Consider the following 57671-nt stretch of genomic DNA (forward strand, 5'->3'; position numbering starts at 1 on the left):
GCCGACCGGGTTCGCGCGCTGGCACCCGACGTCGACCTGCCGGCGGTGGAGGCGGTGCTCGACTCCTGTGCCGGATCCGGCACGGCCCCGACGCCGTCAGTACGTCAGGCAGACACACTCGTTCATCAACGCCCGCACGTTGCGCACGTACGACGGGTTGGGGATGGCCAGTGGCTTGCCCTCCTGCGCCACCGCACCGTGCCCGAAGTTGTAGGCGGCGATGACCGCGTTGAGCAGGCAGGAGTTCAGCTCGCTGGTGCACAGCGCCGGGTCGAGGCGGAAGTCGGACTCGAAGTACATGTCGCCGATGTACTTCGTCGCCCAGGCCAGATAGGTGGCGCCGAGGTAGGCGTTGTCCCGGTAGGCGTCGATCTTGTAGCTCTTCTCGAACCGCTGGTTCATCCAGCTCGCGGTGTCCGGCATCACCTGCATCAGCCCGACCCCACCGTCGCAGGCGTAGATGTTGGACTGCCAGCCGCTCTCCTGCCACGCGGTGGCCTTGAGCAGGGTGAGCGGGACCTTGATGTCCGGCGCCGAGACCGGCCAGTAGGTGCGGTTGGCCGCGTCGGTCAGCGCCGCCTTCACCTCGGACCGCGACGCCTGGGTGCCCTTGTAGGTCGGCTTGCAGGACGTCGGTGCCGGCTTCGGTGGCGCCGGCGGCACCTCGGTCTCGGTGGGCGGCTTCGCCACCGGACGCGGCTTCGGCGCCGTACGGGTCGGCTTCTTCGACGGCTTCGGGGTCGGGGTAGGGCTGCGACTCGGCGCGGCGCCCATCGACTCCACCGCGCTCACCGACGGGCTCGGCTCCGCGCTGACCTCGTCGGACGGGGCGTCGGTCGGCTCGTCGCTGACGGCGACCGGCGCGGCAAGGGACTCGGGGCTCTGCTCGTTGCCGGCACAGCCCACCAACGCGCTCAGCAACAGCCCGGCGAGCGCCGCGCCGACCAGCCGATGTGTCTGTCGAACCATCCCGTTGCCTCCCCCGGTGTGACCGTCGCCGCACCCTAACAAGGCTCGACCGGGCGGCGGTGCCCCTGCGACGGCGACCGGGGCTGGTCAACCGGCGGCGGTCGCTCCCCCACCGCCCGGTCCCGGGTCGCCCAGGCGACCACGAACACCACGGTCCAGAGCACCCCGAGCAGCACCGCCGCCGCGGCCCCGCTCGCCGTGTCCAGGCCGAGGTAGAGCCGCGCGCCGCCGATCCCCAGCACCCCGGCCGCAGCGGCCGTCCAGGCGGCCACGGCCACCGGCCACCGGGCGCTGCGCGACACCAGCCAGGCCAGGGTGCAGAAGCTCGCCGCGACCACGGCGCTCTGGGTCGACAGCGGAGCCACCTCCCCGCCGCCCGGGGCGCCCCCGTCCGGGCCGGTCAGCTCGGCCACCACGGCCAGCACCACCAGCGGCACGAACGCGCCGACAGTGCCGACCACGCTGAGCAGATCCGCCCGCCAGGGCCGGTTGCGCCACGCCAGTCCCGCCGCCACCAGCGCCACCAAGAGGATCAGCACCGACCCGCGCACCACCGACACCACGATCAGCGTGGCCTCGGCGGCGTCCGGGGTACGTCGGGCGGCGAACCACCCGGCGATGGCGCCATCCAGTGCGGCAAGCCCGGAGTTGCGGACCGCCACCGCGAGCAGACCGGCGATGGCGAGCCCGGCGGCGAAGAGCAGCAGCAGGCCGGCAGCCAGATTGAGCAGCAGTGTCCAGGCCGGGCCGATCCGCATCGCCACCAGGAAGAACAGCACCCCGTAGCGGGCGGTGAGCCACCGCACCGGGGGCAACCCGCCCGCCCGGGACAGCAGCGCACGCACCGGATCGGGGTTACGACCCAGCCACCGGCCGACGAGCACCACGCCCAGCAGACCGGCCAGCAGCAGGAACGCCACCCCGGTGGCCCGGCCGAGCAGCCGGGAGACCGTGTCGTACGACTCACCGGCGAGATGGCCGAGCAGCACCGAGCCACCCACCCAGGTCACCACCCCGGCCAGGTTCCACAGGACGAACCGCCGGTACGGCATGCCGGCCGCACCGGCCAGCCGAGGCACCAGGGTGCGGGCGAAAGCCACCCACCGGGCGGCGAACACCCCCCGCCCACCGAGGCGGGCGAGCATGGCGTCGGCGCGGGCCCACCGGCCGGGTCCGACCCGGTGCCCCAGTCCGGCGCGCAGTCGGGGGCCGTACCGCCGTCCGGCGCGAAAGGCCAGCCCATCGCCGAGGACCGCCGCGACGATCATCGCGAGCAACGCCGGCCCGAGCCGCAAGGTACCGTTGTAGGTGAGGAAGCCGACCAGCAGCAGGGTAGCCTCACCCGGCACGAGCAGGCCGAAGATCACCGCGGTCTCGCCCGCCACGATCAGCGCGGCGACCAGGTAGATCCACAGGGTGGGCAGACCCTGCACCCAGGTCAGCAGGTCGTGCACTCAGGCCCCCGGGACACGGGAGTCAGCATGCCAGCCGGGGGAACCACCGGCACAGCGGTTTCACCATAGATCAGGGGCACCTGGGGGTGACCCCGACGCAGCCTGCGCGAGCGCAGGCGGAAGGATAGAGGGTATGCAGCTTCGCACCGACCTCCGCAACGTCGCCATCATCGCTCACGTCGACCACGGCAAGACCACCCTGGTCGATGCCATGTTGCGGCAGGCCGGCGCGTACGGCGCACGCGGCGAGAACACCGAGCGGGTGATGGACTCCGGGGACCTGGAGCGGGAAAAGGGCATCACGATCCTGGCCAAGAACACCGGCGTGCGGTACCTGCCGGCGGACGGCTCCGATCCGGTCACCATCAACATCATCGACACCCCCGGCCACGCCGACTTCGGTGGCGAGGTGGAGCGCGGCCTGACCATGGTCGACGGTGTGGTGCTGCTCGTCGACGCCAGCGAGGGCCCGCTGCCGCAGACCCGTTTCGTGCTGCGCAAGGCCCTGCGGGCCCGGATGCCGATCATCCTCGTGATCAACAAGGTGGACCGTCCGGACGCCCGGATCAAGGAGGTCGTGGACGACACCTACGAGCTCTTCCTCGATCTGGACGCCGACGAGGAGCAGATCGACTTCCCGATCGTCTACGCGTGCGCCCGCGACGGCATCGCCTCGCTGACCCAGCCGGCCGACGGCTCGGTGCCCGACGACAGCGACTCCCTGGAGCCGCTGTTCCGCACCCTGCTGGACACCATCCCGGCTCCCGCGTACGAGGACGGCGCCCCGCTGCAGGCGCACGTCACCAACCTCGACGCGTCGCCCTTCCTCGGCCGACTGGCGCTGTGCCGGGTCCGCCAGGGCACCATCAGCAAGGGCCAGACGGTGGCCTGGTGCCGCACCGACGGCAGCACCCAGCGGGTCCGCATCTCCGAGATGCTGATGACCGAGGGCCTGGAGCGCAAGCCGGCCGAGACCGCCGGGCCGGGTGACATCATCGCCGTCGCCGGCATCCCGGAGATCATGATCGGTGAGACGCTGGCCGACGTCGAGAACCCGGTCGCGCTGCCGCTGATCACCGTCGACGAGCCGGCCATCTCGATGACCATCGGCACCAACACCTCGCCGCTGGTCGGCCGGGTCAAGGGCTCCAAGGTCACCGCCCGGATGGTCAAGGACCGCCTGGACAAGGAACTGATCGGCAACGTGTCGCTGCGGGTCCTGCCCACCGAGCGACCGGACGCCTGGGAGGTGCAGGGCCGCGGCGAGCTGGCGCTGGCCATCCTGGTCGAGCAGATGCGCCGGGAGAGCTACGAGCTGACCGTCGGCAAGCCGCAGGTGGTCACCAAGGAGATCGACGGCAAGACCTGCGAGCCGGTCGAGCGCCTGACCATCGACGCCCCGGAGGAATACCTCGGCGCGATCACCCAGCTCCTCGCCACCCGCAAGGGCCGGATGGAGCAGCTGGTCAACCACGGCACCGGCTGGATCCGGATGGAGTGGCTGGTTCCGGCGCGCGGCCTGATCGGCTTCCGCACCGAGTTCCTCACCGACACCCGGGGCACCGGCATCCTGCACCACGTCTTCGAGTCCTACGAGCCGTGGTTCGGCGAGCTGCGTACCCGCAACAACGGTTCGCTCGTCGCCGACCGGGCCGGCGCCGTCACCGCCTTCGCGATGATCAACCTGCAGGAGCGCGGCCAGCTGTTCGTCGAGCCCACCACCGAGGTGTACGAGGGCATGATCGTCGGGGAGAACTCCCGCTCCGACGACATGGACGTCAACATCACCAAGGAGAAGAAGCTCACCAACATGCGGGCGTCCACCTCCGACGAGACGGAGAAGCTGATCCCGCCGCGCAAGCTCTCCCTGGAGCAGGCCCTGGAGTTCTGCCGCGAGGACGAGTGCGTCGAGGTCACCCCGACCGCCGTGCGCATCCGCAAGGTGGTGCTCGACCAGCAGCAGCGGGGCCGCGCCGCCGCCCGCCGCAAGCACGCCAGCTGACCCATCCGCACCCGACACCGGGCGTGTCGGCCGCTTGCGGCCGGCGCGCCCGGTGCTTTTTCCCCCGACGGGTACGCGAGTCCGCCCACCCGTGATCCGCTACGGTCACCGGCATGACCTGGGATGATCTCGACGCCCACCTGGACCGGGTGCCCGGCACCGTCTCCGCGTACGTGGGGCGCCTCGACGCCCCGCCGACCTGGACCCGCCACGCGAACGCCGCCCACTACGCCGCGAGCACCATGAAGGTGGCGGTGCTCGCCGCACTGCACCGGGCCGCCGAAGCCGGCACCCTGGACCTGGACGCCCCGGTCCCGGTCGTCAACGACTTCGACTCCGCCCAGCCCGGCGCACCCCGGTTCGCCTGCGCCCAGCCCTACGACAATGACGACGCGGTCTGGGACCGCATCGGCGCCACCGCGTCGCTACGCTGGCTGGCCGACCGGATGATCGTGCGCTCCAGCAACCTCGCCACCAACCTCGTGCTCGGGCACGTCGGGCTGCCCGCGGTCGCCAAGGTCTGGGCGCTCGCCGGCGCCCGCACCAGCGTCACCGGACGCGGCATCGAGGACTTCGCCGCCCGCGACGCCGGCATCACCAACACGGTCACCGCCGCCGACCTGGCCGCCCTGCTCGGCGCGCTGGCCACCGGCGCCACCACCCCCGGCCCACTCGCCTCCCCGGCCGCGTGCGCCACCATGCTGGACGTCCTGCTCGCCCAGGAACACCGCGAGGACCTCGCCGCCGGCCTGCCCGAGGGCACCCGCATCGCGCACAAGAACGGTTGGGTACGCGGCGTCCGCCACGGCGCCGGCGTGGTCCTGCCCGACGACGCACCGCCGTACGTGATCACCGTCTGCACCACCACGGACCTGGCCGACGGCGACGACCAGGTGGAGGATGACGCCTGCCTGCTGCTCGCCCACATCTCGGCGCAGGTCTGGGCCGCCCGCCACCACCTCTGACCCGGCACCCACCGCGCCGGCACCGACACCCGCCGACTGCGGCTAGGCTGCTCGCACCCCCCACCCCGGAGCCGCCGATGCCCCGCAGTCGCACCGTGCTGATCGCCTTCCTCGTCGTGACGGCAGCGAACCTGCTGGCCAACGCCACCGGCGGCGGCACGGCCCTCCTGCTCACCAAGCCGCTGCTGATGCCGCTGCTGGCCGCGTACCTGTGGCGGGCCAGCGCCGAACGCGGAGCCCGACCGGACCGGCTGCTGCTCGCCGCGTTGGCCTTCGCCACCGGCGGCGACATCGCCCTCATGATCGACGGCACCGGCTGGTTCGTCGCCGGCATGGCCTGCTTCCTCGGCACGCACCTCTGCTACCTCGCGGCCTTCACCAGCCACGGTGCCACGACCGCGCTGCGCCGGCCGCCGCTGGTCGCCGTCCCCCTGGTGTACGCGCTGCTGACCGTCGTCGCCCTGGCCTGGATGTGGGCGGGCCTGACCGACGTCGGGCTGGCCGTACCGGTGGCCGGGTACGCGATCGCGCTGGCCGCCATGGCCACCACCGCCACCACCCAGGGTTGGCGGGTCGGTCTCGGCGCCGCGCTCTTCCTCGGCTCCGACCTGCTGATCGCCGCCGGGGTGGCCGAGGTGGCCCAACTACCCGGCGCGCCGGTGCTGATCATGGCGAGCTACGCCGCCGGCCAGGCACTGATCGTCACCGGTTGGGTCGCCCGCGCCAGCACACCGCCCGGCTCAGCTGTCACTCCAGCAGCTGAGCCCGCAGCGCGGTGAGGTCGGAGTCGGTGAGCCCCAGCCCGTCACGCAGGTACGCGTCGAACGAGCCGTGCACCCGACGCACCTCGGCGTAACCGGCGTCGAGGTACTCGGCGCGGACCTCCAGCACGGGCAGCACCGCGTCCACGTCCAGCTCGGGGTTCCGCCGCCGCATCGCCTCGACGATCACCGCCCGCAGGCTGTCGGTCAGCTCGTTGTTGCGCAGGTAGTCGGCACGGATCGCCGCCTCGTCCACCCCGAGCGCCGTCAACAGGACGACGGTGAGCCAACCGGTGCGGTCCTTGCCGGCCGAGCAGTGGTAGACCAGCGGCAGGTTCTCCGGTCGCGCCGCCAGGCGTACCGCCTCGGCGAAACCGACCCGCGCCGACTCACCCGTGACGAACCAGCGGTAGATCGCCGCCATCGCCCCGGCCGTGCCCTGCCGGGCCAGCTCCGCGTACGCGTTCAGGTCGTGGCCGAGCAGCACCGCCGAGACGTACGTGAAGACCGGGTGCTCCGCATCGTGCACCGGCAGCCGCACCACCCGTGGCTCACCGGCGAGCCGGTCCGCCGGGGCGACCGAGATCTCCGTGGTGTCGCGCAGATCCAGCACGCACGCCGGCCCCAGCTTCGCCAGCACCGGCAGGTCCTCGTCGGTGAGCCGACCCAGCGCCGGAGTGCGGATCAACTGGCCGACCCGAACCCGCCGCCCGTCCGCGCCGACGAGGCCGCCCAGGTCACGCGCGTTCGGCGCACCCACCAACTCCCAGCCCTGCCCGGTCATCCGGTCTCCCCTCCCGCCGTGAACCTGCATATAGAGTGCCCCACATGACGATCTCGGCGGTACGCACCCACCGGGTTTCCGCCCCCTTACACACCCCGTTCGTCACCGCCCTGCGCCGTACCACCACAGTGGACACGCTGGTCGTCGAACTCGTCGACAGCGACGGCCGGTCCGGCTTCGGCGAGGCGCCCCAGGTCTGGCAGGTCACCGGCGCGTCGGTTGCCGGCGCACAGGCGTGCGTCCGCGAGTTGCTCGGCCCACAGCTGATCGGCAGTGACCCGGACGACCTGGTGACCCGGTGCGCCGAGGTGCAGCGCGCGGTGGTCGGCAACGAGGCGGCGAAGGCCGCTGTCGACGTCGCCCTGCACGACCTCGCCGCGCGGCGGCTGGGCGTACCCCTGGTGCGGTTGCTCGGGGGCACCTCGCTGCGGGTCCCGACGGACGTGACGCTGGCGGCGGGCGACGCGGTGGACCTGGCGGCCGCGGCGCGGCAGCGGCAGGGTGACGGCTTCGGTGTGCTCAAGCTGAAGGTCGGCACCGACGCTGCCGGTGACCTGGACCGGGTGCGGGCGGTACGGGCGGCCGTCGGCCCCAGCATCCGGATCCGGTTGGACGCCAACCAGGGCTGGACGCCCCGGGAGGCGGTCCGGGTGATCCGCGGCATCGAGGACGCGGGGCTCGACGTGGAGCTGGTCGAGCAGCCGGTGGTCCGCTGGGACCTGGATGGGCTGGCCTGGGTCAGTGACCGGGTGTCCGTGCCGATCCTGGCCGACGAGGCGGTGTTCGGGGTCCGTGACCTGGTGGAGGTGATCCGCCGCCGCGCCGCCGACCTGGTCAACGTCAAGCTGGCCAAGTGCGGTGGGTTGCACCCGGCGCGCACCCTGCTCGAGCTGGCCACCGCGCACGGTCTCGGCACGGTGGTGGGCTCGATGATGGAGAGCCAGGTCGGCATCGGGGCGGCGGCGAGCCTGGTGGCCGCGTACGGCACCACAGCGGTCGCCGACCTGGACGCCGCCTGGTGGCTGGCCTGGTCACCGGTGCAGGGTGGCATTCGCTACGACGGCGCGAGCGTGGTGCTGCCGGACGCCCCTGGCCTGGGCATCTCCGGCCTGACTGAAGCAAAAGTGCAGCATCGCGGTTGATGGTGGTCGGTTTCTTTCATAGGGTTTCCCCGGGACAGCCGACGCGATCTGGGAGTTGACGTGCAGCTGCAACCGGGCCGCGAGGCCCTCGTCCGGGTCGCCGTGGCGACGCTGTGGACCTCCCCCGAGGCGGTCCGCCCGGTCGACCGCCCCGCGCTGACCGCTGGCGCCGACATCCTGACCTGGGTCTCCGGACTCGACACCGACCAGCAGGTGGGCGACTGCGTGCTGAGCCAACTCCTGCTCGGCGAGCGGGTCCTCGTCAGCGAGCTGCGCCCGGACGGCTGGGCGCGGGTCGTCGCCGTCGAACAACCAGCGGCCAAGCTGGACCCCCGCGGCTACCCGGGCTGGCTCCCCACCGACCAACTGACCACAGTCGACCCAGCCCACACCGGCACCGGTGACCCACTGGTGGTGGACGCCACCGTCACCGGGCTGCACACCGCCCCGAACGGGCCGGTGGCGCTGCCCGGCGTCGTCGTCGGCACCCGCCTCGTCCCGGCCGGCCCCGTGCGCGACGACTGGCGGCCGGTGCACGTCCCCGGCCGGTCCACGCCGCTCTGGCTGCCCGACGAGCACCTGGTCGCGGCGTCGGCCGCGCCGCCGAACGCCGAGCAGGCGCTCGCGGTGGCACAGCGACTGCTGGACGTGGTCTACATCTGGGGCGGCCTGTCCGCGCACGGCATCGACTGCTCAGGGCTGGTGCATCTGGCCTGGCGGCGGTTCGGGGTGCTGCTGCCCCGCGACGCCGACGACCAGGCCGCCGCCACCACCCCGGTGCCGTTGGGCGCGGAACGCCCCGGCGACCTCTACTTCTTCGCCCGACCCGGCCGCAAGATCCACCACATCGGCATCGTCACCGCGACGCCCGGCGACGGCGGCCAACGCCGGATGCTGCACGCCTGCTACCGGCGGCGGCGGGTCATCGAGGAACCCCTACCGGAAGACCGGACCGCGACGCTGGTGGGCGCGCACCGGGTCTAGAGCGTGTTTCGACCGGCCGGGCGCGGACCCGCGCCCGGCCGGTGACCGGTCAGCGTCGGGCGTCGGCCAACTCGCGACGCCGGTCCCGCGAGGACTTGATCAGGCTGGCGGCGGTGGCGACACCCAGGGTGCCGATGATGACCAGCAGTGACAACCAGATCGGGATGTGCGGCGCCCAGCCGACGTGCTCACCACCGTTGATGAACGGCAGGTTGTTGTCGGCCAACGCCTCCAGCACCAGCTTGACCCCGATGAAGCCGAGCACGACGGCCAGGCCGTAGCTCAGGTAGATCAGCCGGTCGAGCAGGCCACCGAGCAGGAAGTAGAGCTGACGAAGGCCCATCAGCGCGAAGACGTTGGCGGTGAAGACCAGGTACGGCTCCTGGGTGATGCCGAAGATCGCCGGGATCGAATCCAGTGCGAAGATCAGGTCGGTGGTGCCGATCGCGATCATCACGATCAGCATCGGGGTGAACAGCCGCCGGCCGTCCACGCGGGTGGTGAGCTTCGCGCTGTCGTAGTCCTTCGAGATCGGCAGCGCCTTACGGCTCCACCGGATCAGCACGTTCTCGGAGAACTCGTCCTCGTCCGGCTCACCCTGCCGGGCCAGGTTCACCGCCGTGTAGATCAGGAACGCGCCGAAGATGTAGAAGACCCAGGAGAACTGCGAGATCAGCGCGGCACCCGCGGCGATGAACCCGCCCCGCATCACCAGCGCCAGCACGATGCCGACGAGCAGCACCTTCTGCTGGTACTGCCGGGGCACCCCGAAGCGGGCCATGATGATCACGAAGACGAAGAGGTTGTCCACCGAGAGGCTGTACTCGGTGAGCCAACCGGTGTAGAACTGGCCGGCCGCGCTGGCACCGGAGGTCAGCCAGAGACCCGCTCCGAAGATCAGGGCGAGCCCCACATAGAAGGCGACCCAGAGGCTCGACTCCCGCACACTCGGCTCGTGCGGGCGCCGACCGATGATCAACAGGTCGACGAGCAGGACCGCAGTCAGTGCGACAAGCGTCCCCGCCCACACCAATCCGGACACGTCCAACGTTCATTCCTCCGGCAGACACGCGGCGTCGGGCACACCGTACGCCCCCACGGGGGCCGGTGTGCCGCTGTCGCTCACTCTGGTGACTGTCGGAGGTCTCTTCCGCCGCCGCCCGGGAAGGGCGGCGACCTACGGGGCCGGGTCGGCCGCCGTGGAACCCGGCGATCGACCGTGCTGACGACTCCGTTGCGGGGGAATACTCCCCTCCTCGGTGACCATTGTTGCCCACCACTGCCCGTGATCACACCCCGGGCAGCCGGTGGCTCCGAACACCCTGTTCGACGCCACACCGTCCATGGCTTCCTAGGAGGCTAGTGCAGGTCGGGTGCGGCGATCGGGTCGGCGAGGGACCAGCCCGCGGCGAGCAGGTCGTCGCAGGCCCGCACCGCCCGGGCCAACCGCTCGGCGGGCGACCCGGTCAGCTCCACCACCGGCACCCCGCACCCCGCCAGCTCGGCCCGGAACCGCTCGGTCATCCACTCCCGCAGGTGCTCGCCGTCGCGCAGCCCGTCATCGGTGAACGGCACCCCCCGGTGATCAGTCAGCAGATACAGCGCCGGCCGACGGGCCGCCGCCCGCACCTGCTCCGACGCGCTGCCCAGGTAACGCTCCTCCCACACCGCCGTCGCCCGCGCGTCGGTGTCGCAGACCAGCAGCGGCCCGCTCGTCCGGGCCGCCGCGTCCTCGGCCGCCTGCTGCGCGCGGACCACGGCGCGGAAGTCGTCCCGGTCCCACGTGACGTCGAAGACCGTCGCCGTCGGCGTCCGCTCCCGCAACCGGGCCAACTTGTGGGCGGTCAACTCCCTGCCGTACTCCGGCACCCAGGACGTGCCGTAGTGCCCCGCCAGCGCCGCCGCCATCGTCGTGGTGCCGGTCGACTCGGCCCCGACCACCACCACCCGCCGGACGAACCACGCCCGCACCGGCGCGCTCAGCCACCGCCAGTGACGCGCCGGATCCGCGCGCACGGCCGTCCCGGACACCGGTACGGTCCGCCGGTCCGGATCCACCGACACGGGTACGGCGTCGAACCGGCGCGCCAACTCGGCGCCGTACGCCTCGGAGGAGAAGACCGCGTCCACCGGCCCCGGCCCGACGGCCTCGCGGAACACCGCGCAGTGCGCGTCCCAGACGGCCGGATCGGCGTAGTCCACCGGGTGGTCGTCATACCGGCCGACGAACCGGACCCACGGCGTGTCGGCATGCGCCTCCCGCAGCCAGTCCAGGCGCAGCGGCAACGGGATGGACTCCCGACGCGAGGGTGCCACCACGACGGTGACCTCGGCGCAACGGGCGGCGGCCGCGGCGATCAGCGCGTGGTGCCCGGCGTGCGGTGGATAGAACTTGCCCACCACCATCCCGTGCCCGAACTCCGGGGCGGCCGGGTGCCCCGGCGAGCGTGGCGCTGGTGCCCGGCCGGACGTCTCGGCGCTCACGCGGCGACGGGGGCCGGACCGGGCGGGACCGCGCTCGGCCGGTCGACCCGACGCAGGTCGGCGCGCCAGGCCCGCAACCCGAGCACGCACAGGGCGAGGAAGACCAGGTAGAGGACGGCGGTCAGGTGCAGCCCCTTGTACGCGTACAACGGGATGTAGATCAGGTCGGCGGCGATCCAGAGCCACCAGCTCTCCACCCGCTTGCGGGTCTGCCCGTACGTGGCCAGCAGGGACAGCGCCGTGGTCAACGCGTCCGGCAGCGGCACCGTCGAGTCGGTGGCCCGGTCCACCAGCACCCAGAGCACGCCGGTGAGCAGCACCCCGGCGGCGGCCAGCGCCAACCACTCCCGTCGTCCCGTCCGGCTCACCGTGAGCCGGGTGCGCCGCTCGCCACCGACCAGCCAGTGCCACCAGCCGTAACAGCCGAGCGCGACGTAGACGACCTGGAGCCCCGCGTCGGCGTACAGGCCTGCGGTCCAGAACAACAGCATGAGCAGGAGCACGTTGGCGATGCCGATCGGCCAGTTGGCGATCTTCTGCCGGGCCACCAGCCACACGTTGAGCACACCGGTCGCGAACCCCAGCAGCTCCGCCCAGGTGGTGCCCGTACCGGCCACCCGAAAGGCGGTGCCGGTGAGCCAGTCAATGATCACCAGGCCACCCTAGGGGCGTCGCCGACGCCGGAACAGACCCCGCGACAGCACCGGCAACGACCATCGTGGGAGGCTGTCCGACATGGTGCTTGAGGTCGCGTTGATCGACGTACTGCCCGGACACGAGGACGCGTTCGCCGCCGCGTACGCCGAGGGGCACCCGGTGCTCGCCGGGGCGACCGGCTGCCGGTCCGTGCGGATGACCCGGGGAATCGAGTCGCCGACCCGCTTCGTGCTGCTCGTCGAATGGGACTCGGTCGAGGCGCACGAGGAGAACTTCCGGGCCACCGAACGGTTCGAGCGGTGGCGGGCGCTGATCGGCCCCCACTTCGCGGGACCGCCGGTGGTCGAGCACTTCCTCGACGTGCCGGCCTGAGCCTGCCTGTCGTACCCCGTGGTTATCGTGCCGGACGCACGCGCCGGCCGCCGGTCCCGACGGGCTCGGGGGCGCCGGGCCCGGTGGCCGCGCGGCGCCGCGCCGTCGGCGGTTACTCGCCGACGCGGCGGGCCAGCACGGTGACGGTCTCCTCCGGCGACAGCGCCGCGGCCAGCAACGCCTCGGTCATCCGCTGGTAGCGGTCGACGTCGAGCGCGGTGGCCAACCGGACGTCGGTGGTCAGCGCCTCGAGCATCACCGTCCGCGGGTCCGCCGGGTCGGGGAAGGCGTAGCAGGAATACGGTGTCAGCGGATGCAGGCCGCCACCGGCGACCCCGCGCGGCAGCAGTCGCACCGTGACGTGGGACAGCCCGGTCACCGCGACCAGATGCCGCAGCTGCTCCCGCCAGACCGCCACCGGCAGGTCACCCTGGTCGCAGACGGCCTCGGCGAGCACCGCCGTGTAGCGCGGCGGATAGGCCCGCCGCAGCACCTCCTGCCGTAGCGCCCGAGCCCGCACCTCGGCGTCCACATCGACCTCCGGCGTGAGCTGGGCGCTGGCCGTGACCAGCACCCGGGCGTACGCGGGCGTCTGCAGCAGCCCCGGCACCACCGACGGCTGGTACTCGACGATGTCGGCGGCACCCGCCTCCAACTCGGCGTAGGTGCGCTGCCGTTCGCTCATCTCGCCCAGCGTCTTCCACCAGCCCCGACTGGTCGCCGCGTCCCGGGCGATGACGATCAGCGCCTCCCGGGCGGGCGTCGGCACCTTGTAGACGTCCAGCAGATCGAGCACGTCGGCAAGGTCCGGGCGACTCTGGCCCAGCTCGATGCGGGACAGCTTTGACGTCGAGGCCCAACCCAACCGGTCGCAGACCTGCTCCAGGGTCAGCGACTCGCGCCGACGAAGCTGGCGCAGTTCTGCGCCGAGACGTGCACGTCGAATAACAGGACTTGTTGGCAGCGGCATCCCGGCCTCCCCACCGAGGGAGACTACGCAGGACGATCACCCAGTGCAATAGTTCGCTCGCACACCGCAATCGGCGCATTCGGTGCCGCCGCCCGGCCGGGCCCGCTCACCCGCATCGTTTCCACAGGTCAGCGGCGGTTCACGGTCGAGGGGTGGGTGCCCTGCGGGCTGCGGGCCGGCTCGGCGGGGGGTTCAGGGCCGGTACGTGCCAAACGACCAGACGGTGCCGGCCAGGTCGCGCGCCGCGTAGTCACGGGAGCCGTAGTCGGTGTCGAACGGCTCACGGATGATCTCGGCGCCGGCCGCCCGGGCCCGCGCGCAGTGCGCGTCGACGTCCGGCACCGCCACGTAGACCGACCAGTCGTCGTCCGCCGGGCGGGGCGCGGCGTCGGTCCGCCCACCCAGCATGATCATGCCGGTGTCGAGGATCAGCTCGGCGTGCGCGACGGTGCCATCGGGTGCCTCGTGCACGGCGTGCACCTGGAAACCGAAGGCGGTGCCGAGCCAGTCGATCGCGGCGCGGGGATCGGGGTAACGGAGGATCGGATAGATGGTTCGCATGACCCGATTCTGCGTCCGGCGGCGCGAATCCGGATTGGACGAATGCGACCTCGGCGGGTCGCCGCCGCGCGCAGGGGGTCAGTCGAGCGTCGTCACCGGGCGGCGAGCAGCGCGGCCGGCGTCGCCCCCGCGAACTGGTGGAAGTCCCGGATCAGGTGGGACTGGTCGTAGTAACCGCAGGCCGCCGCCACCGCGGCCCAGTCGACGGCCCGACCGCTCGACGCGATCTCGGTCGACACGGTGTGCGCCTGTTGGAAACGCAGCAGCCGGGCGGCCATCTTGGGTGGCAGCCCGACGTCCTGCCGGAACCGGAACGCGAGGTGCCGCCGACTCCAGCCCAGCTCGTCGGCGAGCTCACCGACGCTCCCCCGCCCACCGCTGGCGACGAGCCACCGCCACGCCCAGGCGAGCCGCGGGTCCACCGGCGGGGACGCCGTCAGTCGGGCGGTGAGCACCCGGTCGAGCAGGGCGAACCGCTCCGGCCAGCCCGGGGCCTCGGCGAGCCGGTCGCGCAGCCGATCCAGCCAGTGGCCCGGGAGCTGCTCCACGCCGACGGCCCGGTTGGTCAGCTCGCCCAGCGGCAGGCCGAGGAGCCGCCGGGCGGTCAACGGGGCGAGCAGCAACTCGACACCCTCCCCCACGCCCACCGTGCGCGTGGTGCACCAACCGTCGAAGGTGCCGGCCACGAACGAGTCGACGGTGGTGACGCCGCGCTCGGCGCTGCGCGGGTCGGTCACGTCCAGCGGAGCACCCCAACCCAGGATCAGCACCACGAAGACGCCCGCCGACTCCCGGCGGACCAGTGGCACGTCAGCGCGTTCCCGGTAGCCCACGTACCGGTCGACGAACGGACGCAGCCTCGCCTCGGGCAGCCCGAGGACCATCTCGCCAACCGGCGTCACCGCCGTCAACAGAGCCCGCCCTTCGCGTTGCCCCGGTCGGCCGGGCCCGGGCGTAACGCTGGGCGTGGCCGACCGGGGAGACCGTCACCTCACGCCGGCGGCGTCCATGCCGCGCAGCTCCTTCTTCAGGTCGGAGACCTCGTCGCGGATCCGGGCCGCCAACTCGAACTGCAGCTCGCGGGCGGCGGCCAACATCTGGTCGTTGAGCTCCTGGATGAGCTGGGCGAGGTCGGCGCGGGCCATCCCCTCCCGGGAGGTGGTGGCGGCAGCGGAGCGGCTCCGGCTGCGGGTCTCCTTGACCGGCGCCTTGCCTCGGGAGAGCTGCCGCACCGCACCCCCGACCCGGGAGTTCTCGGTGTCCTCCGCCTCGCGGTAGATGTCGTCCAGGATGTCGTGGATCTTCTTGCGCAGCGGCTCCGGGCTGATGCCGTGCGCCTCGTTGTGCGCGATCTGCTTGGCCCGCCGCCGATCGGTCTCGTCGATCGCCGCCGCCATCGACGGGGTGATCTTGTCGGCGTACATGTGCACCTGACCGGAGACGTTACGGGCGGCTCGACCGATGGTCTGGATCAGCGACCGGCCGCTGCGCAGGAAGCCCTCCTTGTCAGCGTCGAGAATCGCCACCAGCGACACCTCGGGCAGGTCCAGACCCTCGCGGAGCAGGTTGATGCCGACCAGCACGTCGTAGTCGCCCTTGCGCAGCTCACGCAGCAGCTCCACCCGGCGCAGCGTGTCCACCTCCGAGTGCAGGTAGCGCACCCGGATGCCGTTCTCCAGCAGGTAGTCGGACAGGTCCTCGGCCATCTTCTTGGTCAGCGTGGTGACAAGCACCCGCTCGTCCCGGTCGGTCCGCAGCTTGATCTCGTGCATCAGGTCGTCGATCTGGCCCTTGGTCGGCTTGATCACGACCTCCGGGTCGACCAGGCCGGTCGGTCGGATCACCTGCTCGACGAACTCGCCCTGGGCCTGCTCCATCTCCCAGGTGCCGGGGGTCGCGGAGAGGAAGACCATCTGCCCGACCCGCTCCAGGAACTCGTCGAAGCGCAACGGCCGGTTGTCGGCCGCGCTGGGCAGCCGGAAGCCGTGGTCGATGAGCATCCGCTTGCGCGAGGCGTCGCCCTCGTACATGCCGCCGATCTGCGGGATGGTCACGTGCGACTCGTCGACCACGGTGAGGAAGTCGTCGGGGAAGTAGTCGAGCAGGCAGTGCGGCGGGCTGCCGGGCAGCCGCCCGTCCATGTGCATCGAGTAGTTCTCGATGCCGGAGCAGAAACCCACCTGCCGCATCATCTCGATGTCGTAGGTGGTGCGCATCCGCAGCCGCTGCGCCTCCAGCAGCTTGCCCTGCCGCTCCAGCTCGGCCAGCCGCTCGGCCAGCTCGACCTCGATGTCGCGGATCGCCCGCTCCATCCGTTCCGGGCCCGCCGCGTAGTGCGTGGCCGGGAAGATCACCAACTGGTCGACCTCGCGGACCACGTCACCGGTCAACGGGTTGAGGTAGTAGAGCTTCTCCACCTCGTCACCGAAGAGCTCGATGCGCACGGCCAGCTCCTCGTACGCCGGGATGATCTCCAGGGTGTCACCGCGGACCCGGAAGGTGCCGCGCTGGAAGGCCATGTCGTTGCGGGTGTACTGGATGTCGACCAGCCGGCGCAGCAACTGGTCGCGGTCGAGATCCTGGCCGACCTGCACCTTCACCGCCCGGTCGAGGTATTCCTCCGGGGTGCCCAGCCCGTAGATCGCCGAGACGGTCGCCACCACGATCACGTCGCGGCGGGTGAGCAGCGACATCGTCGCCGAGTGCCGCAGCCGCTCCACCTCCTCGTTGATCGAGGAGTCCTTCTCGATGTAGGTGTCGGTCTGCGGGATGTAGGCCTCGGGCTGGTAGTAGTCGTAGTACGACACGAAGTATTCGACGGCGTTGTGCGGCAGCAGCTCGCTGAACTCCTTGGCCAACTGCGCACAGAGCGTCTTGTTCGGGGCGAGCACCAGGGTGGGGCGTTGCAGCCGTTCGATCAGCCACGCCGTGGTGGCACTCTTGCCGGTGCCCGTCGCGCCGAGCAGCACGGTGTTGCGGTCGCCGCGCCGAACCCGACGCTCAAGATCGTCGATCGCGGTCGGTTGGTCGCCGGCCGGCTGGAACTCACTGACGACCTGGAAGCGGCTGTCGAGCCGGGGAATGTCGAGCGCCATGCCGTCAACGGTACGCCGCAGGTCCGACATGTTCGGCCGTCACGCCAGGTACGTGATCGGCTTCAATATTCCCATTGTGTGGCCCATGTCACCGGGACTACCCTCTTCCTGTAGGCCGCTCGCGGCGGCCGATCGGGCCGGTGGCCAGGCCAACATCACGGCCGGTCGCCCCCGGCACTGCGGTCGCAGCACCCGGCTCGTCCGGCGTGCGCACCCGTGTGGTCGCGCTCGAGGCGCAGACCGGCCGCCGCGAGCGCCCCTGCTCGTCACCTCGGTGCCACCCCGGCCGTTTCATCTCCGTGGACACCTCCCCGACCCCGGCGCCCGACACCGCCCACGCGACCCCGTCGCGGCCGGGCGACCCGAGCACCGGCAACGCCCCGGGCAGCGGCGACGGCGGCTCAGCCAGCGGCGCGTCCACGACAGCCCGCACCACCGGCGGCGCCCGCCGGGCCACCGCCCGCCGCCCGAGCGCCAGCGGCCGGGCCGCCGCCGCACGGACCCGCGCGGAGGACCACGAGACCACCGGCCCCGACGACCTCACGGACACCACCGACACCACCGGCCCGGCCACGGCCGGACGTCGTCGGCGTACCGTGCTGCTGTTGCTCGGCCTGACGGCGGTGACGTCCGCGACCGCCCTGGTGCTCGGGTTGTTGAGCTGGGCACCCGACCCGCCCGAGCCAGCCCGGCCGCTGACCGTGTCGGAGAGCGATCGACTGGCCGCCGTACGGGTCACCAACCTGCGGGACCTGCGCGCCGGCGTACGCGTGACGGCCGGCACCGACGCCGCCCGCGTCGAACTGGTGGGCTGGGTGGACTGGTCCCGGTCGCTGCTCTACCTCGACGTGGGCGGGCCGGGTGCCGGCGCCGAACGCGGGCTGCTGCAGAAGAGCGGGCCGGTGCTGGTGATCAGGCCCGACCCGGCGGCGGTGCCCACTCCCGCCGCACCACCACTGATGCCACCGGCGGATCGGTGGCGGCTGCACCGACTGACCCCCGGGGCGCACCTGGCACCGGTGCTCGACCTGCTCCTCGATCTCGCCGCCGATCGGCCCGACCCGACCCGGACGGCACCGTCCAGCGAGGCGCGCTGGATCGCCCGGGACACCGCGCCGGCCGGCCCCCTGGACGTCATACAGGCGCCACTGGCCACCGGCGCGCCGGCCGCCAGCACGGCGCCCGGCACCCCCCGCGCCGCGACACCGACCCCGGACGGACAGACCCGGTACTGGCTCGACCAGGACGCCCGGCTGCACAAGCTGGTGACCCGGCTGCCCGGCACCGGCCCGGTCACTGTGGTGTTCAACCGGGAGGACCGGCCGACACTACGACCGGTGGACGCCCTCGGCGGCCGACCCGGTCTGCCCCGCGTGCTGACCGACGCCGAACAGCGTCGGCTCGACCGGCTGCCCGCCCGGCTCCGCGCCCAGGGCGGTGCCACGCTCACGCTGACCGCGCCGGTCGGCACTGACACGAACCTGCGGGGCGCCGGTTGGGTGAGCTGGACCGCGCGGACCGCGTACCTCGCCGTCGCCGACCTTGGCGTACCGGATCGCCGGACCCTGCTGCGACGCGACGCCACCGGTCTGGCCCGGGCCGACCTGCCGGCGGTCGCCGCCGGCGGCGGCACCGCGGAGGCGCCGGCCCGGCCGCCGCTGCCGCCCCCGGCCGGGGCCTGGCGGGTCACCCGACCCGGCGGGGACGACCTGAGCGTGCTTGTCGACGCCGCGGTGACCGCCGGGTCGGTCGGGCACCGGGGCGCGGCCGTACGCATACGCGACGATGTCACCGCCGGACGGACCGTGGACGTCATCGAGGCGGGCCCGGCCGGCGCGCGGCTGCGCTACTGGATCGACCGCGGGGACGGGTCGCTGCGCCGACTCGAGTTGCGGACCGACGTCGGCGCGTGGGCACACCTGGACCTCCAACCCGCCGTCGTGCCCCGGCTGGCCGCCAACCCCCGGCCCGCCAACCCCCGACCGGCAGCTCCCCGGTCCTCGGCCCCTCGGCCCGGCACCCGCTGACCGGCGCCCTCAGGCCCGCCAGCCGGTTTGCGTGGCCCACTGCTCGGCCCGCAGGTACTCCTCGTCGAACCACGGGTTCCGGGCCGTGCCGGAATCGCCGGCCTCCGGCGCCGACGCGACCAGGTCCCGCTTGAGCAGCAGGTACGCGGCCCGCTGATCCGGGTCGGCACGCAGGTGGTCCCGCATCAGCAACGCGTACCGCCAGCCCGGTGAATCCGCCACCCGCACGTGCAGACGAACAGGGCGGGCCGGGTCCGCACTGCCGTGCAGCCGCTTCTCCCAACGCCCCCTGCCGGCCGGGCGCGGGTCGTCCCACCACTGCCCCGGCACCCGCGGGAACCCGGCGCTCGCCAGCCGGTCGGCCAACGGCCCGTCGGCGTCGGCGAGACTCCCGACCGCCACCTGCACGTCGATGACGTTCTGCGCGGCGAGGCCGGGCACCGCCGTCGCGCCGATGTGGTCGATGCGCAGGGCGGCCGAGCCGAGCGCGTGCTGGATCCGGGCGGCCAGCCGCTCGTACTGCTCCGACCAGCTCGCGTCGGCTCCGACCGACGCCGCCGGGTCCGGCGGGACCACCCGCCGCTGGCGCAGGTTGTCCTCGTAGGGCACCAGCCGTTGCCGCCAGAGCACGTCGACGGCGTCGTGCAGCGCCGCCAGACTGCCGTCATTGGTCAGCACCACGTCGGCCACCGCCCGGCGGCGGGCGTCGTCGGCCTGGGCGGCGATCCGCCGCTCGGCCTCCGCACGATTCATCCCCCGGTCGCGCGCCAGCCGCTCCAGTCGGGTCGGCACGGCCGTCTGCACCACGACCACCAGGTGGTACGTCGGCGCGAGACCCACCTCGACCAGCAGCGGCACGTCGTTGACGACGATCGCGTCGGGTGCCGCCGCGGCGGTCAGCTCCGCGGTGCGGGCCCGGACCCGGGGGTGGGTGATCGCCTCCAGCCGACGCCGGGCGGCCTCGTCGGCGAACACCACCGCTCCCAGGGCGGCCCGGTCCAGCGCGCCGTCGGTGTCCAGCACCGCGTCGGAGAAGGCGGCGACGATCTCGGCCAGCCCGTCCGTACCCGGCGCCACCACCTCCCGGGCCACCCGGTCGGCGTCAATGAGCACCGCGCCCCGCTCGACGAGCCGCGCGGCCACCGCGCTCTTGCCGGACCCGATCCCGCCGGTCAACCCCACCCTCAGCACCCGAACAGTCAACCGGATCCACAAGCCCGCCGCCAAACCCGCCCGCCACCCGGCGACCCGCCGACCGCTCCGACCGGCGCGGCTCGTGTGCGGCAGGTACGGCGAGGGCCCCGCCCCCAGCGATCCGGAGATCGCGGGGACGGGGCCCGTCGTCGTTCAGCGGGTCACTTACCGCCGGCGAGCTTCTCCCGCAGTGCGGCGAGCGCCTCGTCGGTGGCCAGCGTGCCGGCCGGCTCCTCGGCCTGCCGGCTCGGGGCCGGGCTGGACGAGGAGGTGGTGCCACCGCCGCCACCGGCAGCGGCCGGGACGACCGGAGTCGGGTTGGCAGCGGCCTCGGCGTCGGCGGCCCGAGAGGTCTGCACCTGCTTGGTGTGGGCCTCCCAGCGCAGACGAGCCTCGGCGTACTGGTTCTCCCAGGTCTCGCGCTGCTTGTCGTACCCCTCGAGCCACTCGCCCGTCTCCGGGTCGAAGCCCTCCGGGTAGATGTAGTTGCCCTCGGTGTCGTACGTCGCGGCCATGCCGTAGAGGGTCGGGTCGAAGTGCTCCTCGCCCTCGACGAAGCCCTCGTTGGCCTGCTTGAGCGACAGCGAGATCCGGCGACGCTCCAGGTCGATGTCGATGACCTTGACCATGACCTCGGAGCCGACCTGGACGACCTGCTCCGGGATCTCCACGTGGCGCTCGGCCAGCTCGGAGATGTGGACCAGGCCCTCGATGCCGTCGTCCACGCGGACGAACGCACCGAACGGAACCAGCTTGGTGACCTTACCCGGCACGATCTGCTGGATCGCGTGGGTGCGGGCGAACTGCCGCCACGGGTCCTCCTGGGTCGCCTTCAGCGACAGCGAGACCCGCTCGCGGTCCAGGTCGACGTCCAGGACCTCGACCTCGACCTCCTGGCCCACCTCGACGACCTCGGACGGGTGGTCGATGTGCTTCCAGGACAGCTCGGAGACGTGCACCAGACCGTCGACGCCGCCCAGGTCCACGAAGGCGCCGAAGTTGACGATCGAGGACACGACGCCCTTGCGGACCTGGCCCTTCTGCAGCTTGTTGAGGAACTCGGTGCGCACCTCGGACTGCGTCTGCTCCAGCCAGGCCCGGCGGGACAGGACCACGTTGTTGCGGTTCTTGTCCAGCTCGATGATCTTGGCCTCGAGCTCCCGCCCGACGTACGGCTGCAGGTCGCGCACGCGACGCATCTCGACTAGGGACGCGGGCAGGAAGCCGCGCAGCCCGATGTCGAGGATGAGGCCGCCCTTGACCACCTCGATGACCGAACCGCGGACGACGCCGTCCTCGTCCTTGATCTTCTCGATCGTGCCCCAGGCCCGCTCGTACTGCGCCCGCTTCTTGGAGAGGATCAGACGACCCTCCTTGTCCTCCTTCTGGAGGACCAGGGCCTCGATGTGGTCGCCAACCGTCACAACCTCGGCCGGGTCCACGTCGTGCTTGATCGACAACTCCCGAGAGGGGATGACACCCTCGGTCTTGTAGCCGATGTCGAGCAGGACCTCGTCCCGATCGACCTTGACGACGGTGCCTTCGACAATGTCGCCGTCGTTGAAGTACTTGATGGTCTCGTCGATCGCGGCGAGGAAAGCCTCCTCGGAACCGAGATCGTCGTGGGTGACCCGGGTGGCGCTCGAGGGGGCCTCGATGCTGCTCGTCATGTGGGCGGTTGCTCCGGTCGGTGGGTTGTCACAGCAGGCTGGTGTGTCGCAGTGACCTGTTCGCGCCAGCGGATCCGTCGCCGGGCACACCGAACGATCGCCTAGTGAGATCATGATGTGGCTCCGTCGACCGCGCACCTGCTCCCTGCCGAGGCAACGCGATCCGCGAGCGCATCGTCTAGCCTACCGTGCGCATTACCACAGCGTGCAAGCCCTCCCGGGTTCTCTCCACACGATGACCTGCGAAAGCCGAACAATCGCCCGGAAAACACCCCTGCTGTCTCCTGCGTCACAGCAGCCCCGTGCGCCTCGTCGCCGCCGCGCCTGATCGACTCGGGTCGCCGGGTCGGCGCGCGCCACCGCCGCCGACGGCGAGCCGGTCACCGAGATCTCCGACGCGCCGTCGTACCCAATCGAGCGGGTGGGGCCTAGCGTGGGCGCGTGGATGACGACAGCCGGGTTACCCGGCGCCGGGTGGGTGACGCCGAGGCGCGGCGCGCCAACCGCGGCTGGTGGGACACCGACGCCGACGACTACCAGGCCGAACACGGCGCGTTCCTCGGCGACGTGGACTTCGTCTGGTGTCCCGAGGGCCTGCGCGAGGCCGACGCGCGGCTGCTCGGCGACGTGTCGGGGCGACGGGTGCTGGAGGTGGGCGCCGGCGCCGCGGCCGCCGCCCGCTGGCTCGCCACCCAGGGCGCCCGGCCGGTCGCCTTCGACCTGTCCGCCGGCATGTTGCGGCACGCCGCCACGGCCGCCGACCGCACCGGGGTACGCGTACCGCTGGTGCAGGCCGACGCGCTCGCCCTGCCGTTCGCCGACCAGTCGTTCGACGTCGCCTGCACCGCGTTCGGCGCGATCCCGTTCGTGGACGACTCGGCGGCACTGCTCGCCGAGGTGCACCGGGTGCTGCGCCCGGGCGGCCGGTGGGTGTTCTCGGTGACCCACCCGATGCGGTGGATCTTCCTCGACGACCCCGGCGAGGGCGGGCTGACGGCGGTGCACTCGTACTTCGACCGCTCCCCCTACGTGGAGCAGGACGAGAACGGGGTGGCCACCTACGTCGAGCAGCACCGCACCCTCGGCGACCGGATCCGGGAACTGGTGGGCGCCGGGTTCCGGCTGCTCGACCTGGTGGAGCCGGAGTGGCCCGAGGGACACGAGGAGATCTGGGGGCAGTGGAGCCCGCTGCGCGGACGGCTCTTCCCCGGCACCGCCATCTTCGTCACCGAGAAGCCGGCCGGGTGAGCGGGTCGCACCCGCGGTCCGACCTGCGATCCATCGATCGCCGGTAGGCTCGACTCCATGAGCGCCGAGCCCATCCCGACACCACCTGGCCCCTGGTGTCCGGATCCGATGCGGCAGCAGCGTGCCGACTACACGCTGGAGGACCTGCTCGCCCTGCCGGACGACGCCCCCCGCGTCGAACTCGTCGACGGAGTTATCCAGGTGACACCCTCCCCCACCCTGGGCCATCAGGACATCTGCAGCCTGCTGTGGCTGTGGCTGCGCTCGCACGCCCCGGCGAACCTTCGTGCTGCCCAAGCAGTCGGTGTCGCGTTCAGCCGCAACACGAGCCGGCAGCCGGACGTGCTGCTCTGCCGTGCCGAGATCCCGTCCAACCGGTCCACACTGCGGCCGGCGGACGTCGTGCTCGCCGTGGAGATCGTGTCGCCCGGCACGCGACGGATCGACAGGTTCGCGAAGCCCGGGGAGTACGCCGCTGCCGGCATCCCGTTCTACTGGCGGATCGAGCAGGACCCGGTGCACGTCTACGCGTACCGGATCGGCGACCGGGTGGGGCCGGGCGGTGAGCGGCAGTACGAGCTGGTCGCCGACGGCGCCGACGTGATCGAGCTGGCCGAGCCGTTCGACATCAAGCTGCCGGTCGCCGAGATCACCCCGTAGTCGTTTCGCCCCGACCGGGTCGGGTAGCCGAGGGCCATGGCCGAACAGAGATTCCACCAGGGCGACCGTGTCTCCTGGTCGGCCCATGGCAGCCGCGCGTACGGCGTGGTGCGGGGCACGATCACCGAGCGGACGCGGATTCGCGGGCGGGCGGTGAACGCGGCCCCCGACGATCCGCAGTACCGGGTCCGCAGTGACGGCACGGGCCGCGACGTGGCCCACCGACCGGAGGCGCTGCGCCATGAGCAGAAGTGACGACGGCCGGGACACCTACCGGGAGTTCACCGAAGCGGTGAACATGAAGCCCGGCGAGCTGTCCACGTGGCTGGAGACGGACGAGTCGAAGCAGGTTGGCTGGCACAAGGGCGGTCACGCCGGTGGAGGCGAGTCCGTCGGGCACGAGTCCGGCCGAAAGATCATCAACCTGCTCCGTCGCAAACGTGGCGACCTGTCCGACGGCGACTACAAGCACATGCGCAAGGTGGTCGGTTACGTACGTCGACACATGGCGCAGCGCCCCTCCGGCGACGTCCGCGACACCAGGTGGCGCTGGTCTCTCATGAACTGGGGCCACGACCCGCTGAAGTAGACGGACCGCTCCCGCGGGCTCACCACACAAGGTGCGCACGACATTGCGGCAGGTGCGGTATCCGCCCGCACGGGCACCACGGTCCCGCCGACCGCCCCGTCGACTGCCAAGATCGCGCTCGATCCATGATGTAGGGGCCCTCCCCGCCACCGCACACCACTACATCCTGGTTCGAGCACGATCTTGGCTGTCGTGGGCGTCCCGAACCCCGGCTCCCGGTGTCTCCCGCGGCGGCATTCGTCGTCGGGATCCGAGATGCGGGCGCGGGCGCGGGGCGCGGGCGCGGGGCGCGGGCGCGGGCGCGGGGCGCGGGCGCGGGGCGCGGGCGCGGGCGCGGGGCGCGGGCGCGGGCGCGGGCGCGGGGCGCGGGCGCGGGCGCGGGGCGCGCGAGAACGGACCATGCGAGGCGGACGAGCGGTGCGGGCGGGGGCAGGCGCCCGGGGGCGCTCCGCGTGATCTATCCGGTGCCCACCCACGCCCAGTGCCGCGACCAGGGCAACCCGGTCAGGGGTTCCGGGGCAGCCCGACCCACGCAGGGATCAAGCCTGACCGCCCGGAGTGGGTCGGGCTGCCCCGGAACCCCCACACCGCAACCACCCAGACCGCAACACCCGCAAGAACCAACCAGACGATCAGTGATCAGCGCTGTTCCAGTCCCGGCCCAGGCCGACCGACACCTCCAGCGGCACCGACAACGGGTACGCCTCGCCCATCTCCCGCCGGACCAGTGCCTCCAAGGCCTCCCGCTCACCCGGCGCGACCTCGAAGACCAGCTCGTCGTGCACCTGCAGGAGCATCCGTGAGCGCAGCCCGGCCTCGCGGATCGCGGTGTCGACGTGCAGCATCGCCACCTTGATGATGTCGGCGGCGGAGCCCTGGATGGGGGCGTTGAGCGCCATCCGCTCGGCGATGTCACGCCGCTGCCGGTTGTCGCTGACCAGGTCGGGCAGGTAGCGGCGCCGGCCCAGGATGGTGGAGGTGTAGCCGTCCTGGCGGGCCCGGGCGACCACCTGCTGGAGGTAGTCGCGCACCCCGCCGAAGCCGGCGAAGTAGTTCTCCATCAACCCGCGCGCCTCTTCGGTGCTGATGCTGAGCTGTTGGGACAGGCCGAAGGCGCTGAGCCCGTACGCCAGGCCGTAGTTCATGGCCTTGATCTTGCGGCGCTGGTCGGGGGTGACAGCGTCGAGCGGAACCCCGAAGACCGACGAGGCGGTGGCGGCGTGGAAGTCGGCGCCGGAGTTGAACGCGTCAATCAGCGCGTCGTCCGAGCTGAGGTGCGCCATGATGCGCATCTCGATCTGGCTGTAGTCGGCGGTGAGCAGACTCTCGTAGCCCTCCCCCACCACGAAGGCCCGGCGGATGCGGCGGCCCTCCTCGGTGCGGATCGGGATGTTCTGCAGGTTGGGCTCGGTGGAGGAGAGCCGGCCGGTGGCCGCCACTGTCTGGTTGAAGGTGGTGTGGATCCGGCCGTCGTCGGAGACCGACTTGAGCAGACCGTCGACTGTCGACTTGAGCTTGGCCACGTCCCGGTGGCGCAGCAGGTGGGCCAGCACCGGGTGCGGCTGCTGCGCGTAGAGCCACTGCAGGGCGTCGGCGTCGGTGGTGTAACCCGTCTTGATCTTCTTGGTCTTGGGCAGGCCCAGCTCGGTGAAGAGGATCTCCTGCAACTGCTTGGGCGAGCCGAGGTTGAACTCCCGGCCCACCGCCTCGTACGCGCCCTGCGCGGCGGCCTTCACCTCGGCGGCGAAGTGGGCCTCCAGCTCGGAGAGGTAGTCGGTGTCGGCGGCGATGCCGGTGCTCTCCATGGTGGCCAGCACCCGCATCAACGGCAGCTCCACGCCCGCCATGAGCCGGGCGGACTGCTCGCCGTCGCGGGACAGCTCGGCGTCGATCGCGTCGGCCAGGTCGAGAGTGGCACGGGCCTGGAGCATCAGGTTCTGCTCGACGACCCCTTCGTCACCGAGCCCGTCGAGGGTGAGCTGGCCGGACTCCGGGACGTCCACCCGCAGCTCCCGGTGCAGGTAGCGCAGCGCCAGGTCGGTCAGGTCGTAGGACCGCTGGTCGGGCCGGGCCAGGTACGCGGCGATCTGGGTGTCCCGGACGATGCCGGTGAGCTGCCAGCCGTGCGCGGCGCAGGCCAGCACTGCCGGCTTGCTGTCGTGCAGGACCTTGGGGCGCTGCGCGTCGGCCAACCAGCCGGCCAGGGCGGCCTCGTCGGTCGGGTCGAGCTGCGCCGGGTCGATCCAGGCCGCCGCGCCGCCGGCGGTGGCCAGCGCGAGACCGGTGATCGAGGCGGTGTGCCGGCGGTTGGGGCCGGTGTCGAGTTTGACCGCCAACCCGACGGGGGTGCCGGTCGGGACGTGCGTGCTCAGCCACCCGGCCAGCGCGCCGGGCTCGGTGAGCACCTCACCGGCCAGGTCGAAGCCGGACTCGGCCTCCGGCTCGACCGCCTCCAGGTACTGGTAGAGGCGGTCGCGCAGGATGCGGAACTCCAGGGTGTCGAAGACCTGGTGCACCGCCTCGCGGTCCCAACCCGTCCAGCGGGTGTCCTCGGGGAGCAGCGGCAGCTCCAGGTCGGAGACGAGTCGGTTGATCTCGTAGTTGCGGATCACGTCGGCGAGCCGCTCCCGCAGGCTGTCGCCGGCCTTGCCCTTGATCTCGTCGGCCCGGGCGATCACGCCCTCCACCCCGCCGTACGTGGTGATCCACTTGGCGGCGGTCTTCGGGCCGACGCCCGGGATGCCGGGCAGGTTGTCGCTGGTCTCGCCGACCAGCGCGGCGAGATCCCGGTACTGCTGAGGCGGAACGCCGTACTTCGCCTCGATCGCGGCCGGGTCCATCCGGGCCAGGTCGGAGACGCCCTTGCGCGGGTAGAGGACGGTGATCTGGTCGTCGACCAGTTGGAACGCGTCGCGGTCACCGCTGCTGATGAGCACCGACATGCCCTGGTCGCGGGCCTGGCAGGCGAGCGTGGCGATCACGTCGTCGGCCTCGAAGCCCTCCTTCTCGACCACCGGGATCTGCAGCGCGGCCAGGACCTCCTTGACCAGGCTGACCTGGCCCTTGAAGTCGGTCGGGGTCTCGCTGCGGCCGGCCTTGTACTCCGCGTACTTGTCGGTGCGGAAGGACCGGCGGGAGACGTCGAAGGCCACCACGATGTGGGTGGGCTGCTCGTCGCGCAACACGTTGATCAGCATCGAGGTGAAGCCGTACACCGCGTTGGTCGGCTGACCCGTCGTGGTGGAGAAGTTTTCCACGGGCAGGGCGAAGAAGGCCCGGTATGCCATGGAATGTCCGTCGACGAGAAGCAGGCGCGGTGTCGTAGCTGTCACGGCAGCGACTCTAGTCCGTCGCACCGACATCCCCGACCTTCGGCACGGGGTGCCGCAACGACTGCCGACCCGAACGCCGACGGCCGGCCACCCCGCGAGGGGATGACCGGCCGGCGGCTCGGGTGGCTCAGGCCACGCCGAGGTACGCCTCCTTGACCGACGGGTCGTGCAGCAGGTCCTGACCGGACCCCTCCTTCACGATCCGACCGGTCTCCAGCACGTAACCGCGGTGTGCCCGCGACAGCGCCTGCTGGGCGTTCTGCTCCACCAGCAGGATCGTGGTGCCCTGCTGGTTGATCTCGGTGATGATGTCGAAGATCTGCCGGATCACCAGCGGGGCCAGCCCCATCGACGGCTCGTCGAGCAGCAGCAGCTTCGGTCGGCTCATCAGCGCCCGGCCGACAGCGAGCATCTGCTGCTCACCGCCGGAGAGGGTGCCACCGGCCTGCTTGCGGCGCTCGGCCAGCCGCGGGAAGAGGGTCAGCACCCGGTCCAGGTCGGCGGCGATGCCGGCGGAGTCCCGCCGGGTGTACGCCCCCATGTCCAGGTTCTCCATGACCGTCATACCCGGGAAGATCTGCCGTCCCTCCGGCGACTGGCACAGCCCCCGGACCACCCGCAGGTCGGCCCGGAGCTTGCTGATGTCCTCGCCGTTGAACGTGATCTTCCCGGCGGCCAGCGACCGGGTTCCTGAGATGGCCCGCATGGTGGTGGTCTTGCCGGCGCCGTTCGCGCCGATCAGGGCCACCACCTCACCCTCGTTCACGGTGAGGCTGATCCCGTGCAGCGCCTCGATCCGACCGTACGCGACGGCGACGTTCTCCAGCTCAAGCAGCGTCATCGGCGGGCTCCCCCAGGTACGCGGCGATCACCTTCGGATCGCGGCTGACCTCCGCGGGCGCACCCTCGGCGATCTTGCGGCCGAACTCCAGCACCACGATCCGGTCGGTGACACCCATGACCAGCCGCATGTCGTGCTCGATGAGCAGCACGGTCAGGCCCATGTCCCGGATCTTGCGGATCAGGGTGAGGAGTTCCTCCTTCTCCGCCGGGTTGAAGCCGGCGGCCGGCTCGTCCAGGCAGATCAGCTTCGGCTCGGTGGCGAGCGCGCGGGCGATCTCCAACCGACGCTGGTAGCCGTACGGCAGGTTGCGCGCCTCGTCGTTGGCCCGGTCGGCGATGCCGACGAACCGCAGCAACTCCAGCGCCTTGGCCTCGGCCGCCCGCTCCTCCAGGATGTGCCGGGACAACCCGAACGTCTTGGCGAACGTGCGACGCGTCTCCTGCCACGTCCGCTGGATGCCCGCCTCGGCGGTCACCTGCGGCAACTCGTGCGGCTTCGGCTTCTTCCGGGGCACCCGGAAGAGCGCTCCGGGCACGCTGGTCTTGTGCCGGGAGTCGGTGCCGACCATGACGTTCTCCAGTGCCGTCATCTCCGGGAAGAGACGGATGTTCTGGAACGTACGGGAGATGCCCAACTGGCTGATCTGATGCGGCTTGCGGCCGGTCACCTTCTGGCCGCGGAACCGGACCGCACCGGAGGTCGGCTTGTAGACCCCGGTCATCACGTTGAAGCTGGTGGTCTTGCCGGCGCCGTTCGGCCCGATGAGGCCGAGGATCTCGCCCTCGTAGATCTGGAAATTGATCTTGTCAAGGGCGACCACACCACCGAAGCGCAGCGTGACGTCGTCGACTTCGAGCAGTACCGACCGGGGCCCCGGCTGGGCCGGGATCTTCGGCGCGGACGTGCTGGTGGTCTGGTCAGACATGAGCGGGCGCCTCCTCTGCCTCCGCCGCGCGATCCTTCAACTCGCGGGCTCGCCGCCGGCTCGGGATCAGACCCTGCGGACGCAGGATCATCACCAGCACCATGGCCAGACCGAAGACCAGCCACCGGTAGTCGGCGAAGTCCCGGAACCGTTCCGGCAGGTACGCCAGCAGCACCGCGCCGAGCGAGACACCGAGCATGTTGCCGGAACCGCCGACCACGACCATCGCGACGAAGAGGATCGAGAGGTTCGCGTTGAACTGGGTCGGGTCGATGAACGCGTTACGGCTGCCGAAGAGGAAACCGGACAGGCCACCGAGCGCCGCGCCCATCGCGAACGCCCACAGCTTGAACTTGAACGGGTACACGCCCATCACGGCGGCGGCGTCCTCGTCCTCGCGGACCGCGAGCCAGGCGCGACCGACCCGGCTGTGCTCCAGCCGACGAACCAGGATCACCATCAGCAGGACGAAGGTGATCGCCAGCCAGTACCAGGGCTTCGCGTCGATCAGACCGAAGACCTTGTTGTCCGCCGACGGCGGACCCTCCGGACCCGGAATTGCCGAGATACCGACCGGACCGTTGGTGACCCCGGTGGCGTTGCGGGCCACGATGCGGATGATCTCACCGAAGCCGAGCGTGACGATGGCCAGGTAGTCACCGCGCAACCGAAGCGTCGGCCAACCCAGCAGCACACCGGAGATCATCGTCAGCACGATCGCGAGCAGGAGGCAGATCCCCCAGGTCACCGCCCAGGTCGGCGGCAGGTCGAACTCCTGCTGGATCCACTTGACGACCGGCGAGTTCACCGAACCGAACAGCGCCACGCTGTAGGCGCCGATCGCGAAGAATCCGATGTAGCCGAGGTCGAGCAGGCCGGCGAGGCCGACCACCACGTTCAGGCCGATCGCGACCAGGACGTAGATGGCGCAGACGAAGAGCACGCCCGCCCAGTTGTTGCCGCCGGCGATCGAGTCGGTGCGGAGGTTGTTCAGACCGGGGATCATCAGACCACCGGGCAGCTTGCCCAGGTACGGCAGGGTGTAGACGAAGACGAGCAGGGCGGCCACGCCGATGGCCTTTTGCCACTTCGGCAGGGCCCCCCAACGGTCGCCGATCGAGGTCAGGAAACCGACCCGGCGGCGATCTGCGGAGCGAATCTTGTCGATCATGCGCGGGCCCTCCCGAGCGACTCACCCAACAGGCCGGTGGGCCGGAACATCAGCACCACGATCAGCACCACGAAGGCGATGACGTCCTCCCAGTTGGACGCGAAGAGCGTCGCGCCGTAGACCTCGACGATGCCGAGGAAGAGGCCACCGAGCAGCGCACCGCGCAGGTTGCCGATGCCGCCGAGCACCGCGGCGGTGAACGCCTTCAGACCGAGCACGAAGCCGATGCTGTTCTGGGTGAAGCCGAACCGCATGCTCCACAGCAGCGCGGCGGCACCGGCCATGATGCCACCGAGCACGAAGATCAGCATGATCACGCGCTCCTGGTTGACGCCCATCAGCGCGGCGGTCTCCGGGTTCTGGGCCACCGCACGCACACCCCGGCCGTAGCGGGTGCGGTTGATGAACCAGTCCAGCAGCGCCATCATCGCCACGGCCGCGACGAAGACGATCAGCTGGATGTTCGTGATCGCGGTGTTGCCGATGGTGAACAGGGTCTCCTGCTGGATGATCGTCGGCATACCGATGATCTGCCGGGGCCGGCCGAACACATCCGGCAACGCGCCACCGAGCAGCTTCGGCAGCACCTGCCCGAAGAGCTCCACGAAGACCAGTGACAGACCGATCGCGGTGATCAGGAAGATCAGCGGCGGCGCGTTCTTGCGCCGCAGGGGCCGGTACGCGACCCGCTCGAGCGCCAGGGCTGTGCCGCCGGAGGCGACCGCCGCGACGATCAGACCGAGCACCAGGAAGAGGATCGCCTGGCCGATGGGCGGGTTATTTTGCACGCCGAGTTGGTTCCACAGGATCAGCACCGCGAAGGTACCGACCATGAACACTTCGGAGTGCGCGAAGTTGATCAGGCGAAGGACGCCGTAGACGAGGGTGTAGCCAAGGGCGATCAGGGCATAGATGGCGCCCTTGGACAGGCCATCGACCGTGTGCTGGCCGAGATGGCCGATCAGTTCATCGAAATGCACCGGGGGTCTCCTTGAATCGAGTGCGGCCGGGGTGAGACACCCCGGCCGCACTCCATTGCGTGGGGCGTCAGCTGAGCTTGAGCTCCTGCAGCGCCTCGATGGCCTCGCCCTTGATCTGGTAGGCCCAGATGACGACCTTGGTCGGGTCAACGTCACCCTTGGCGTCGAACTTGATGTACTTCGACACACCCTGCTTGTCGTACGACTTCACGAACGCCAGGATGTCCGCCCGGGTCTTCTTGCCAGCCTTGAAGGCGTCCAGGTAGATGGTGGCGCCGTCGAAGCCCTCAGCACCGTAGGAGCCCGGCGGGATGCCGAACTTCTTCTGGTAGTCAGCGGAGAAGGTGCCGCCGGCCTTGTCGGCCGGGAGGCACGGGCAGGTGATGATCGCGCCCTCGGCGCCACCGGAGGCACCCTTCGGGAACGCGGTGTCGTAGAGACCGTCCGGGCCGACGAACTTGGCCTGGACACCGGCGGCACGCATCTGCTTCACCAGCGGAGCGGCCTCACGGGTGTAGCCGCCGTAGAAGACGAAGTCCGCCTGAGCGGCCTTGATCTTGGAAACGGTGGCGTCGAACTGCGTCTGCCGCTCCTGGATCTTGTCCTTGTTGACGACCAGCGGGCCGAGCTGCTTGCCCAGCTCGTCGGTGATGCCGGCGCCGTAGGCGCTGGCGTCGTCGACCATGAAGACCTTCTGCGCGTTCTGGGTCTTCAGGTAGCTCGCCACCGCGCCGGCCTGCGTGCCGTCGTTGCCGACCACGCGGTAGAAGGACGTGTTGCCCTTCTGGGTCAGGTCGGTCCGGGTCGCGGACGGGCTGACCATCGCCAGGCCCGCGGCCTGGTAGATCGGCATCGTCGCGTCCGACTCACCGGAGAAGTGACCACCGATGACACCGAGGAACGAGTTGTCCCCAGCGATCTGGTTCGCGAACGGGGTCGCCACCGCGGGGTCACCCTGGGTGTCGAACTCCTGCATGGTGACCTTGCAGTCCGGGTTCGCCGTGTTGAACTGCTCCACGGCGAGCTTCGCGCCGTTCAGCGACGGGATCACCAGACCCGCGTTGTCACCCGTGAACGCGCCGAAGATCGCGATCTTGCCACCGCAGTCGCCCGACGCGGTCCCACCGTCGCCGCCACCGGAATCCTGGCAACCAGCCGCGACCACCAGGGTCGCGGCGAGCGCTACGGTGCCCAGCGCCCGTACATAGCTTCGCCTCACGGCTTCCTGACCTCCTCGAGATGCGGACGCGGCTGACCCGAAGCGACGGCGACAGCAGCAGACCCGCAATTCCACCCACCCCGCAGGGACGCCCCCTGCGTTACGGCTCGTGATGGCGGAGCGTACCGACACGACATACCGTCCCGGAAGGCCTGAAGGCGGGGTCTGCGAAACCGTTACGAAGACGTGGGCAATCATGTCGATGTCCGTAACAGGTGAATCCGCCGGACGGTCCTTAAAACCACGCCCGGTCGACGTCCAGCAGCGCCCACCCCGCCCGCGCGAACCCGACGAAAAGCCGACTGACCTGCGCAAACGCCCGCTCGGGTCAGCTGCCGGGGTGAACCCTCACCGCACCGGCGGCGATCAGGCGCCCAGGCCGGTCGCCGACCACAGCCCGGCCCGGGTGCCGTCGTCCGCCGCCAACCACCACCGGTCACCCACCGCCATCAGCGTCACGTCCCGGTCAACGCCCGCCGGCACATCGAGGGGCATCGTCGCCTCCCGCCACGAACCACCCCGGTCGGTCGACACCCACACCGAGTGCCGTGCCCCATCCGTCACCGCGGCGAACAGACTGCCGCCGGACGACACCAGCGAGCCCACCCCCGGCACCCCGGCCCCATCCCGCCGCCCGAACGCGCCGCCAGCCACCCAGCCCGACGCCTCCTGCCGCCACGCGCCGAACGTCCCCCCGCGCAGCCCGACCGCCACCGGCACGCCGTCGACCAGCACCACCCGCTGCAACTCCTCGTACTCCGGCCCACCCGGCAGCACCGTGCGCCGCCACGACCGCCCGTCCGGCGACGACCACACCGCCGGGTCACGATCGATCCGGCCAGCCGGCAACAGGCCACCCACCGCCAGCCACCCCGACGACGTCGCCACCGCGTCGAACGCCCAGGTCACCCCCGCCGCGTCACTGGCCAGCTCCGGTGCGCCCTCGACCAGCGCGAACTCCGCCGCGGCAGGCGACGCCACCCAGGACGCCGCACCCGCCGACCGGTTACCGACGATCAACCAACCCGGCGGGCCGGCCGTCAGCCGGGACACGTTCACCGCCGTCGGCCCGCCGTACGTCTCGAACGGCGCCTGCACCTCGACCAGAGCGCCGTCGGCCACCTGCCGCCACGTGCTCACCCGCGGGTAACCGTGCGCACCGCCGACCTTCGCGCCGATCAACGCCACCTGCCCGTCCCGGCAGGCCGCCGACAGGAACACGTTCTGCCGGCCGTAGAAGGAATCCGGACGCACCGGCAGCACGCTCCACGTCGTACCGTCCACGCTGGTCCAGGCCGCCGGGCGGGTGCCACCGTCGGCGTCCACGACACCACCGACCACGAACCACCGACCCGCGCACGACGCCGCGTCCCGCACCAGCGGACGGCCCTCGCCACCCGGCGGCGCCGGCAACGTCAGCGGCTGCCAACCCGGCCGCAGCGGCGGCGCCGGGGCCGTCGTCGACCCCGCGCCGCTCGGAGCGGCCGGCCCGTCGCACCCGGCGAGCAGCAGCGCGAAGAGGCCGAACACCGCGATCACCCGTCGGACGGACACCCGTCGATGCTAACCAGCAGAGCCCGCACATGGTGGCCCGGCACGGCCCGGCGTCGCCCGGACCGCTCAGACGGTCGGCTGCTGCGACACCTCGCCACCGGCGGTCTCCGCGAGGATTCGCTCGGCGACCTCTTTCATGGTCATCCGGTGGTCCATGGCCGTGCGCTGGATCCACTTGAACGCCTGCGGCTCGGTCATCCCGTAGGTGGTCATCAGCGCGCCCTTGGCCCGCTCCACCGACTTACGGATCTCCAGGCGGTCGGTCAGGTTCGCGACCTCCGCCTCCAGGGCCGCGACCTCCGAGTAACGCGACAGCGCGATCTCCACCGCCGGGACCAGGTCACTCTTCTGGAAGGGCTTCACCAGGTACGCCATCGCGCCCGCCGCCCGCGCCCGCTCCACCAGATCACGCTGGCTGAACGCGGTCAGAATGATCACCGGGGCGATCCGGGCGCCGGCGATGCGCTCGGCGGCGGCCAGCCCGTCCATGATCGGCATCTTGATGTCCAGGATGACGAGATCGGGCTTCAGCTCCTCGGCGAGGCGAACGGCTGTCTCACCGTCGCCGGCCTCCCCCACCACCTCGTAACCCTCTTCGACCAGCATCTCGGCGAGGTCCAGCCGGATCAGCGCCTCGTCCTCGGCGATCAGTACGCGCCTGCGCTCGGCATCCGTCGGCGTCTCAGCCACCAGCCCTACCCCCACCATCGATCACTGCACGGCTACCACCCATGCTCCCGCATGAGAGTAGTCGGGTACAGTAGGCGCCACCCGCCGGGATGGTGGAACGGCATACACGGAAGTCTCAAACACTTCTGCCCGAAAGGGCTTGCGGGTTCGAATCCCGCTCCCGGCACTCTTGTCATACGCCTGTTCGACGATGTGGACGTGCATCCACCGCAGATGCGGGCACAGGCCCGCGCGCTCCGCGTTCGCGGACACAGCATTCATTCCGTAGCTCGGAAGCTGTCGTTGCCGTACGCAACCGTCTGGCACTGGTGCGTCGATCGACCCGAACCGGTGCGGCGTGGCACGGAACTGCGCTGCTTCCGATGTCGGCCGGATGTCGACAATCCGACCGACCCCGGGGCCTACGCCTACCTGCTCGGTCTCTACCTGGGCGACGGCCACCTGGTCACGACGGCGCGTGTTCCGGTGTTACGCATCTACTGTTCCGATGCCTGGCCCGGGCTGATCGAGGCGTGCGACGTGGCCATGCGAGCCGTGTTGGCCTCCAGGGTGCAACGGATCCAGAAGCAGGGTTGCGTGGGCGTGCAGAGTTACGGCCTCCACTGGCCCTGCCTGCTCCCGCAGCACGGTCCCGGCAAGAAGCACGAGCGACCGATCGTCCTCGCCGACTGGCAACGGCCGATCATCGAACAGCACCCCGGCGACTTTCTGAGAGGGCTATTCCACTCCGACGGCTGCCGGGTCGCCAACCGGGTGACCGTGCGCGGCAAGGCGTACGTCTACCCGCGCTACATGTTCGTCAACGAGTCGGCCGACATCATGGGCCTCTGCCAGTGGGGCCTCGACCTGCTGGGCATCGCCTGGCGGATGAACCGGCGCAACTCGCTGTCGGTGGCCCGGCGCGCCGCGGTCGTCACCCTGGACCGCCACGTCGGTCCGAAGTCTTGACCGGTCAGGCGATCGTGTCCAGGGCGTGCGCGAGGTCGGCGCGCAGGTCCTCGGGGTCTTCCAGACCGACCGAGAGGCGCAGCAGGGCGGCGGCGGGTTTGGCGTCGCCCTCGACCGGCCGGTGGGTGAGCGAGGCCGGGTGCTGGATGAGGGTGTCCACGCCGCCGAGCGAGACCGCGTGGGTGATGAGCCGGCAGGCACCGGCGACGGTCGCGGCGGCGGGCGCCCCGCCGCGTACCTCGAAGGCGAGCAGGCTGCCGGGTCCGGCCATCTGCCGGCCGACCAGCGCCGCCGGGTCGTGCACCGAGGGGTGGTGCACCCGGTGTACGGCGGGGTGGTCGGCGAGCCAGCCGGCGAGTTTCTCGGCGGTGGCCTGTTGGGCGCGGACCCGCAACGGCAGGGTCTGCAGGCCACGGTGCAGCAGGTAGCCGCCGAGGGGGTGCAGGATCGCGCCGGTGACCGCGCGGACCTGGCGTAGGCGCACGGCCCAGGTGTCGTCGCAGGCGACGACGCCGGCGAGGACGTCGCCGTGCCCGCCGATGCTCTTGGTGGCGCTGTGCAGGACGAGGGTGGCGCCGTGGCGGGCGGGCTGTTGCAGCACGGGGGTGGCGACGGTGTTGTCCACCAGCAGTGGGATGTCGCCGGCCGCGGCGGCGAGGGCGGCGATGTCGACCAGGTCGAGGGTGGGGTTGGCGGGTGTCTCGACGATGATCAGTGCGGTGTCGGGGCGGATGGCGGCGGCGACCTCGTCGGGGTGGGCCCAGGTGACTGTGGTGCCGAGCAGGCCGGTGGCGAGGATGTGGTCGGTGCCGCCGTAGAGGGGTCGGACGGCGACGACGTGCCGGCGGTCGTCGCGGGCGGCGGCGAGCAGGGTGGCGGTGAGGGCGGCCATTCCGCTGGCGAAGGCGACGGCCTGGGCGGTGCCCTCCAGTTCGGCGAGGGCGCTCTCGAAGCGGGCGACGGTGGGGTTCCAGAGCCGTTGGTAGACGGCGCCACCTTCGGCGGGGAGGGTGCCGCCGGTGGCGAGCTGCTCGTAGGCGTTGCCGCCGTCGTCGACCGAGGGCAGTGGGTTGGTGGTGGACAGGTCGATGGGCGGTACGTGCACGCCGAGGGTGCGGAGGTCGTCGCGGCCGGCGTGCACGGCCCGGGTGTCCATCGGTGTCATGGCGGTAGCGTCGAACATCTGATGCTATGACGGCAATAGTTCGGAAAACTATTCTGTGAAAAGCTCTTGTTTCGGCAGAGAATTCGGCAAAGGATGCGGGGATGCCCCCCGAGCCGAATGATGTGCGGCCGTACCCGGCCCTGGACGAGGTGGATCGCGCGATCCTGACCGAGCTGGCGGCGGACGGCCGGCTGCCGAACAACGCGCTCGCCGAGCGGGTGGGGGTGGCGCCGTCGACGTGCCTGACGCGCACCCGTGCGTTACGCGAGCGCGGTGCGATCCGTGGTTTCCACGCCGAGGTGGATCCGGCGGCGCTCGGCCTGCCGTTGCAGGCGTTGGTGTCGGTGCGGTTGACAGCGCACGAGCGGGCGGCGGTGGACGCGTTCCGGGCCCGGTCGGTGCGGCTGCCGGGGGTGGTGTCGGTGTTCCACGTGGCCGGTGCGGAGGACTACGTGCTGCACGTGCGGGCGGCGTCCGGCGACGCGTTGCGCGATTTCGTCCTGGACCACCTGGCGGTCGACCCGGTGGTGCAGCACACCCAGACCAGTCTCATCTTCGAGCAGGCCCGCGGGATGGGTTGAGCGGCGGGTGAGCTGGCCGACGAAAACCCGGATGTCGGAACAAAGCCGGTCGGTGCCGGGTTGGCTGACCTTGTGATCACCGTACCGTTGTCTGTTCTTGATCTTGCCCCGGTCGCCAAGGGCGCCACCGCTGGCGCGGCCCTGCAGGCCACCACCGAGCTGGCCCGCCGCACCGAGGAGTTGGGCTACCACCGGTTCTGGGTGGCCGAGCACCACAACATGCCGGCGATCGCCAGCTCCGCGCCCGCGGTGCTGCTGGCGCACCTGGCGGCGAACACCTCGACCATCCGGCTGGGCTCGGGTGGGGTGATGTTGCCCAACCACGCGCCGCTGGTGGTGGCCGAGCAGTTCGGCACCCTGGAGGCGCTGCACCCCGGTCGGATCGACCTGGGCATCGGCCGGGCGCCGGGCACCGACCAGATGACCGCGTTGGCGTTGCGGCGCACCATGGAGGGCCTGTCGGCGGAGCACTTCCCCCGGGAGCTTGCGGACCTGATGAACTATTTCAGCGGGGAGAAGCCGGGGCAGATCGTCGCCACCCCGGGTCGCGGTGAGCAGCCGGCCGTGTGGCTGCTGGGCTCCAGCGGTTTCAGCGCCCAGCTCGCCGGCCTGCTCGGCCTGCCGTTCTCCTTCGCACACCACTTCAGCTCGGCGAACACCCTGCCGGCGTTGGCCCTGTACCGGCAGCACTTCCGGCCGTCGCAGTGGCTGGACAAGCCGTACGCGATGGTGGCGGTCAACGCGGTGTGCGCGGACACCGACGAGCGGGCCGAATGGCTGGCCGGGCCGAGCGCCCTGTCGTTCCTGAAGTTGCGCTCCGGGCGGCTCGAGCCGCTGTCGACGCCCGACGAGGCGGCGGCCTACCCGTACACGGAGATCGAGCGGGAGTTCGTGCTGCAACGCCGCGACGGTCAGGCGATGGGCTCGCCGGAGACGGTACGTCGGCAGCTGACCGAGTTGCAGGAGCGCACCGGCGCGGACGAGCTGATGCTGACCACGCTGGTTTACGACGTGCAGGACCGGGTGCGGTCGTACGAGCTGATCGCCGAGCAGGTGGCGGGTGGTCTGCGCCAGCGGGCGTGAAACACGATCTTCACGTCAGCGTCACCCCGCCGACCCGGACGGTGCCTAATGTTGGTGCCGGTGGTGGTACGGCATTCCCGGTCGGGACGGGTTGGGAATGCCGCGGTGTGGCGCACCGGGCCGGAGCTGAGCGGATTCCGCGGCTGCGGCCCGGTGCCTGCCACCCTAGGCGACCCCGGTCGGGACCGCCAGAGCTCGCATCACCGTAGGTGGATGTCCGGCGTCGGTGGGGTGCCCATTCCGTTGCCGATGAAGAACCCCGGGTGCGGCGGTTGGTTGTAGGCGGTGTTCTGCCACGCGATGGCCACCCGGTACTGCGGGTCGTGCATCAGGGTGTAGATCCGGGTGCTGGTCGGGGTGGGTGTGCTGTAGATGCGCAACGCCCGGCTGTCGGTGGTCCGCCAGATCACCTCCTCGCGCCAGTCGCCCAGGATGTCGCCGGAGAGCGCCGGGGTGGCCTTGGTGCCGTTGTTGGACGCCACCCCGCTGCCGTCGAGCAGCCGGGTCTCGCCGCCGGTGCCGTACTTGTCGATCCTCGTGCCGTCCAGCAGTTCCCGCACCGGGTCACCGTCCCACCAGGCGAGGAAGTTCGCCGAGGACGGCTTGCGGCCGACGTTCTGCCCCCTGGTGTTGGCCAGTCCGGCGACCGCTGACGACCACGACTCCGCGCCAGGACTGCCCGCCCAGATGTCCGCGGAGACACCCCGGCCGTTGTCGCCGGACGCCGGCGTGGACCAGAGGACCTGACCGGTACGGGCGTCGGCGAAGTAGGAACTGGGCTTGCTGCCGTCCTCGTCGACCTTGAACACCTCCAGTCCGGCGCGGCCCGGGTCGAGGTCCCCGACGTGCAGCGCGTCGCCGTGGCCGTTGCCGGTGGAGTGCAGCAGCCGGCCGTTGTCGTCGATGGTGGCGGCCCCGTACACGATCTCCTGGCGGCCGTCGGCGTCGACGTCGGCGACGGAGAGTTGGTGGTTGCCCTGACCGGCGGCGGCGCCGTTGCCGGAGGAGTTCGAGTCGAACGTCCAGCGCTTGGTCAGCGTGCCGTTGCGAAAGTCCCAGGCCGCGATCACCGCGCGGGTGTAGTAACCCCGGGCCATGATCAGCGAGGGGCGCTGCCCGTCCAGGTACGCGGTGCCGGCCAGGAACCGGTCCACCCGGTTGCCGTACGAGTCACCCCAGGACGACACGGTGCCGCGCGGCGGGTCGTAGTTCACGGTGGAGGCGATCGCGCCGGTCTGCCCGTGGAACATGGTCAGGTACTCCGGGCCGGACAGCACGTAGCCGCTGGAGTTGCGGTAGTCCGCCGATGACGAGCCGATGAGCTGACCGGTGCCGGAGCGGGTGCCGTCGGCGGTCTTCATGGCCACCTCGGCGCGGCCGTCGCCGTCGTAGTCGTACACCTGGAACTGGGTGTAGTGGGCGCCGGCCCGGATGTTGCGGCCCAGGTCGATGCGCCACAACCGGGTGCCGGTGAGTGTGTACGCGTCGACGTAGACGTTGCCGGTGTAGCCGGACTGGGAGTTGTCCTTGGCGTTCGACGGCTCCCACTTGAGCACGATCTCGTAGCTGCCGTCGCCGTTGAGGTCACCGACGGAGGCGTCGCTGGCGCTGTAGGTGTAGCTCTCCCCGCTCGGGGTGCTGCCCCCGGCCGGGACCTGCAACGGCACGTCCAGGTAGCCCGCGCCGAACTGCAACGCCGGTGCCGACGCCGCCTGCTCGGCGCCGCCCACCACGGCCCGCACCGTGTACGCCGACCCGGCCGCCGCGCCGCTGTCGAGGTAGTTGGTGGCGCCGGTGATCGGGCTGGCGTTGACCCTGGTGGATCCCCGGTAGAGGTTGAACGCCACCCCGGAGGTCTCGGTGCCGAGAAGCCGCCAGGAGACCAGGTTGCCGCCGCCGGAGCGGACGCTGATCAACCCTCGGTCCAGGTTCTCCATCTGCACCACCCCGGCCGCCGGCGGGGGCGTGGTCGGGGGTGGCGTGGTGGGTGGCGGGGTGGTCGGGGGCGGGGTTGTCGGCTCGCCGGTGGGTGGGGCGCCGGTGCAGGTGGTGCCGTTGAGCGCGAAGCTGCCCGGCACCGGGTTGCTGCCGGTCCAGGAACCGTTGAAACCGAACGAGGTGCCGCCGTTGGTGGCGATGGCGGCGTTGTGGTCGACGTTGCGCGCGGTGACCTGGGCACCGGACTGGGTGACCGTGGCGTTCCACGCCTGGGTGACCTGCTGGCCCGCCGGGTACGACCAGGTGACGGCCCACCCGCTGACCGGGTCACCGAGGTTGGTGACGGTGACGTTGGCGCCGAAGCCGCCCTGCCACTGGTTGGTGATTTGATAGTCGACCCGGCAGCCGACGGCGGCGGCCGAGGCGACGACCGTGCCGAGGGTGCCGGCCACGACGGTGGCCGCCGTGGTGGCGGCGAGCAGGATCAGCCGATGTCTGGACGGGTGCATGCACTGCCTCCGGGATCCGGTGGTGATCGCTGCGGCACACCGGCCCTGCCCGGGGAAGCACGGTGGACCAACCCCACCGCGACGGCGGCGGACGGCGATCTGATCGGGGGTGAAACGCCCTGGAACTCACGGATCCGACTCACCGCGATCGTAGGGCAAGCGCTTTCCGACACGCAACATCGACGCCTGTCGCTCGCTCTGGATTGAGCTTCCGGTCTTGCCCGGACGATCGATGCCTGGTCAACTCGTGCCGGTGAACCCTCATCACATGGACCCCGCCGAATTCCGTCGCGCCGGGCACGCCGTCGTCGACTGGATCGCCGACTACTGGGCGACAGTGGAGCAACGACCGGTCACACCGACCGCTCCCCCGGGCACCGTGGCCGCCGCCCTGCCCGGCGCCCCGCCCACCGCCGGCGGCGAACCGGTCGAGGCGGTCCTCGCCGACCTGGACTCGATCGTCGTACCGGGGCTGACCCACTGGCAGCACCCGAGCTTCTTCGGCTACTTCCCGGCCAACACCTCCGGCCCGAGCGTGCTCGGCGACCTGGTCAGCGCCGGGCTCGGCGTCCAGGGCATGCTCTGGACCACCAGCCCGGCCTGCACCGAACTGGAGACGGTGATGATGGACTGGCTGGCCCACCTGATGGACCTGCCACAACGGTTCCACTCGACCGGCACCGGCGGTGGGGTCATCCAGGACTCGGCCTCGTCGGCGACGCTGGTGGCCACCCTGGCCGCGCTGCACCGGGCCAGCGACGGCCGGTGGCGTCACGCCGGCATCGACCGGCGCTACCGCGCCTACACCTCCGTGCACGGGCACTCGTCCATCGAGAAGGCCGCACGGCTCGCCGGGCTGGGCGACGACGGCGTCCGGTCGATCGCCGTGGACCCGGACACCCAGGCGATGCTGCCGGGCGCGCTCCGGACCGCGATCGAGGCCGACCTTGCCGCCGGTGACGTACCGACCATCGTGGTGGCGACCATCGGCACCACCTCCACCACCGCCATCGACCCGCTGCCCGAGATCGGAACCATCTGCGCCGAGTACGGCATCTGGCTGCACGTGGACGCCGCGTACGCGGGCGCCGCCGCCGTCTGCCCCGAGCTGCGGTGGTCGCACGCCGGCCTGGAGTACGCCGACTCCTACTGCTTCGACCCGCACAAGTGGCTGCTCACCGGCTTCGACTGCGACGCGTTCTGGGTGGCCGACCGGGCGGCGCTGATCGAGGCGCTGACCGTACTGCCGGAATTCCTGCGCAACGCGGCCTCCGAGTCCGGTGCGGTGATCGACTACCGGGACTGGCAGGTGCCGCTGGGCCGACGGTTCCGAGCCCTCAAGCTGTGGTTCGTGCTGCGCTGGTACGGCGTCGAGGGGCTGCGGGCGCACATCCGCTCCGGGGTGGCGCTGGCCGAGCGGTTCGCCGAGCGGGTCCGCGCCGACGACCGGTTCGAGGTGGCCGCCGCGCACCCGTTCTCACTGGTCTGCTTCCGGCTGCGCGCCGACGACGACACCAACGCGGCGTTGCTGGCCTCGGCGAACGCCACCGGACAGGTGCACCTGACGCACACCCGGGTCGCCGGCCGGTACACGCTGCGGCTGGCGGTCGGCGCACCGCAGACCACCGAGGCGCACATCGACGCGGCCTGGGCCCTGCTCTCCAGGACCGCCGACACACTGCCCACCCCCTAACCCCACGCCGCACCGCCGATCCACGCCCCTCCCCCGACCTTGCGCGGTTTTCGACGACGAGCAGCGACCGACCGGGGCGGGGTTCGGGGCGCCCACCCCCGCAAGGTCACGCTCGATCCTGGATGTAGTGGCCACGAAACCCCCGGATGCCACTACATCCAGGATCTTGCGCGATCTTGCGGCGCGGGGGGCGCGGGGGCGGGGCGGCGGGCGGCAGGGCGGGGCGGCACGGGGTCAGCGTGCGGGGGGGCGTAGCGGTGCGGCGAGGCCGGGCAGGACGGCGGGGCCGAGGTGCGGAGGGCCGGGGGCGCGGACGGCGGGGGGGGGTCAACGTGCGGTGGGGGTACCCGTCGCGGCGAGATCGGCCGGGACCTCGCCGGCAGCGGCGGCGCGGGACGTCGCGGCACCAGCGGCAGACTCCCCGGCGGGAGCGGTCGCGGTGGGAGCGGTCGCGGCGAGAGCGGGCGTGGCTTCGGCGTGGGCGCGGCGGGTGCGGCGCAGGGCGCGCACGGCCAGCACCAGGGCGGCCAGCCAGCCGGCGGCCAGGAGCGCGTACACGGCGGGGCGGGCGGGGCCGCCCAGTTCGGCGGAGCGGAGCAGGGTGCGGGCGTTGGTCAGCACGATCACCCCGCCGACCGCGGCGCCGAGCAGTTGGGCGGGCACGATACGCACCAGCCAGGCGGCCAGCGGGGCGGCGATGAGCCCGCCGATGAGCAGCGCGGCGACGGTGGGCAGCAGGAACCCCTCCGAGCCCAACCCGATCAGGAAGCCGATGCTGGCCGCGCCGGCCACGACGAACTCGGCGGTGTCCACCGAGCCGATCACCTTGCGGGGTTCCATCCGGCCGGAGACCAGCAGCGCCGGGGTGGCCACCGGGCCCCACCCGCCGCCGCCGGTCGCGTCGACGAAACCGGCGACCAGGCCCAGGGGGCCGAGGAAACGACCGCGGAGCCGTCCGCCGACCCGGTCGGTGCGCAGCGGGCGGGCGAAGCGGACCAGAAGGTACGCGCCGAGCGTGAAGAGGATGCCGGCCATCCACGGCGCGGCGGCCTCGGTGGAGATCGAGCTGAGCACTGTGGCGCCGGCGAAGGCGCCGATCGCGCCGGGCAGCGCGATGCGGGTCACGACCCGCCAGTCGACGTTGCCGAACCGCCAGTGCGCGACGCCGGCGGCGAGCGTGGTGCCGATCTCGGCCAGGTGCACCGAGGCCGAGGCGGCGGCCGGGGCGACCCCGGCGACCAGCAGCAGCGTGGAGGAGGTCAAGCCGTACGCCATGCCGAGCGAACCATCGATCAGTTGCGCGACGAGCCCGACCAGAGCAAGGACCAACAGCTTGCGCACGAGCGCCCCCTGACTTTTCGGCATCTCCTATCGACTTGGTCGACAATGCGGGATGGGGCAGCCAGGGTCAAGCCCCCGATCGGTGGATGGGACGCGCCGGGTCAGCGCCCGGGTGACGCCGATCCGGGTGGTGGGCCGGCGATCAGATCCAGGCGCGCGGGTCGGCGGCCAGCTCGGTGACCCGCGCGGGTAGCGCGCCCGCTGCGACGTCGGCGACGCTCACCAGTTCCAGGATCTCCCGCTCGCTCGCCCGCAGCGCGATCCAGACCTCCTGGAGGGCGCGGGCCGGGCCGTGGTAGCCGAGCTGCTCGGGGCGCTGCCCGCGGACGTGGGCGAGGGGGCCGTCGATCACCCGGATCACCTCGGCGAGGGAGATCTCCTCGGCGGGGCGGGCCAGCCAGTAGCCGCCCTCCGGGCCGCGCTGGGCGTGCACGATGCCGCCCCGGCGCAGCTGCAGCAGGATGCTCTCCAGGAACTTCGGCGGAATCTCCTGGGCACGGGCGATCTGGTCGGCCGTGACCGGTCGGCCGCGCCCGGGACCGCTGGCCGTCGCGGCAAGCTCGGCGGCCGCGCGGAGGGCATAGTCGACCCGGGCGGAGAGGCGCATGCCGGCAAGGTTAGTCCCTGGTCAACCGGGCAGGCGGGCGACCCTCGGCCGATCGGCCACGCATCGATGAAAAGTGCCGCCGCCGGCACCCGACGCGCGCCGCCGGAACTGACCGGTGCGGCCCGTCATGATCCACCGTGCGGTGGCGGCCGAAATGCCGGTCCGGAGCGTCCCTATGCTGGGCGTGAAGACGAATGTCCGGCCCTTTACCCGGCCGCCAGCAACATATTGATAAACACCCGGGTCCGCTCGGGGGGAAGGCAACACGATGACCGATATCGCGACCCGCACCTGGGATGGCATGACCATCCCGGTCGCCGGCACCTATCTTCTCGATCAGGCGCACAAGCGGATCGGTTTCCTGTCCCGGCACATGATGGTCAGCCCGGTACGCGGCGAGTTCGCCGAGGCCACGGCGCAGATCACCGTCGCCGATGACCCGCTGCTCTCCTCGGTGACGGCCACCATCATGTCGGCGAGCATCACCACCGGGAGCGTCGATCGGGACACGCATCTGAAGAGTGCCGATTTCCTCGACGTGGAGCGCTTTCCCACCCTCGAATATCGAAGCACCGGTATCACATGGCAGGGCAACGAGGACCCCATATTCCAGTGGGCGCGCCTGCGCAACCACCGACTGGGCGGACGAGGCCGGAGTCACATTGTTCCGCCGCAGTCCGACGGTATTCCCGGACGATTCGTCCTCACCGGTGAGCTGACCGTGAAGGGAATCACCCGGGCCGTCGACCTGGAGGTGAATTTCGGCGGCGCTCGTCGTGATCCGTACGGGCAGAACATCTTCGGATTCAGCGCGACGGCGAGCATCAACCGCGAGGACTACGGCCTGCTCTGGAACGTCGTCCTGGAGAGCGGCGGGGTGCTGGTCGGCAAGACGGTGCAGATCGAGATCGCCGGAGAGGCCATCTACCAGGCCTGACCCGTCGCATCCCCGCCAGGAGCCTGGCGGGGATGGGTGGACGCGTCAGGCGCCGACGCGGCGCAGCAGACCCTCCTGGACGGCGCTGGCGATCTGCCGGCCGTCAGTGGTGAACATCCGGCCGGTGGCCAGCCCGCGCGCGCCGGACGCGGACGGGCTCAAACAGTCGTAGAGGAACCACTCGTCGGCCCGGAACGGCCGGTGGAACCACAGCGCGTGGTCCAGGCTCGCGCCGACCAACCCGCCCGGCCCCCACACCTCGCCGTGCGCGGAGAGCACCGAGTCCAGCAGGGTGAGGTCCGAGGCGTAGGTGAGCGCGCAGGCGTGCAGCAGCGGGTCGTCGGGCAGTTTGCCGTCGATGCGCATCCAGACGCGCTGGTGCGGGTCGGCGGGCCGGTCGCCGGGGCGGACCCAGCCGGGCTCACCCACGTAACGCACGTCGATCGGACGCGGGATCTGACCCCAGATGCCCAGCCGCTCCGGGTAGCGGGAGAGCCGGTCGCTCATCGTCGGCACGTCCTGCGGCATCGGGACGTCCAGCGGGGCCGTGACCTGGTGGTCCAGGCCCTCCTCGGCCCGCTGGAACGACGCCGACATGAAGAAGATCGGCTTGTCGTGCTGCAGGGCGACGGCCCGGCGGACCGAGAAGGACCGCCCGTCGCGGATGTTCTCCACCTGGTACTCGATCGGCTCGACCGGGTCGCCGGGGCGGACGAAGTAGCCGTGCAGCGAGTGCACGAACCGCTCCGGGTCGACGGTGCGGCCGGCGGCGACCAGGGCCTGGCCGGCAACCTGGCCGCCGTACACCCGTTGTGGGCCGACCGGGGGGCTCATCCCCCGGAAGGTCATCTCCCCGGTCGGATCGAGGTCCAGCACCTCCAGCAGCTGGTCCACCGCCGCCTGGCCGACCGCGACCCGACCGTCGCTCACTGCAGCGCCCGCGCCGACGCGGCGTCGACCAGCGAGCCGAGCTGGTGTACGCGCAGCGTGTTGGTCGAGCCGGGGGTGCCGGGAGGGCTACCCGCCACGATCACCACGTAGTCGCCGGGGTTGGCCCGGTCGAGGCCGAGCAGCGCCTGGTCGACCTGGCGGAACATGTCGTCGGTGTGCTGCACGAACGGCATCAGGAAGGTCTCCACGCCCCAGGTGAGGGCGAGCTGGTCGCGCACCTCGGGGACCGGCGTGAAGGCCAGCAGCGGCAGGTCGCAGTGCAGCCGGGACAGCCGGCGCACGGTGTCACCGGTCTGCGAGAAGGCGACGAGCGCCTTGGCGTTGATGGCCCGGGCGATCGACGAGGCGGCGACGGTGAGGGCGCCACCGTGGGTACGCGGGTCGTGCTGCAACCGCGGCACCCCGATCGAACCAGCCTCGGTGGTCGTCACGATCTTGGCCATGGTGCTGACGGTGAGCACCGGGTACTTGCCGACGCTGGTCTCGCCGGAGAGCATCACCGCGTCCGCGCCGTCGAGCACCGCGTTGGCGACGTCGGACGCCTCCGCCCGGGTGGGGCGGGAGTTCTCGATCATCGAGTCGAGCATCTGGGTGGCCACGATGACGGGCTTGGCGTTCTCCCGGCACAGCTGCACGGCGCGCTTCTGCACCAGCGGGACCTCGTCCAGCGGCATCTCGACACCGAGGTCACCACGGGCGACCATGACGCCGTCGAAGGCCAGCACGATGGCCTCCAGGTGCTCCACCGCCTCCGGCTTCTCGACCTTGGCCAGCACCGGCCGGAACACGCCCTCCTCGGCCATGATGCCGTGCACGAGCTTGATGTCCTCGGCGGAGCGGACGAAGGAGAGCGCCACCAGGTCGACACCGAGACCCAGGGAGAAGCGCAGGTCCTCGGCGTCCTTCTCCGACATGGCGGGCACGCTGACCGCCACGTTGGGCAGCGACACGCCCTTGTTGTTGGAGACCGGGCCGCCCTCGGTGACGAGGCAGCGGATGTCGTTGCCGGTGACGTCGGTGACCTCGACGGCGACCCGACCGTCGTCGATCAGCAGCCGGTCACCGGGCTTCACCTCCTGCGGCAGCTTGCGGTAGGTGCAGGAGACCCGCTCCTTGGTGCCGATGATGTCGTCGCCGGTGATGACGACCGAGTCACCGGTGCGCCACTCGTGCGGGCCGTCGGCGAACCGACCGAGCCGGATCTTGGGGCCCTGCAGGTCGGCGAGGACGGCGACCGGCTTACCCGCTGCCTCCGACGCCTCCCGGACCAGTCGATAGACCGCCTCGTGGTCGGCGTGGCTGCCGTGACTGAAGTTCAGCCTCGCCACGTTCATGCCGGCCTCGACGAGACCCCGGATGCGCTCCGGGGACGAGGTGGCGGGACCAAGAGTGCAGACGATCTTCGCGCGGCGTGTCACGCCCATCAGGCTAGTCTCTCCTTCAGGTCGGACTGGGGTCCGACCCCTTGCAGGCAGCGGAACATGTGTCCAACGACGCGCGGCGCGCGTCGGGCCGGCGGGCGGAACCGCACCGGGAACGTTGTGGCGACGGGCATCAGCGACCGCGCGCCGGGAATCGTACGCCTCCGGTGGCGTGCGCTGTCGGGGTGCTCCCGGCGGCGGCTCACTGCGGACGCCCCGACGGCGGCAGGCGGCGGCTCATTCCGGGTGCACCGAGGGCGGCAGGGTCGGCACCGCGTGCAGCAGGTCACGGGGGTCGTAGCGGCGCTTGGCGTGGCGCAGCCGCGCCCAGTTCGCGCCGTAGGCGAGCCGGACCCGGTCGGTCTCCTGCGGGGCGAGCAGGTTGGGGTAACCACCGGGCAGGGCCTGCGGGGCGAGCGCCGCGGAGGTCCGCTCGGCCCACTCCTGGTGCGGGCCGGCCGGCTCGCCGGGCGCCCACACCGCGATGATCTCGGTCATCAGGTGGTCGGCACGCAGTCCGAACGCTGTGTCGGCGGGTCGGACCCGGGTGGCCGCGCCGTGGAAGTGGTGCACTGCCAGCGCGGAGAATGGCGAGGTGACCTGCCGGGCCGCGTCGACGAGCGTGCCCACGGTGCTGTCGGTGAGCGCGGGCAGCCATCGGGTCCGCAGCAGGTAGTGGTTGCCGTCGACCATTCCGCCGTCGAACATCCGCAGCGCGTCCGCGTACGGCATCGGGCCGATCTGGTCGACCAGCGGGGTGCCCAGCGCGCGCAGCCGGTCCATCCACGGCAGCCCGGCGTCCAGGTCCGGGCCGCTGTAGAACGGGCAGACGAAGATCACCGGCTCGCCGGCCGGGCCGGGCAGGAAGCCGGCCATCACTGTCAGTTCGTCCGGCGCCTCGGCGACCAGCGCGCCATAGCCGCGCAGGACGGCCGGGGCCTCGGACAGCGCGAACATGATCATGCCGGCCAGCACCCCGCGCAGCCGGTGCGCGCGGAACCGCAGCTCGGTGACGATGCCGAGGTTCCCGCCGCCGCCGCGCAGCGCCCAGTACAGCTCGGCGTCGTGGCGCGGGTCGGCGGTGACCCGGCGGCCGTCGGCGAGAACCACCTGCGCGCCGAGCAGACTGTCCAGGGACAGACCGAACCGACCACACAGCGGGCCGTACCCGCCGGCGAGGGTGAGCCCGGCCATCCCCACGGCGTCGACCACGCCGGTCGGCACCACCAGGTCGTACGGGCGGGCGGCGGCGAGCAGCTCGGCCGCCGTGGCGCCGCCGCCGATGGTCACCGTGGGCGCGTCCGGGTCGACCCGGACGGCGCGCAGCCCGGTCAGGTCGAGCACCAGGGCACCGTCGCGCAGGGCCCGGCCGGCCCAGTCGTGCCCGCCGGAGCGGACCGAGACGGGCAGGTGGCAGCGGGCGGCGACGCGGACCGCCTCGGCCACCTCGTCGGCCTCCCGGCAGTGGGCGACCAGCGCGGGCGTCCGCGCCACCGCACCGTTCCAGAGTTGGGTGGTGGCGGCGTAACCGGGATCGCCCGGCTCGTGCAGCCGGTCGCCGAGCAGGGCACGTAGTCGGGCGGCGGCGGATGCGACATCACCGGTGGCGGCGGAGGTCATGGCGACTCCTCGACCGGGGCCGACCCACGACACCGGGTACGCCCCGGCGGCGGCCCGCGCAGGGCGCGACCGTAGCACCGGCAGGCGGGCGAGCGCCGTCGCCATCACGACAGCCACCGATGGACGGCTGCTCAGCTCCCCGCTTTGACCAGCGGAAACTCCAGGGAACCCGCCGGGCAGAGGAAGGTCAGCACTTCCACCCGGTAGAGCCCGGCCTGCACCGCGGGGTCGGCCTCCAGCACGCTGCGGACGTCGTCGACGCTGCCGGTGCGGGCCAGCCCGAACCCGATCGGCGGATCCGGCTCGCGGGCCGGCCCGTCCACTGAGCCGGCGACCAGGATGATGCCGCGTCGCTGCAACGCCTGCATGTGCTCGGTGTGCTCGGCCTGCAACCGCTGCACCGTCTCGGCGGGCAGGGCCCGCCCGGCCGCGCCGGGATAGATCACGATGCACTCGTACGTGTCGAGCGCGAAGTTGACCTGCGGCACTCCCATGGGTGCTCCCTCCGCCGTCGCGCCGGAAACGCACCGGCTCCGGCCAGCGTCGCACGGACACCCCGGTCGTACCGGGTGCTTCCCGGCAACTCGGCTCGGCGCGCCCACGGCGTGTCCGCGCCCACACTCGACCGACCGGCGGCATGGCAGCGGAGTTCCGGGGGATGATCCATCGGTGGCGGGTGGGCTCTTCACGCCCGCGCTGTCCACGCCCGCCACGACGAGACGATTGGGGATCGGGCAATGGCAACAAATATCAGTGAGCAACCCGCGAAGGCGTCCGGCACGTACCGGATCGGTGGCGACGTCACCGTCAACCGGCTCGGCTACGGGGCCATGCAGATCACCGGTCCGGGTGTCTGGGGTGACCCGAAGGACCCGGCCGAGGCGGTCCGGGTGCTGCGCCGGGCGATCGAGCTGGGCGTGACGTTCATCGACACCGCCGACTCGTACGGGCCGTTCGTCTCGGAGCTGCTGATCCGGGAGGCCCTGCACCCGTACGCCGATGACCTGGTCATCGCGACGAAGGCCGGGTTGAGCCGCTCCGGCCCCGGCGACTGGCGGGCGCTGGGCCGCCCCGAGTACCTGCGCCAGCAGTGCGAGCTGAGCCTGCGCCACCTCGGCCTGGACAGCATCCCGCTGTACCAGCTGCACCGGATCGACCCGAAGGTGCCGCTCGCCGATCAGCTCGGTGAGCTGGCCCTGCTGCGGGAGGAAGGCAAGATCCAGCACATCGGGCTGTCCGAGGTGAGCGTCGCGCAGATCGAGGAGTCCCGGGCGATCACCGACATCGTGTCGGTGCAGAACCTGTACAACCTGGCCAACCGCAGCGCCGAGGACGTGCTGGAGTACTGCGAGCGCAACGACCTCGCGTTCATCCCGTGGTTCCCGATCGCCACCGGTGAGCTGGCCCGCCCGGGCGGCCCACTGGACGCCATCTCCACCGCGCACGGCGCGTCGCCCGCGCAGCTCGCGCTGGCCTGGCTGCTGCGCCGCTCACCGGTGATGCTGCCGATCCCCGGTACGTCCTCGGTGGCGCACCTTGAGGAGAACGTGGGCGCCGCCGACGTGCGGCTCACCGACGACGAGTTCGAGGCGCTCGCCAAGGCGAGCTGACCGCTCCCCCGGACGCCGTCGACTCAGTCGGCGGCGTCCGTACCGGGCTCCCGGGCCGCCCGCAGCGCCTCGGTCGCCTGGGCCAGCAGGCGCGCCGAGTCGGTGCGCCCGCTCACCTGCAACTCCACCTCGGTGTCGCCGGACTGGATCCGGATGCTGGCCTCGGTGCGCTGCTGGTCCACCCAGGACTGCAGCAGGTTGAACAGACCCGGCAGCAGGCCCTGGGCCAGCACCGCGATGATCACCGCGTCGCTGAAGCCCGGCCGGCCCCCGCCGCCGCCGGCCTGGCGGACCACCGGCCGGTACTCCGGCCGGCGGTGGATCCAGGTCAGCAGGTCGACCGACGGCTGCTGTCGCTGCCGGGGGTTGATGGTCAGCCGTACGGGCAGCCGGGCGGCGGTGTTGCTGTCGGTCACGGGCTCTCCCGGTCAGTTGGTGGCGGGGCGGAAGGTGACACCCTCCCCGTCCGCGGTGACGACACCGGAGACGGAGAACGGGTCGTCGTCGGTGAACGGTGAGTCGCCCCCGAAGTAGGTGTTGGTCCCGCTGACCTGCACCTGACCCCGGGTCTCGCTCGGGGTGGTGACCTCGGCGCTGGCCGGGCCGGTCAACTCGATGGCGAGCTTCGGGTACTCCAGGATCTTCCAGGTGACCTTCTGCGCGGACCCGCCGTAGTAGCGGAACGGGCAGCCCGGTGGCGCGGGGACCGTCTGCTTGGCGCACTCGTCCAACCAGGCGCGCACCCGGGCGTCGACGGCCTCGACCGCCGCCGGCTTGAGCACCGGGGCCAGTTGCAGAGTGGCCGTGTCCTGCCCCGGACCGACCGCCAAGGTCTCGGTGGGCGTCTCGCTGAGCGCGCTGGACGGCCCGGTCGCGGTGTAGCCGCCGGGCAGCAGCGCCAGCGCCGGGCCGTCGGTGCCGCCGGGCAGTTCGACGCCGTTGAGTCGTACCCCGGGGCCGCCGATCGCGACACCGAGCGAGGTCAGGCCTCCGCTCACCCGCCAGCCGTGGAACATCCCGGCAGTGGTTTGCTCGTCGCGACGCAGGCCGAGTGTCGCGGTCTGCCGCTCACCGCCCAGCCGGTACGTCACGGTGGCCGTGGCGCTGTCGTCGTCACGCTCCAGCGAACTGATCTCGACGTCGGTCGGTGGTTGGTAGCCCTCGCCGCGCAGCAGCTGGGCGAGCAGCTCGCGGTCGGGGGCGCTGCTCCCGTCGGCCAGGAGGTCGAGTGCGGCGTCGCTGTCCCGGTCGGCGAGCGCGGCGAAGTAGCCGTCGACAGTCGCCTGGGGGCGGAAGAACGCCCACTGCACCACCCCGAGCCCGCCGGTGCCGACGCAGGCCACCAGCACGAGGACGCCGACCAGCAGCCAGGTGCGGCGGGTGCCGACCGCGCCGGTGTGCCCGAACAGCCGCTCGACGGTGACGTCCGCGGCGGCGTCCGCACCGGCGGACGCGCCGGCCACCGAGGCCCGTTCCAGCGCGTCGAGCCGGAGTTCGTGCGGCGGGTGGGTGGCGCAGACCGCCTCGTCCCAGCCGCTGCGGCCGGACTCGAAGGACAGCCGGCGCTCCAGGATGCGCCGCATCCCGTCGACGTGCCCGGTGAGCACGGCGCCGAGGTCGGCCCGGTACTCCGCGGCCCGGACGTCGCGGGCGTGCAGCGGCAGCACCACGTACCGCATGATGAGCAGCACCGGCCAGAAGAACAGGAAGACCACGAAGTTGGTGGCCGGGTGCGGGAACGTCCGCATCAGCCAGGTCGGCAGGGCGTGCGCGAGGGTGAGCGGCAGACCGACACCACGGACGAAGGCGCTGGTGATCTCGTCCCCGGTACGCCAGTGCACCAACTCGTGACTGAACAGCGCGGCGATCTCGTCGTCCGGTTCGGTCAGCACGGCGGTGGTGACCACCACGTGCCGGGCGTAGGTGCGGGCGTTGCTCAGGACCGGGTCGTCCTCCATCAGCAACCGTGGCACGCTGGGCAGGCCGAGTCGTCGGGCACAGTCGTCCAGCACGGGCCGCAGCCGCGCCGCCTCGCGGCGGCTGGGCTGGCGGGCACCGGAGACGACCAGTAGTCGCGGTTCCAGCAGCACGCGGTAGAGCGTGTAGAGGACCCCGATCAGCGCCGCCGCGGCGACGGTGCCGAGCAGGCCGGCGATCACGGGGAGCGGTCCTTCGGCACCGACCCAGGGCAGCACCAGCACGGAGATGAAGCCGCCCACGAAACCGACGGCGAAGCCGACGACGCCGCCGAGCACTCCGGCGGAGCGGCTCATGAACGTTTCCAGCAGGGAGCCGATCAGCGGCGCGTCGCGCAGCACCTGCGGCACCTGGTCGTCAGCCCCGATGCCGCCGGCGAAGAGGCCGACGACGCCGAGGCTGAGGCCGCCCCAGAACGCCAGCAGCAGCCCGATCGGCAGGTAGAACCAGGTGGCGGCGAAGGCGCCCAGCACACCGCGCCAGTCCCGCAGGATCCCGGCCCGCAACCAGACCAGCGCGCTGGGATAACCCGGTGGTCGGTCGGCGAACCCGCCGACCGACGACGGCGGGTCGGCCGCTGGCGGCTCGGCGGCCCGGACGTCGAGCTGCGGCACTGTCGGCGGGGTGTTCTCCGGCGGCACGGTGTGCGGCTCGGTCATGCGCGCTGCTCCTTCGGGAGGGTCACCCGTCCTCCGTCGCCAGTGGACAGTCGCAGCAGGCTATCGGGCACGTCTGATGTCTGCCACACCCTTTTCCGGGAACGTCGGGCAACCGACACTTGCCAGTCCGCGTGGGTGCGGGTGGTCCCGGCGGGACCACCCGCACGGGCGGGTCAGAGCGCCAGGCAGTTGGGTCGCACCGGGCCGTCGACCAGGGCGCCGCGCACGATGGTGTACGCCGTGCCGTCGAGCACCAGGCCGAGGTGCCCCACCACCCGCAGCGGGCAGTACGCCTGGATCAGCACGTTCGTCGCACCGTCGTTGACGGCGGCGTTGCCGGTCGGCCGGACCAGTTCGTCCTGCAGGGTGCGGATGGTGGTGTAGCGCACCGCGCCCGGGGTGTCGTCGCCGGCGTTGAGGTCGGCGAGGAACGCCGAGCCGATGGTCATCTGCTGACAGGCCACCACTCCGGCGCAGGTGCCCAGCCCCAGGAACGCCACGATGTTGGCGACGTACGTGCCGTACTGGGGTGTGCCCAGGCTGACGTACCGGCCGACGGCGGCGGTGCCACCGAGCCGCTTGAGGTAGTACCGGCTGACCAGGCCCCCTTCGGAGTGGGCGACGAGGTCGACGGTCGCCGCGCCGGTGCTGGCGCGTACCTGGTTGACGTAGGTGGCGAACGCGCGGGCCGAGGTGGGGATGTCACCGAGGCCCAGTCCGGGAAGTTGGTAGATGAAGGTGCGGTAGCCGTCGGCGCGCAGCCGGCCGGCGATCGGCTCGTACGCGACGGCGACGCCGCTGAGCCCGCCGACCACGATGACGGGGTTGGCCGCCGCGGCGGCGGCGAAGGGGGTGGGGGCCGGGTCGGCGGGCGCCGCGGTCGCCGTGGCGGTGGACGCGAGCAGCGCGGCGGTGGCGAGGGCCAGCACGAGGGCGGTCTTTCGGAGCAGCATCGCTGCACCTCCGGGGGGAGGCGCCCGGCGAACCGGGCAGGTGGGTGGGGGTGTCCGGTCGACCGTGCGACGATGATGCCCGCAACAATTTGGAAACGTCAATGACTTGTTACGCGCCGGTAACCCGTTGTTCCGCCGGGGGTGTAAACGGTCATACCGCCACGCTCCATATCGGACCTCGGACGCTCACTGGCATGCTGTGGCCGTGGCTGTCGACGAACCCACCGAGCGCGAGCTGCGGGTGATGCCGTGGTGGCTGGTCCTGGTCGGCCTGCTGGCCGCCGTCGTCCTGGGCTGGCTGGTGCTGGACCTGCTGCTCACCGAGGCCGACCGGGCCAGCCAACCCGACACCCGTGCCACGCTGCGCATCGACGCGATCCGGACCGGCCTGACCGTCGTCGCCGGCACCGGCGGAGGGCTCGCGCTGCTGCTCGCCGCCCGCCGCCAGTGGATCACCGAACGCGCGCAGCGGCACCAGGAGAGCGTCGCCGCCCGCGACCAGGTGCACCGGGACCGGGTGCAGGCGCACGCCGAGGCGGTGGCCGAGGCCGCGCAGCGCCACCAGGATCGGCAGTCCGGGGCGGCCGAGCACGACGCGGCGGAGCGTCGGCTGACCGAGCTCTACACCCGGGCGGTGGAGCTGCTCGGCAACGACAGCGCGGCGGTACGCCTCGGTGGCCTGCACGCGCTGGAGCGCCTCGGTCAGGACAATCCGGGGCAGCGCCCGACGATCGCGGCGGTGCTCTGCGCGTACCTGCGGATGCCGGCGCCAAACGGCGAGCCGCGCGAGACGGAGGTCCGGCGCAGCGCGCAGCGCGTGCTCACCCGGCACCTGCGCGCCGCCGACGACGACGCCTTCTGGCCGGAGGTGACGCTCGACCTGGCCGGCGCCGAGCTTGTCGACTTCGACGCCGCCGGCTGCACGCTCGTCGACGCGAACTTCACCGAGGCGGTGTTCACCGGCACGACCACCTTCGCCGGCGCGACGACGCGGGGCCGGCTGCTGCTCGGGGCGGCGACCTTCGACGACGTGCTCTTCGACAACCTCGCGGCCGACGGCGAGGTGATGCTGGACGGCGTTCGCGTCAGCGGTCTGGCCACCTTCGACGGGGCCGCGTTCACCGACGGTCTGTCCTGCCGACGGTCCCGCTTCGCCGGCCCGACCTCATGTCGTCGGGTGACCTTCGGCCAACCGACCAGCTTCGACGCGACCCGCTTCGAGGACGCCACCTCGTTCCGGGAGGCCGTCTTCGACGGCGCGGTGTCGATGGAGCACACCGAGTTCGGCGGGGCGGCCGGCTTCCACTCGGTCCGCTTCACGAACATGGCGCTGTTCCGCTGGACGGTGTTCGGCGCGGAGGCGCTGTTCGACCGGGCGCACTTCCTCGACGCCGCGAACTTCGGCCGGGCCCGGTTCCACCGGATGGCCAGCTTCCGCGACACACGGTTCAGCCGGCCGCCGCAGGTCGAGCAGGCCCGGGCGGTGGCCGACCCCGGTCACCGCTGGCCGGCCGACACCACAGTGGAACGCCTCGACGACGAGTGGCTGCTGCTGGTCGACCGCTGACCGGCCGCCTGAGCCGTCGACGCGACCCGGCCGACCGGGGCGCGGCTGGCTCTCAGCGCGGGGCGGCCGGCGGGCGCAGGCCGTCCAGGGCCACGCCGAGCACCCGGTCGCGCTGCTCGGGCGACGGGAACTGGGCCATGGTGAGGCCACTGATCAACCGCACCACGTCGTCGAAGCCGATGTCGTCACGAACCACGCCGGCGGCCTGCGCGCGACGCATCAGCGGCTCACCGGCGGAGAAGATCTCGGTGCGGCAGCTGGCGAAGATCTCCGAGTCGTGCAGCAACTGCTCGGCGAGCGCCCGCTTGGTGGCGACGTACGCGACGAAGCGGTGCAGCCAGGCGACGAGCGCGTCCCAGGGCGGCAGCTCGGCCAGGCCCTCGGCGGAGTGGCACAGCTCCCGGACCTCCTCGACGTAGACGGCCTCGAACAGGTGCCGGCGGGTCGGGAAGTTGCGGTAGAGCGTGCCGATGCCCACCCCGGCCCGGCGGGCCACGTCCTCCAGCGAGGCGGCGGCCCCGTTCTCGGCGAACGCCTCGCGCGCCGCCGTGATCAGGGCGTCGTAGTTGCGCCGCGCGTCGGCCCGCTTGGGCCGCTGGGCGAAGACCTCGGGCACCTGCCCCGCGCTGGTCATGACGTGCGTCACCTCACCCTGGTTGCATCCGGAGGCAACCCTCCACTAACTTAGTGGAGGCACCCCTCCGGAATCCCGGAGGCCTGCCTCCGGTTAGCTTACCTCGGGACCCGCCCGATCGCCGCCTGGCCACCCCGATCGCCCGGACCCCGACAAACGACCCGTCACAGACGA

The 57671-nt window shown here is 71.7% G+C and carries 50 protein-coding genes and 1 tRNA gene; 19 read left to right on the top strand and 32 right to left on the bottom strand.

Annotated elements, in window-relative coordinates; genetic code table 11:
- Positions 1 to 96 precede the first annotated feature (96 nt).
- The gene (locus tag AB0C03_RS11270; protein ID WP_210866952.1) at positions 97 to 969 is read right to left on the bottom strand and encodes a lytic transglycosylase domain-containing protein; all 873 of its coding nucleotides are present in this window, start codon (positions 967 to 969) and stop codon (positions 97 to 99) included.
- A 35-nt stretch (positions 970 to 1004) separates the two neighbouring features.
- A complete protein-coding gene (locus tag AB0C03_RS11275) occupies positions 1005 to 2423 on the bottom strand; it encodes a DedA family protein (RefSeq protein ID WP_210862019.1) in 1419 nt (472 codons plus the stop codon).
- 133 nt (positions 2424 to 2556) lie between these two features.
- Here AB0C03_RS11275 and typA point away from each other — a divergent pair, with 133 nt between their 5' ends.
- From typA to AB0C03_RS11290, 3 genes are all read left to right on the top strand, one after another.
- Complete coding sequence (gene typA / locus AB0C03_RS11280) at positions 2557 to 4425, top strand: translational GTPase TypA (RefSeq protein ID WP_030338015.1); 1869 nt, start codon at positions 2557 to 2559, stop codon at positions 4423 to 4425.
- A 113-nt stretch (positions 4426 to 4538) separates the two neighbouring features.
- Positions 4539 to 5390 carry a serine hydrolase gene (locus AB0C03_RS11285; RefSeq protein WP_357636253.1) on the top strand — a complete coding sequence of 284 codons (852 nt, stop codon included), beginning with the start codon at positions 4539 to 4541 and terminating at the stop codon, positions 5388 to 5390.
- 77 nt (positions 5391 to 5467) lie between these two features.
- A complete protein-coding gene (locus AB0C03_RS11290) occupies positions 5468 to 6169 on the top strand; it encodes a lysoplasmalogenase (protein ID WP_357636258.1) in 702 nt (233 codons plus the stop codon).
- Here AB0C03_RS11290 and AB0C03_RS11295 read toward each other — a convergent pair.
- A complete protein-coding gene (locus AB0C03_RS11295; RefSeq protein WP_030338012.1) occupies positions 6138 to 6935 on the bottom strand; it encodes a tyrosine-protein phosphatase in 798 nt (265 codons plus the stop codon). The two genes, AB0C03_RS11290 and AB0C03_RS11295, sit on opposite strands and share 32 nt — an antisense overlap.
- A 44-nt stretch (positions 6936 to 6979) precedes the next feature.
- Between AB0C03_RS11295 and AB0C03_RS11300 the strand changes: the two genes are divergently transcribed.
- Together AB0C03_RS11300 and AB0C03_RS11305 are read left to right on the top strand one after the other, a co-directional pair.
- Positions 6980 to 8077 carry a mandelate racemase/muconate lactonizing enzyme family protein gene (locus tag AB0C03_RS11300; RefSeq protein ID WP_030338011.1) on the top strand — a complete coding sequence of 366 codons (1098 nt, stop codon included), beginning with the start codon at positions 6980 to 6982 and terminating at the stop codon, positions 8075 to 8077.
- 60 nt (positions 8078 to 8137) lie between these two features.
- Positions 8138 to 9061 carry a C40 family peptidase gene (locus AB0C03_RS11305; protein ID WP_030338010.1) on the top strand — a complete coding sequence of 308 codons (924 nt, stop codon included), beginning with the start codon at positions 8138 to 8140 and terminating at the stop codon, positions 9059 to 9061.
- 49 nt (positions 9062 to 9110) lie between these two features.
- Here the strand turns inward: AB0C03_RS11305 and AB0C03_RS11310 are convergent, their stop codons facing one another.
- The 3 genes from AB0C03_RS11310 to pnuC form a co-directional block, all read right to left on the bottom strand.
- Positions 9111 to 10109 carry a TerC family protein gene (locus AB0C03_RS11310; protein ID WP_030338009.1) on the bottom strand — a complete coding sequence of 333 codons (999 nt, stop codon included), beginning with the start codon at positions 10107 to 10109 and terminating at the stop codon, positions 9111 to 9113.
- A 311-nt stretch (positions 10110 to 10420) separates the two neighbouring features.
- On the bottom strand, positions 10421 to 11545 hold the full coding sequence (locus AB0C03_RS11315) for an AAA family ATPase (protein ID WP_357636264.1): 1125 nt from the start codon (positions 11543 to 11545) through the stop codon (positions 10421 to 10423).
- Positions 11542 to 12198, bottom strand: a complete 657-nt coding sequence (gene pnuC, locus AB0C03_RS11320; RefSeq protein WP_210866947.1) for a nicotinamide riboside transporter PnuC — start codon at positions 12196 to 12198, stop codon at positions 11542 to 11544. Before pnuC ends, AB0C03_RS11315 begins: the two co-directional genes overlap by 4 nt.
- Before the next feature lie 82 nt (positions 12199 to 12280).
- Between pnuC and AB0C03_RS11325 the strand changes: the two genes are divergently transcribed.
- Entirely contained in the window at positions 12281 to 12574 is a 294-nt protein-coding gene (locus AB0C03_RS11325; protein WP_124770950.1) for an antibiotic biosynthesis monooxygenase family protein, read from the top strand.
- Between the two features lie 112 nt (positions 12575 to 12686).
- Here AB0C03_RS11325 and AB0C03_RS11330 read toward each other — a convergent pair whose 3' ends face one another.
- The 4 genes from AB0C03_RS11330 to uvrB form a co-directional block, all read right to left on the bottom strand.
- Entirely contained in the window at positions 12687 to 13544 is an 858-nt protein-coding gene (locus AB0C03_RS11330) for a helix-turn-helix domain-containing protein (protein WP_030338005.1), read from the bottom strand.
- A 192-nt stretch (positions 13545 to 13736) separates the two neighbouring features.
- Complete coding sequence (locus tag AB0C03_RS11335; RefSeq protein WP_210866946.1) at positions 13737 to 14105, bottom strand: VOC family protein; 369 nt, start codon at positions 14103 to 14105, stop codon at positions 13737 to 13739.
- 92 nt (positions 14106 to 14197) lie between these two features.
- A complete protein-coding gene (locus AB0C03_RS11340; protein WP_357636270.1) occupies positions 14198 to 15007 on the bottom strand; it encodes a helix-turn-helix domain-containing protein in 810 nt (269 codons plus the stop codon).
- Positions 15008 to 15091: 84 nt separating this feature from the next.
- Positions 15092 to 17200, bottom strand: coding sequence for an excinuclease ABC subunit UvrB (uvrB, locus tag AB0C03_RS11345; protein WP_030338002.1), 2109 nt, complete (start codon positions 17198 to 17200; stop codon positions 15092 to 15094).
- Positions 17201 to 17499: 299 nt separating this feature from the next.
- Between uvrB and AB0C03_RS11350 the strand changes: the two genes are divergently transcribed.
- A complete protein-coding gene (locus AB0C03_RS11350; RefSeq protein ID WP_357636273.1) occupies positions 17500 to 19227 on the top strand; it encodes a hypothetical protein in 1728 nt (575 codons plus the stop codon).
- A 9-nt stretch (positions 19228 to 19236) separates the two neighbouring features.
- Here AB0C03_RS11350 and coaE read toward each other — a convergent pair whose 3' ends face one another.
- Both coaE and rpsA read right to left on the bottom strand, forming a co-directional pair.
- Positions 19237 to 20418: a dephospho-CoA kinase gene (coaE, locus tag AB0C03_RS11355; protein ID WP_357636276.1), complete on the bottom strand. Its 1182-nt coding sequence runs from the start codon at positions 20416 to 20418 to the stop codon at positions 19237 to 19239.
- Between the two features lie 164 nt (positions 20419 to 20582).
- Positions 20583 to 22091, bottom strand: coding sequence for a 30S ribosomal protein S1 (gene rpsA / locus AB0C03_RS11360; RefSeq protein WP_030337999.1), 1509 nt, complete (start codon positions 22089 to 22091; stop codon positions 20583 to 20585).
- Between the two features lie 441 nt (positions 22092 to 22532).
- Between rpsA and AB0C03_RS11365 the strand changes: the two genes are divergently transcribed.
- Genes AB0C03_RS11365 through AB0C03_RS11380 form a run of 4 tightly spaced genes read left to right on the top strand, consistent with a single transcriptional unit; the run spans position 22533 to position 24588 of the window.
- A complete protein-coding gene (locus tag AB0C03_RS11365; RefSeq protein ID WP_030337998.1) occupies positions 22533 to 23339 on the top strand; it encodes a class I SAM-dependent methyltransferase in 807 nt (268 codons plus the stop codon).
- A gap of 57 nt (positions 23340 to 23396) precedes the next feature.
- Positions 23397 to 23999 (top strand): Uma2 family endonuclease, encoded by a 603-nt coding sequence (locus AB0C03_RS11370; protein ID WP_245233795.1) that lies wholly within the window; start codon positions 23397 to 23399, stop codon positions 23997 to 23999.
- Positions 24000 to 24035: 36 nt separating this feature from the next.
- Positions 24036 to 24254, top strand: a complete 219-nt coding sequence (locus AB0C03_RS11375; RefSeq protein ID WP_030337996.1) for a hypervirulence associated TUDOR domain-containing protein — start codon at positions 24036 to 24038, stop codon at positions 24252 to 24254.
- Complete coding sequence (locus tag AB0C03_RS11380) at positions 24241 to 24588, top strand: DUF3140 domain-containing protein (protein ID WP_030337995.1); 348 nt, start codon at positions 24241 to 24243, stop codon at positions 24586 to 24588. The genes AB0C03_RS11375 and AB0C03_RS11380 overlap by 14 nt, the downstream gene beginning before the upstream one ends.
- 632 nt (positions 24589 to 25220) lie before the next feature.
- On the opposite strand, the gene polA is transcribed toward AB0C03_RS11380, so the two are convergent.
- From polA to AB0C03_RS11420, 8 genes are all read right to left on the bottom strand, one after another.
- Positions 25221 to 27920 (bottom strand): DNA polymerase I, encoded by a 2700-nt coding sequence (polA, locus tag AB0C03_RS11385; RefSeq protein ID WP_030334334.1) that lies wholly within the window; start codon positions 27918 to 27920, stop codon positions 25221 to 25223.
- A 127-nt stretch (positions 27921 to 28047) separates the two neighbouring features.
- Complete coding sequence (locus AB0C03_RS11390) at positions 28048 to 28761, bottom strand: ABC transporter ATP-binding protein (RefSeq protein WP_030334337.1); 714 nt, start codon at positions 28759 to 28761, stop codon at positions 28048 to 28050.
- Positions 28748 to 29689 carry an ABC transporter ATP-binding protein gene (locus tag AB0C03_RS11395; protein WP_036411954.1) on the bottom strand — a complete coding sequence of 314 codons (942 nt, stop codon included), beginning with the start codon at positions 29687 to 29689 and terminating at the stop codon, positions 28748 to 28750. The genes AB0C03_RS11390 and AB0C03_RS11395 overlap by 14 nt, the downstream gene beginning before the upstream one ends.
- Positions 29682 to 30860, bottom strand: a complete 1179-nt coding sequence (locus AB0C03_RS11400; protein WP_030334340.1) for a branched-chain amino acid ABC transporter permease — start codon at positions 30858 to 30860, stop codon at positions 29682 to 29684. Before AB0C03_RS11400 ends, AB0C03_RS11395 begins: the two co-directional genes overlap by 8 nt.
- Positions 30857 to 31840 carry a branched-chain amino acid ABC transporter permease gene (locus tag AB0C03_RS11405; RefSeq protein WP_030334342.1) on the bottom strand — a complete coding sequence of 328 codons (984 nt, stop codon included), beginning with the start codon at positions 31838 to 31840 and terminating at the stop codon, positions 30857 to 30859. Before AB0C03_RS11405 ends, AB0C03_RS11400 begins: the two co-directional genes overlap by 4 nt.
- Before the next feature lie 67 nt (positions 31841 to 31907).
- Entirely contained in the window at positions 31908 to 33059 is a 1152-nt protein-coding gene (locus AB0C03_RS11410) for a branched-chain amino acid ABC transporter substrate-binding protein (protein WP_030334344.1), read from the bottom strand.
- A 366-nt stretch (positions 33060 to 33425) separates the two neighbouring features.
- Positions 33426 to 34613, bottom strand: a complete 1188-nt coding sequence (locus AB0C03_RS11415) for a hypothetical protein (protein ID WP_357636286.1) — start codon at positions 34611 to 34613, stop codon at positions 33426 to 33428.
- Between the two features lie 66 nt (positions 34614 to 34679).
- Positions 34680 to 35303 carry an ANTAR domain-containing response regulator gene (locus tag AB0C03_RS11420; protein WP_030334352.1) on the bottom strand — a complete coding sequence of 208 codons (624 nt, stop codon included), beginning with the start codon at positions 35301 to 35303 and terminating at the stop codon, positions 34680 to 34682.
- An 83-nt stretch (positions 35304 to 35386) separates the two neighbouring features.
- On the opposite strand from AB0C03_RS11420, the gene AB0C03_RS11425 reads away from it, so the two are divergent.
- Both AB0C03_RS11425 and AB0C03_RS11430 read left to right on the top strand, forming a co-directional pair.
- Positions 35387 to 35469: transfer RNA gene (locus AB0C03_RS11425), tRNA-Leu, on the top strand.
- A gap of 164 nt (positions 35470 to 35633) precedes the next feature.
- Positions 35634 to 36251 carry a transcriptional regulator gene (locus tag AB0C03_RS11430; RefSeq protein WP_357636290.1) on the top strand — a complete coding sequence of 206 codons (618 nt, stop codon included), beginning with the start codon at positions 35634 to 35636 and terminating at the stop codon, positions 36249 to 36251.
- A 4-nt stretch (positions 36252 to 36255) separates the two neighbouring features.
- On the opposite strand, the gene AB0C03_RS11435 is transcribed toward AB0C03_RS11430, so the two are convergent.
- The gene (locus AB0C03_RS11435; protein ID WP_210866941.1) at positions 36256 to 37434 is read right to left on the bottom strand and encodes a trans-sulfuration enzyme family protein; all 1179 of its coding nucleotides are present in this window, start codon (positions 37432 to 37434) and stop codon (positions 36256 to 36258) included.
- Positions 37435 to 37517: 83 nt separating this feature from the next.
- Here AB0C03_RS11435 and AB0C03_RS11440 point away from each other — a divergent pair, with 83 nt between their 5' ends.
- Positions 37518 to 37997 carry an Lrp/AsnC family transcriptional regulator gene (locus AB0C03_RS11440; protein WP_030334356.1) on the top strand — a complete coding sequence of 160 codons (480 nt, stop codon included), beginning with the start codon at positions 37518 to 37520 and terminating at the stop codon, positions 37995 to 37997.
- A gap of 60 nt (positions 37998 to 38057) precedes the next feature.
- Entirely contained in the window at positions 38058 to 39080 is a 1023-nt protein-coding gene (locus AB0C03_RS11445) for an LLM class flavin-dependent oxidoreductase (protein ID WP_357636294.1), read from the top strand.
- Positions 39081 to 39280: 200 nt separating this feature from the next.
- Here AB0C03_RS11445 and AB0C03_RS11450 read toward each other — a convergent pair whose 3' ends face one another.
- Positions 39281 to 41527 (bottom strand): rhamnogalacturonan lyase family protein, encoded by a 2247-nt coding sequence (locus AB0C03_RS11450; protein ID WP_357636297.1) that lies wholly within the window; start codon positions 41525 to 41527, stop codon positions 39281 to 39283.
- Positions 41528 to 41795: 268 nt separating this feature from the next.
- Between AB0C03_RS11450 and AB0C03_RS11455 the strand changes: the two genes are divergently transcribed.
- The gene (locus AB0C03_RS11455) at positions 41796 to 43220 is read left to right on the top strand and encodes a pyridoxal-dependent decarboxylase (RefSeq protein ID WP_357636300.1); all 1425 of its coding nucleotides are present in this window, start codon (positions 41796 to 41798) and stop codon (positions 43218 to 43220) included.
- Between the two features lie 327 nt (positions 43221 to 43547).
- On the opposite strand, the gene AB0C03_RS11460 is transcribed toward AB0C03_RS11455, so the two are convergent.
- Together AB0C03_RS11460 and AB0C03_RS11465 are read right to left on the bottom strand one after the other, a co-directional pair.
- Complete coding sequence (locus AB0C03_RS11460) at positions 43548 to 44561, bottom strand: sulfite exporter TauE/SafE family protein (protein ID WP_357636303.1); 1014 nt, start codon at positions 44559 to 44561, stop codon at positions 43548 to 43550.
- 142 nt (positions 44562 to 44703) lie between these two features.
- On the bottom strand, positions 44704 to 45168 hold the full coding sequence (locus AB0C03_RS11465) for an RrF2 family transcriptional regulator (RefSeq protein ID WP_030334362.1): 465 nt from the start codon (positions 45166 to 45168) through the stop codon (positions 44704 to 44706).
- A 268-nt stretch (positions 45169 to 45436) separates the two neighbouring features.
- Between AB0C03_RS11465 and AB0C03_RS11470 the strand changes: the two genes are divergently transcribed.
- Positions 45437 to 46105, top strand: a complete 669-nt coding sequence (locus tag AB0C03_RS11470) for a YceI family protein (RefSeq protein WP_030334363.1) — start codon at positions 45437 to 45439, stop codon at positions 46103 to 46105.
- A 45-nt stretch (positions 46106 to 46150) separates the two neighbouring features.
- Here the strand turns inward: AB0C03_RS11470 and AB0C03_RS11475 are convergent, their stop codons facing one another.
- From AB0C03_RS11475 to AB0C03_RS11490, 4 genes are all read right to left on the bottom strand, one after another.
- Positions 46151 to 47035 (bottom strand): acyl-CoA thioesterase, encoded by an 885-nt coding sequence (locus AB0C03_RS11475; RefSeq protein ID WP_030334365.1) that lies wholly within the window; start codon positions 47033 to 47035, stop codon positions 46151 to 46153.
- Positions 47032 to 48480, bottom strand: coding sequence for a pyruvate kinase (pyk, locus tag AB0C03_RS11480; RefSeq protein ID WP_030334367.1), 1449 nt, complete (start codon positions 48478 to 48480; stop codon positions 47032 to 47034). Before pyk ends, AB0C03_RS11475 begins: the two co-directional genes overlap by 4 nt.
- A 234-nt stretch (positions 48481 to 48714) precedes the next feature.
- Positions 48715 to 50097 carry an FAD-binding oxidoreductase gene (locus AB0C03_RS11485; RefSeq protein ID WP_357636307.1) on the bottom strand — a complete coding sequence of 461 codons (1383 nt, stop codon included), beginning with the start codon at positions 50095 to 50097 and terminating at the stop codon, positions 48715 to 48717.
- A 131-nt stretch (positions 50098 to 50228) separates the two neighbouring features.
- Positions 50229 to 50591 (bottom strand): YciI family protein, encoded by a 363-nt coding sequence (locus tag AB0C03_RS11490; protein WP_030334370.1) that lies wholly within the window; start codon positions 50589 to 50591, stop codon positions 50229 to 50231.
- A gap of 243 nt (positions 50592 to 50834) precedes the next feature.
- Between AB0C03_RS11490 and AB0C03_RS11495 the strand changes: the two genes are divergently transcribed.
- Positions 50835 to 51707, top strand: a complete 873-nt coding sequence (locus tag AB0C03_RS11495; protein ID WP_030334372.1) for an aldo/keto reductase — start codon at positions 50835 to 50837, stop codon at positions 51705 to 51707.
- 23 nt (positions 51708 to 51730) lie between these two features.
- Here AB0C03_RS11495 and AB0C03_RS11500 read toward each other — a convergent pair whose 3' ends face one another.
- From AB0C03_RS11500 to AB0C03_RS11510, 3 genes are all read right to left on the bottom strand, one after another.
- The gene (locus tag AB0C03_RS11500; protein ID WP_030334374.1) at positions 51731 to 52123 is read right to left on the bottom strand and encodes an effector-associated constant component EACC1; all 393 of its coding nucleotides are present in this window, start codon (positions 52121 to 52123) and stop codon (positions 51731 to 51733) included.
- Positions 52124 to 52135: 12 nt separating this feature from the next.
- Entirely contained in the window at positions 52136 to 54343 is a 2208-nt protein-coding gene (locus AB0C03_RS11505) for a M48 family metalloprotease (RefSeq protein ID WP_357636312.1), read from the bottom strand.
- A 173-nt stretch (positions 54344 to 54516) separates the two neighbouring features.
- Complete coding sequence (locus AB0C03_RS11510) at positions 54517 to 55296, bottom strand: lipase family alpha/beta hydrolase (protein WP_357636315.1); 780 nt, start codon at positions 55294 to 55296, stop codon at positions 54517 to 54519.
- A 205-nt stretch (positions 55297 to 55501) separates the two neighbouring features.
- Here AB0C03_RS11510 and AB0C03_RS11515 point away from each other — a divergent pair, with 205 nt between their 5' ends.
- Positions 55502 to 56863, top strand: coding sequence for a pentapeptide repeat-containing protein (locus AB0C03_RS11515; RefSeq protein WP_357636318.1), 1362 nt, complete (start codon positions 55502 to 55504; stop codon positions 56861 to 56863).
- A gap of 52 nt (positions 56864 to 56915) precedes the next feature.
- On the opposite strand, the gene AB0C03_RS11520 is transcribed toward AB0C03_RS11515, so the two are convergent.
- Positions 56916 to 57497 carry a TetR/AcrR family transcriptional regulator gene (locus tag AB0C03_RS11520; RefSeq protein WP_156057719.1) on the bottom strand — a complete coding sequence of 194 codons (582 nt, stop codon included), beginning with the start codon at positions 57495 to 57497 and terminating at the stop codon, positions 56916 to 56918.
- Positions 57498 to 57671: the final 174 nt, after the last annotated feature.

The sequence above is a fragment of the Micromonospora parva genome (assembly GCF_040649675.1).
Lineage (GTDB): Bacteria > Actinomycetota > Actinomycetes > Mycobacteriales > Micromonosporaceae > Micromonospora > Micromonospora parva.

Coding starts and splice junctions, on each gene's coding strand:
- AB0C03_RS11335 (WP_210866946.1), bottom strand. CDS start 14,105: ATGCGAACCATCTATCCGATCCTCCGTTACCCCGATCCCCGCGCCGCG.
- AB0C03_RS11520 (WP_156057719.1), bottom strand. CDS start 57,497: ATGACCAGCGCGGGGCAGGTGCCCGAGGTCTTCGCCCAGCGGCCCAAG.
- AB0C03_RS11325 (WP_124770950.1), top strand. CDS start 12,281: ATGGTGCTTGAGGTCGCGTTGATCGACGTACTGCCCGGACACGAGGAC.
- AB0C03_RS11505 (WP_357636312.1), bottom strand. CDS start 54,343: ATGACCGAGCCGCACACCGTGCCGCCGGAGAACACCCCGCCGACAGTG.
- AB0C03_RS11300 (WP_030338011.1), top strand. CDS start 6,980: ATGACGATCTCGGCGGTACGCACCCACCGGGTTTCCGCCCCCTTACAC.
- AB0C03_RS11450 (WP_357636297.1), bottom strand. CDS start 41,527: ATGCACCCGTCCAGACATCGGCTGATCCTGCTCGCCGCCACCACGGCG.
- AB0C03_RS11270 (WP_210866952.1), bottom strand. CDS start 969: ATGGTTCGACAGACACATCGGCTGGTCGGCGCGGCGCTCGCCGGGCTG.
- AB0C03_RS11400 (WP_030334340.1), bottom strand. CDS start 30,860: ATGATCGACAAGATTCGCTCCGCAGATCGCCGCCGGGTCGGTTTCCTG.
- AB0C03_RS11435 (WP_210866941.1), bottom strand. CDS start 37,434: ATGTTCGACGCTACCGCCATGACACCGATGGACACCCGGGCCGTGCAC.
- rpsA (WP_030337999.1), bottom strand. CDS start 22,091: ATGACGAGCAGCATCGAGGCCCCCTCGAGCGCCACCCGGGTCACCCAC.
- AB0C03_RS11455 (WP_357636300.1), top strand. CDS start 41,796: ATGGACCCCGCCGAATTCCGTCGCGCCGGGCACGCCGTCGTCGACTGG.
- AB0C03_RS11375 (WP_030337996.1), top strand. CDS start 24,036: ATGGCCGAACAGAGATTCCACCAGGGCGACCGTGTCTCCTGGTCGGCC.
- AB0C03_RS11495 (WP_030334372.1), top strand. CDS start 50,835: ATGGCAACAAATATCAGTGAGCAACCCGCGAAGGCGTCCGGCACGTAC.
- pyk (WP_030334367.1), bottom strand. CDS start 48,480: ATGGGCGTGACACGCCGCGCGAAGATCGTCTGCACTCTTGGTCCCGCC.
- AB0C03_RS11470 (WP_030334363.1), top strand. CDS start 45,437: ATGACCGATATCGCGACCCGCACCTGGGATGGCATGACCATCCCGGTC.
- AB0C03_RS11395 (WP_036411954.1), bottom strand. CDS start 29,689: ATGTCTGACCAGACCACCAGCACGTCCGCGCCGAAGATCCCGGCCCAG.
- AB0C03_RS11290 (WP_357636258.1), top strand. CDS start 5,468: ATGCCCCGCAGTCGCACCGTGCTGATCGCCTTCCTCGTCGTGACGGCA.
- AB0C03_RS11330 (WP_030338005.1), bottom strand. CDS start 13,544: ATGCCGCTGCCAACAAGTCCTGTTATTCGACGTGCACGTCTCGGCGCA.
- uvrB (WP_030338002.1), bottom strand. CDS start 17,200: ATGGCGCTCGACATTCCCCGGCTCGACAGCCGCTTCCAGGTCGTCAGT.
- AB0C03_RS11485 (WP_357636307.1), bottom strand. CDS start 50,097: ATGACCTCCGCCGCCACCGGTGATGTCGCATCCGCCGCCGCCCGACTA.
- AB0C03_RS11295 (WP_030338012.1), bottom strand. CDS start 6,935: ATGACCGGGCAGGGCTGGGAGTTGGTGGGTGCGCCGAACGCGCGTGAC.
- AB0C03_RS11510 (WP_357636315.1), bottom strand. CDS start 55,296: ATGCTGCTCCGAAAGACCGCCCTCGTGCTGGCCCTCGCCACCGCCGCG.
- AB0C03_RS11465 (WP_030334362.1), bottom strand. CDS start 45,168: ATGCGCCTCTCCGCCCGGGTCGACTATGCCCTCCGCGCGGCCGCCGAG.
- AB0C03_RS11380 (WP_030337995.1), top strand. CDS start 24,241: ATGAGCAGAAGTGACGACGGCCGGGACACCTACCGGGAGTTCACCGAA.
- typA (WP_030338015.1), top strand. CDS start 2,557: ATGCAGCTTCGCACCGACCTCCGCAACGTCGCCATCATCGCTCACGTC.
- AB0C03_RS11285 (WP_357636253.1), top strand. CDS start 4,539: ATGACCTGGGATGATCTCGACGCCCACCTGGACCGGGTGCCCGGCACC.
- AB0C03_RS11390 (WP_030334337.1), bottom strand. CDS start 28,761: ATGACGCTGCTTGAGCTGGAGAACGTCGCCGTCGCGTACGGTCGGATC.
- AB0C03_RS11490 (WP_030334370.1), bottom strand. CDS start 50,591: ATGGGAGTGCCGCAGGTCAACTTCGCGCTCGACACGTACGAGTGCATC.
- AB0C03_RS11440 (WP_030334356.1), top strand. CDS start 37,518: ATGCCCCCCGAGCCGAATGATGTGCGGCCGTACCCGGCCCTGGACGAG.
- AB0C03_RS11370 (WP_245233795.1), top strand. CDS start 23,397: ATGAGCGCCGAGCCCATCCCGACACCACCTGGCCCCTGGTGTCCGGAT.